This is a genomic window from Frigoribacterium sp. MCBA15_019 (genome assembly GCF_001864945.1).
Lineage (GTDB): Bacteria > Actinomycetota > Actinomycetes > Actinomycetales > Microbacteriaceae > Frigoribacterium.
The window spans coordinates 959622-1017292 of the sequence record NZ_MJGS01000001.1 but is presented as its reverse complement, the minus strand read 5'-3'; the positions used below and the strand labels follow the sequence as shown (position 1 = coordinate 1017292).

General features: G+C 71.3%; 49 protein-coding genes, 2 tRNA genes and 1 pseudogene (1 of these 52 only partly in view). 33 read left to right on the top strand and 19 right to left on the bottom strand.

Going from position 1 to position 57671, the window contains the following annotated elements; translation table 11 throughout:
• The first annotated feature begins 169 nt into the window (after positions 1-169).
• From BIV04_RS04775 to BIV04_RS04740, 8 genes are all read left to right on the top strand, one after another.
• A complete protein-coding gene (locus BIV04_RS04775) occupies positions 170-1435 on the top strand; it encodes an aspartate kinase (protein ID WP_055971466.1) in 1266 nt (421 codons plus the stop codon).
• A 152-nt stretch (positions 1436-1587) separates the two neighbouring features.
• Positions 1588-2640, top strand: a complete 1053-nt coding sequence (locus tag BIV04_RS04770; protein WP_043594784.1) for an aspartate-semialdehyde dehydrogenase — start codon at positions 1588-1590, stop codon at positions 2638-2640.
• A 129-nt stretch (positions 2641-2769) separates the two neighbouring features.
• Complete coding sequence (locus tag BIV04_RS04765; RefSeq protein WP_083396128.1) at positions 2770-4251, top strand: malate:quinone oxidoreductase; 1482 nt, start codon at positions 2770-2772, stop codon at positions 4249-4251.
• A gap of 78 nt (positions 4252-4329) precedes the next feature.
• A complete protein-coding gene (locus BIV04_RS04760; protein ID WP_083396127.1) occupies positions 4330-5514 on the top strand; it encodes an Rv2578c family radical SAM protein in 1185 nt (394 codons plus the stop codon).
• A 194-nt stretch (positions 5515-5708) separates the two neighbouring features.
• Positions 5709-6941: a sensor histidine kinase gene (locus tag BIV04_RS04755; protein WP_071254475.1), complete on the top strand. Its 1233-nt coding sequence runs from the start codon at positions 5709-5711 to the stop codon at positions 6939-6941.
• Positions 6938-8110 carry a hypothetical protein gene (locus BIV04_RS04750; protein ID WP_071254473.1) on the top strand — a complete coding sequence of 391 codons (1173 nt, stop codon included), beginning with the start codon at positions 6938-6940 and terminating at the stop codon, positions 8108-8110. Before BIV04_RS04755 ends, BIV04_RS04750 begins: the two co-directional genes overlap by 4 nt.
• The gene (locus BIV04_RS04745; RefSeq protein WP_082454248.1) at positions 8097-8846 is read left to right on the top strand and encodes a response regulator; all 750 of its coding nucleotides are present in this window, start codon (positions 8097-8099) and stop codon (positions 8844-8846) included. The genes BIV04_RS04750 and BIV04_RS04745 overlap by 14 nt, the downstream gene beginning before the upstream one ends.
• Positions 8846-9451 (top strand): thymidine kinase, encoded by a 606-nt coding sequence (locus BIV04_RS04740; RefSeq protein WP_071254472.1) that lies wholly within the window; start codon positions 8846-8848, stop codon positions 9449-9451. Before BIV04_RS04745 ends, BIV04_RS04740 begins: the two co-directional genes overlap by 1 nt.
• 141 nt (positions 9452-9592) lie before the next feature.
• On the opposite strand, the gene BIV04_RS04735 is transcribed toward BIV04_RS04740, so the two are convergent.
• The 3 genes from BIV04_RS04735 to BIV04_RS04725 form a co-directional block, all read right to left on the bottom strand.
• A tRNA-Pro gene (locus tag BIV04_RS04735) sits at positions 9593-9669 on the bottom strand.
• A gap of 78 nt (positions 9670-9747) precedes the next feature.
• Complete coding sequence (locus tag BIV04_RS04730) at positions 9748-10716, bottom strand: metallophosphoesterase (protein WP_071254470.1); 969 nt, start codon at positions 10714-10716, stop codon at positions 9748-9750.
• On the bottom strand, positions 10713-13271 hold the full coding sequence (locus BIV04_RS04725) for a transglycosylase domain-containing protein (RefSeq protein ID WP_071254468.1): 2559 nt from the start codon (positions 13269-13271) through the stop codon (positions 10713-10715). Before BIV04_RS04725 ends, BIV04_RS04730 begins: the two co-directional genes overlap by 4 nt.
• A gap of 50 nt (positions 13272-13321) precedes the next feature.
• Between BIV04_RS04725 and BIV04_RS17040 the strand changes: the two genes are divergently transcribed.
• Both BIV04_RS17040 and BIV04_RS04720 read left to right on the top strand, forming a co-directional pair.
• The gene (locus tag BIV04_RS17040) at positions 13322-13480 is read left to right on the top strand and encodes a hypothetical protein (RefSeq protein ID WP_167599048.1); all 159 of its coding nucleotides are present in this window, start codon (positions 13322-13324) and stop codon (positions 13478-13480) included.
• Positions 13480-13950 carry a RidA family protein gene (locus BIV04_RS04720; RefSeq protein WP_071254466.1) on the top strand — a complete coding sequence of 157 codons (471 nt, stop codon included), beginning with the start codon at positions 13480-13482 and terminating at the stop codon, positions 13948-13950. Before BIV04_RS17040 ends, BIV04_RS04720 begins: the two co-directional genes overlap by 1 nt.
• Positions 13951-14019: 69 nt before the next feature.
• Here the strand turns inward: BIV04_RS04720 and acs are convergent, their stop codons facing one another.
• Positions 14020-15972 (bottom strand): acetate--CoA ligase, encoded by a 1953-nt coding sequence (gene acs / locus BIV04_RS04715; RefSeq protein WP_071254464.1) that lies wholly within the window; start codon positions 15970-15972, stop codon positions 14020-14022.
• A 370-nt stretch (positions 15973-16342) separates the two neighbouring features.
• Here acs and BIV04_RS04710 point away from each other — a divergent pair, with 370 nt between their 5' ends.
• The 15 genes from BIV04_RS04710 (at position 16343) to BIV04_RS04640 (ending at position 31540) form a co-directional block, all read left to right on the top strand.
• Complete coding sequence (locus BIV04_RS04710; protein ID WP_083396126.1) at positions 16343-17425, top strand: TadA family conjugal transfer-associated ATPase; 1083 nt, start codon at positions 16343-16345, stop codon at positions 17423-17425.
• Complete coding sequence (locus tag BIV04_RS04705; RefSeq protein ID WP_177174758.1) at positions 17422-18483, top strand: type II secretion system F family protein; 1062 nt, start codon at positions 17422-17424, stop codon at positions 18481-18483. Before BIV04_RS04710 ends, BIV04_RS04705 begins: the two co-directional genes overlap by 4 nt.
• 102 nt (positions 18484-18585) lie before the next feature.
• On the top strand, positions 18586-18846 hold the full coding sequence (locus tag BIV04_RS04700) for a DUF4244 domain-containing protein (protein ID WP_083396124.1): 261 nt from the start codon (positions 18586-18588) through the stop codon (positions 18844-18846).
• Positions 18847-18851: 5 nt separating this feature from the next.
• The gene (locus BIV04_RS04695) at positions 18852-19226 is read left to right on the top strand and encodes a TadE family protein (RefSeq protein WP_083396123.1); all 375 of its coding nucleotides are present in this window, start codon (positions 18852-18854) and stop codon (positions 19224-19226) included.
• Entirely contained in the window at positions 19223-19603 is a 381-nt protein-coding gene (locus BIV04_RS04690) for an Rv3654c family TadE-like protein (protein WP_071254462.1), read from the top strand. Before BIV04_RS04695 ends, BIV04_RS04690 begins: the two co-directional genes overlap by 4 nt.
• A gap of 159 nt (positions 19604-19762) precedes the next feature.
• Positions 19763-22714 carry a type I DNA topoisomerase gene (gene topA, locus BIV04_RS04685; RefSeq protein WP_071254460.1) on the top strand — a complete coding sequence of 984 codons (2952 nt, stop codon included), beginning with the start codon at positions 19763-19765 and terminating at the stop codon, positions 22712-22714.
• Positions 22715-22754: 40 nt separating this feature from the next.
• Positions 22755-23903 carry a DNA polymerase III subunit delta' gene (locus tag BIV04_RS04680; RefSeq protein WP_071254458.1) on the top strand — a complete coding sequence of 383 codons (1149 nt, stop codon included), beginning with the start codon at positions 22755-22757 and terminating at the stop codon, positions 23901-23903.
• A gap of 86 nt (positions 23904-23989) precedes the next feature.
• Positions 23990-24652: a TetR/AcrR family transcriptional regulator gene (locus BIV04_RS04675; RefSeq protein ID WP_143048542.1), complete on the top strand. Its 663-nt coding sequence runs from the start codon at positions 23990-23992 to the stop codon at positions 24650-24652.
• Positions 24653-24709: 57 nt separating this feature from the next.
• Positions 24710-24785: transfer RNA gene (locus BIV04_RS04670), tRNA-Thr, on the top strand.
• Between the two features lie 209 nt (positions 24786-24994).
• The gene (locus BIV04_RS04665) at positions 24995-25738 is read left to right on the top strand and encodes a hypothetical protein (RefSeq protein WP_143048541.1); all 744 of its coding nucleotides are present in this window, start codon (positions 24995-24997) and stop codon (positions 25736-25738) included.
• A gap of 68 nt (positions 25739-25806) precedes the next feature.
• On the top strand, positions 25807-26790 hold the full coding sequence (locus BIV04_RS04660) for a Gfo/Idh/MocA family protein (protein WP_071254452.1): 984 nt from the start codon (positions 25807-25809) through the stop codon (positions 26788-26790).
• Between the two features lie 31 nt (positions 26791-26821).
• Positions 26822-28357 carry a D-alanyl-D-alanine carboxypeptidase/D-alanyl-D-alanine-endopeptidase gene (dacB, locus tag BIV04_RS04655; protein WP_255364141.1) on the top strand — a complete coding sequence of 512 codons (1536 nt, stop codon included), beginning with the start codon at positions 26822-26824 and terminating at the stop codon, positions 28355-28357.
• 38 nt (positions 28358-28395) lie between these two features.
• Positions 28396-29001, top strand: coding sequence for an isochorismatase family protein (locus BIV04_RS04650; RefSeq protein ID WP_071254450.1), 606 nt, complete (start codon positions 28396-28398; stop codon positions 28999-29001).
• Positions 28998-30491 (top strand): NAD-dependent succinate-semialdehyde dehydrogenase, encoded by a 1494-nt coding sequence (locus BIV04_RS04645; RefSeq protein ID WP_369825278.1) that lies wholly within the window; start codon positions 28998-29000, stop codon positions 30489-30491. Before BIV04_RS04650 ends, BIV04_RS04645 begins: the two co-directional genes overlap by 4 nt.
• Positions 30488-31540, top strand: coding sequence for a Gfo/Idh/MocA family oxidoreductase (locus tag BIV04_RS04640; protein ID WP_071254448.1), 1053 nt, complete (start codon positions 30488-30490; stop codon positions 31538-31540). The genes BIV04_RS04645 and BIV04_RS04640 overlap by 4 nt, the downstream gene beginning before the upstream one ends.
• Before the next feature lie 54 nt (positions 31541-31594).
• Here the strand turns inward: BIV04_RS04640 and BIV04_RS04635 are convergent, their stop codons facing one another.
• From BIV04_RS04635 to BIV04_RS04595, 9 genes and pseudogenes are all read right to left on the bottom strand, one after another.
• A complete protein-coding gene (locus BIV04_RS04635; protein WP_071254445.1) occupies positions 31595-32629 on the bottom strand; it encodes an enoyl-CoA hydratase/isomerase family protein in 1035 nt (344 codons plus the stop codon).
• Between the two features lie 61 nt (positions 32630-32690).
• Positions 32691-34637: an ABC transporter ATP-binding protein gene (locus tag BIV04_RS04630; protein WP_071254443.1), complete on the bottom strand. Its 1947-nt coding sequence runs from the start codon at positions 34635-34637 to the stop codon at positions 32691-32693.
• Between the two features lie 174 nt (positions 34638-34811).
• Positions 34812-36158, bottom strand: a complete 1347-nt coding sequence (locus tag BIV04_RS04625) for an MFS transporter (protein ID WP_071254441.1) — start codon at positions 36156-36158, stop codon at positions 34812-34814.
• A gap of 218 nt (positions 36159-36376) precedes the next feature.
• Positions 36377-36997: pseudogene (gene ribA / locus BIV04_RS04620) on the bottom strand (GTP cyclohydrolase II); the annotation flags it as partial.
• Between the two features lie 17 nt (positions 36998-37014).
• Positions 37015-38016: a bifunctional diaminohydroxyphosphoribosylaminopyrimidine deaminase/5-amino-6-(5-phosphoribosylamino)uracil reductase RibD gene (ribD, locus tag BIV04_RS04615; RefSeq protein WP_083396165.1), complete on the bottom strand. Its 1002-nt coding sequence runs from the start codon at positions 38014-38016 to the stop codon at positions 37015-37017.
• Positions 38017-38054: 38 nt separating this feature from the next.
• Positions 38055-38759 (bottom strand): GNAT family N-acetyltransferase, encoded by a 705-nt coding sequence (locus BIV04_RS17035; RefSeq protein ID WP_071254437.1) that lies wholly within the window; start codon positions 38757-38759, stop codon positions 38055-38057.
• A gap of 2 nt (positions 38760-38761) precedes the next feature.
• Positions 38762-39766, bottom strand: coding sequence for a tryptophan--tRNA ligase (trpS, locus tag BIV04_RS04605; protein ID WP_083396122.1), 1005 nt, complete (start codon positions 39764-39766; stop codon positions 38762-38764).
• A 49-nt stretch (positions 39767-39815) separates the two neighbouring features.
• Positions 39816-40661, bottom strand: coding sequence for an exodeoxyribonuclease III (locus tag BIV04_RS04600; RefSeq protein ID WP_071254436.1), 846 nt, complete (start codon positions 40659-40661; stop codon positions 39816-39818).
• Positions 40662-40671: 10 nt separating this feature from the next.
• Complete coding sequence (locus BIV04_RS04595) at positions 40672-41847, bottom strand: YihY/virulence factor BrkB family protein (RefSeq protein ID WP_071254434.1); 1176 nt, start codon at positions 41845-41847, stop codon at positions 40672-40674.
• 165 nt (positions 41848-42012) lie between these two features.
• Between BIV04_RS04595 and ptsP the strand changes: the two genes are divergently transcribed.
• Positions 42013-43662, top strand: a complete 1650-nt coding sequence (gene ptsP, locus BIV04_RS04590; protein WP_083396121.1) for a phosphoenolpyruvate--protein phosphotransferase — start codon at positions 42013-42015, stop codon at positions 43660-43662.
• Positions 43663-43716: 54 nt separating this feature from the next.
• Here the strand turns inward: ptsP and BIV04_RS04585 are convergent, their stop codons facing one another.
• On the bottom strand, positions 43717-44460 hold the full coding sequence (locus tag BIV04_RS04585) for a hypothetical protein (protein ID WP_071254432.1): 744 nt from the start codon (positions 44458-44460) through the stop codon (positions 43717-43719).
• A gap of 188 nt (positions 44461-44648) precedes the next feature.
• Between BIV04_RS04585 and BIV04_RS04580 the strand changes: the two genes are divergently transcribed.
• Both BIV04_RS04580 and BIV04_RS04575 read left to right on the top strand, forming a co-directional pair.
• A complete protein-coding gene (locus BIV04_RS04580) occupies positions 44649-45770 on the top strand; it encodes a DUF6177 family protein (protein WP_143048539.1) in 1122 nt (373 codons plus the stop codon).
• Complete coding sequence (locus BIV04_RS04575) at positions 45770-46117, top strand: hypothetical protein (RefSeq protein ID WP_071254428.1); 348 nt, start codon at positions 45770-45772, stop codon at positions 46115-46117. The genes BIV04_RS04580 and BIV04_RS04575 overlap by 1 nt, the downstream gene beginning before the upstream one ends.
• A 101-nt stretch (positions 46118-46218) precedes the next feature.
• Here BIV04_RS04575 and BIV04_RS04570 read toward each other — a convergent pair whose 3' ends face one another.
• The 5 genes from BIV04_RS04570 to BIV04_RS04550 form a co-directional block, all read right to left on the bottom strand.
• Positions 46219-46974 carry a succinate dehydrogenase iron-sulfur subunit gene (locus BIV04_RS04570; RefSeq protein ID WP_043594421.1) on the bottom strand — a complete coding sequence of 252 codons (756 nt, stop codon included), beginning with the start codon at positions 46972-46974 and terminating at the stop codon, positions 46219-46221.
• A gap of 1 nt (position 46975) precedes the next feature.
• Positions 46976-48784 (bottom strand): succinate dehydrogenase flavoprotein subunit, encoded by a 1809-nt coding sequence (gene sdhA / locus BIV04_RS04565; RefSeq protein ID WP_054146650.1) that lies wholly within the window; start codon positions 48782-48784, stop codon positions 46976-46978.
• Between the two features lie 58 nt (positions 48785-48842).
• Positions 48843-49292 carry a succinate dehydrogenase, hydrophobic membrane anchor protein gene (gene sdhD / locus BIV04_RS04560; RefSeq protein ID WP_071254426.1) on the bottom strand — a complete coding sequence of 150 codons (450 nt, stop codon included), beginning with the start codon at positions 49290-49292 and terminating at the stop codon, positions 48843-48845.
• 4 nt (positions 49293-49296) lie between these two features.
• Positions 49297-49749, bottom strand: a complete 453-nt coding sequence (sdhC, locus tag BIV04_RS04555) for a succinate dehydrogenase, cytochrome b556 subunit (protein WP_082059901.1) — start codon at positions 49747-49749, stop codon at positions 49297-49299.
• A 185-nt stretch (positions 49750-49934) separates the two neighbouring features.
• Complete coding sequence (locus BIV04_RS04550) at positions 49935-51077, bottom strand: glycosyltransferase family 1 protein (protein ID WP_071254424.1); 1143 nt, start codon at positions 51075-51077, stop codon at positions 49935-49937.
• A gap of 96 nt (positions 51078-51173) precedes the next feature.
• Here BIV04_RS04550 and BIV04_RS04545 point away from each other — a divergent pair, with 96 nt between their 5' ends.
• The 5 genes from BIV04_RS04545 to BIV04_RS04525 all read left to right on the top strand — a co-directional run.
• Complete coding sequence (locus tag BIV04_RS04545; protein WP_071254422.1) at positions 51174-52292, top strand: mannose-1-phosphate guanylyltransferase; 1119 nt, start codon at positions 51174-51176, stop codon at positions 52290-52292.
• A 167-nt stretch (positions 52293-52459) separates the two neighbouring features.
• Positions 52460-53545 carry a BMP family protein gene (locus tag BIV04_RS04540; RefSeq protein WP_071254420.1) on the top strand — a complete coding sequence of 362 codons (1086 nt, stop codon included), beginning with the start codon at positions 52460-52462 and terminating at the stop codon, positions 53543-53545.
• A gap of 157 nt (positions 53546-53702) precedes the next feature.
• On the top strand, positions 53703-55223 hold the full coding sequence (locus BIV04_RS04535; RefSeq protein ID WP_071254418.1) for an ABC transporter ATP-binding protein: 1521 nt from the start codon (positions 53703-53705) through the stop codon (positions 55221-55223).
• Positions 55220-56494: an ABC transporter permease gene (locus BIV04_RS04530; protein ID WP_071254416.1), complete on the top strand. Its 1275-nt coding sequence runs from the start codon at positions 55220-55222 to the stop codon at positions 56492-56494. Before BIV04_RS04535 ends, BIV04_RS04530 begins: the two co-directional genes overlap by 4 nt.
• Positions 56491-57671: the 5' portion of an ABC transporter permease gene (locus BIV04_RS04525; protein WP_071254414.1), read on the top strand. Its footprint extends 109 nt past the window's final position; 1181 of the gene's 1290 nt are visible here — the first part of the coding sequence; it begins with the start codon at positions 56491-56493; its stop codon lies beyond the right edge, outside the window. The genes BIV04_RS04530 and BIV04_RS04525 overlap by 4 nt, the downstream gene beginning before the upstream one ends.

Sequence of the window (57671 nt, the reverse complement as noted above, 5' to 3'; positions counted from 1 at the left end):
GTAGGGGAGACGCGTCGACGCCGCCCTCGGTGCTCCGACGCGCGACCCCTCGTGGTCGTCCGCGGGACACCGAGCCGTGTGCGTCACACGCTCTCGACACCGAATAGAATCGCCGGACGCAGGCGTGAGCCGTCCTCCGGCGCGCCCAGTCCCCTTCTCAGGAGTCACCGTGAGCTTGATCGTGCAGAAATTCGGCGGGTCGTCCGTCGCCGATGCCGAGAGCATCAAGCGCGTCGCCAAGCGCATCGTCGAGACGCGCAAGGCCGGCAACGACGTCGTCGTGGCCGTCAGCGCCATGGGCGACACCACCGACGAGCTGCTCGACCTGGCCAACGAGGTCAGTCCGCTCCCCGGCGGCCGTGAGCTCGACATGCTGCTCACCGCGGGCGAGCGCATCAGCATGGCCCTGCTCGCCATGGCGATCCGCAGTCTGGGCGTCGAGGCCCGTTCGTACACCGGCAGCCAGGCCGGCATGATCACCGACGCCCAGCACGGCAAGGCCCGCATCGTCGACGTCACGCCCGGCCGCGTGCGCGACGCCCTCGACGCCGGGTACGTGGCGATCGTCGCCGGCTTCCAGGGGTTCAACCGGTCCACGGGCGACATCACGACCCTCGGCCGAGGCGGCTCCGACACGACCGCCGTCGCCCTCGCCGCGGCGCTCGACGCCGACGTGTGCGAGATCTACACCGACGTCGACGGCGTCTTCACGGCCGACCCGCGCGTCGTGCCCAAGGCCCGCAAGCTCGACCGCGTCACGAGCGAAGAGATGCTCGAGCTCGCCGCCGCCGGGTCGAAGGTGCTCTACATCCGTGCCGTCGAGTACGCCCGGCGCCACGGGGTCACCCTGCACGTCCGCTCGTCGTTCAACAACAACGAGGGCACGCTCGTCGTCAACCCGAAAGAGGGAGAGAACGTGGAAGAACCCATCATCAGCGGGGTCGCGGGCGACCTCAGCGAGGGCAAGATCACCGTCGTCGGCGTCCCCGACGTGCCGGGCAAGGCCGCCCAGATCTTCCGCACGGTCGCCAAGACCGGCGCCAACATCGACATGATCGTGCAGAACGTGTCGGCGGCGTCGACCAGCCGCACCGACATCTCGTTCACCCTGCCGAAGTCCGAGGGCGCCGTCGTGCTCCAGGCCCTCGAGTCCGACCGGGCCGAGATCGGCTTCGAGTCGCTGCAGTACGACGACCAGATCGGCAAGCTCGCGCTCGTCGGTGCGGGCATGCGCACCAACGCCGGCGTCTCGGCACGACTCTTCACGGCCCTCTTCGAGGCGGGCATCAACATCGAGATGATCTCGACCAGCGAGATCCGCATCTCGGTGGTCACCCGGGCCGACACCCTGAACGACGCCCTCCGCGTCGTCCACACGGCCTTCGGCCTCGACGCCGAGGTCGACGCCGTCGTCCACGGCGGCACCGGCCGCTGACGCGACCCGGTCCTCGACCAGGAGGCGCGCGCGGCTCCCGCACCGCGCCTCCCGACCCTGCTCCCGCCGTACCGGAACCTGCACCACCGAACCCTGCACCACCGAACCCTGCACCACCGAACCCTGCACCACCGAAACCCCAGGAGGCACCCATGGCCGAAGGACTGCGCGTCGGCGTGATCGGCGCGACCGGACAGGTCGGCAAGGTCATGCGCACCCTGCTCGACGAGCGCGACTTCCCGGTCGCCGAGATCCGCTTCTTCGCCACCGCCCGGTCGGCGGGCACGACCCTGCCGTTCCGTGGGGTCGAGATCGTCGTCGAGGACATCGAGACGGCCGATCCCGCCGGTCTCGACATCGCCCTCTTCTCGGCCGGGGCCACGGGCTCGCGAGCCCACGCGCCGCGGTTCGCCGCGGCCGGCGCGCTCGTCATCGACAACTCGAGCGCCTGGCGGATGGACCCCGAGGTGCCCCTGGTGGTCAGCGAGGTGAACCCCCACGCCCTCCGCGAGGCGGTGAAGGGCATCGTCGCCAACCCCAACTGCACGACCATGGCGGCCATGCCCGTGCTGAAGGTGCTCGACACCGAGGCCACCCTGCAGCGCCTGATCGTCAGCACCTACCAGGCCGTGTCGGGCAGCGGCCTCGCCGGCGCCGACGAGCTGCTGCAGCAGACCCGTGCCGCGATCGAGGGCGACACCATCGGCCTCGTGCACGACGGTCGCGCGGTCGACCTGCCCGAACCGGTGAAGTACGTCCGGCCCATCGCCTTCGACGTCATCCCGCTCGCAGGAAGCATCGTCGACGACGGCACGAACGAGACCGACGAAGAGAAGAAGCTGCGCAACGAGAGCCGCAAGATCCTCGAGCGCCCCGATCTGCTGGTCAGCGGCACGTGCGTCCGCGTGCCGGTCTTCACGGGGCACTCGCTCTCGATCAACGCCGAATTCGCCTCGGACATCACGGTCGAGCGTGCCGAAGAGCTGCTGCGCGACGCCCCCGGGGTGGTCCTCACCGACGTCCCGACCCCGCTCGAGGCGGCGGGAGCCGACCCGAGCTTCGTCGGCCGCATCCGTCACGACGAGGGCGTCCCCGGTCACCGTGGGCTCGCGCTCTTCATCAGCAACGACAACCTCCGCAAGGGCGCGGCGCTCAACGCCGTGCAGATCGCCGAGCTCGTCGCCGCCGAGCGCGCCGTCGCCTGATCCCTCGGCGCCGGTCACCCGGGGGGCCGGTGACGCGTCGCACCCCGGTCTCTCGACATCGAGACACCGGGGTGTCGTCGTCCGGTGACCACCCGGGGTCGTCGAGGGGGCCGGGCCTAGACTGACGTCGTGACCGATGCGAAGAAGCCCGTCGACGTAGCCCTCATCGGGGCCGGCATCATGAGTGCCACCCTCGGTGCCATGATCAAGCAGCTCGAGCCGAGCTGGACGATCCAGATCTACGAGGCGCTGGGCGACGTCGCCCTCGAGTCGAGCAACCCCTGGAACAACGCGGGCACGGGCCACTCGGCCCTCTGCGAGCTCAACTACACGCCCGAGCGGTCCGACGGCAGCATCGACACCTCGAGCGCCGTCAAGGTCAACGAGCAGTTCCAGGTGTCGCGGCAGTTCTGGTCGTTCCTCGTGGCCGAGGGCGCCCTGCCCCAGCCCGACGCCTTCATCAACTCGACCCCGCACATGAGCTTCGTCTGGGGCGAGAAGAACGTCGAGTACCTCCGCAAGCGCCACGAGGCACTGCGCGAGCACCCGCTGTTCCAGGGGCTCGAGTTCAGCACCGACGCGTCCGTCATCCGGTCGTGGGCGCCGGTCCTCATCCCGGGTCGGGCGAAGGGGCAGCCGATCGCGGCGACGCGCATCGCCGCCGGGACGGACGTCGACTTCGGGTCGCTCACGCGCCTCCTCCTCACGTACCTCCAGGGCGAGGGGGCGATCCTCGAGGTCGACCACCGCGTCACGAACCTCACGAAGCTCGCCGACGGCACGTGGCGGGTGGCCCTCCGCAAGCAGGTCGGTGGCACGCCGACGACCGTCGACGCACGCTTCGTGTTCGTCGGCGCCGGCGGGGGAGCGCTGCACCTGCTGCAGAAGTCGGGCATCGACGAGATCAAGGGCTTCGGCGGGTTTCCGGTCAGCGGCGAGTTCCTGCGCTGCGACGATCCCGCGATCGTCGGCAAGCACCAGGCCAAGGTCTACGGCAAGGCCGCCGTCGGCTCGCCCCCGATGTCGGTGCCGCACCTCGACACCCGCGTCGTCGACGGGCAGGCCAGCCTGATGTTCGGGCCGTACGCCGGCTTCAGCCCGAAGTTCCTCAAGCACGGTTCGATGTTCGACCTGTTCGCGTCGATCCGTGCCCACAACCTCTACCCGATGATCCGCGCCGGACTCGCCAACCTCTCGCTGGTCAAGTACCTCGTGGGGCAGCTCGCGGCGAGCAAGCAGACCAAGTTCGAGGCGCTCCGCGAGTTCATGCCCGACGCCGACCCGAAGGACTGGTACCGCATCACCGCCGGTCAGCGGGTGCAGGTCATCAAGAAGGACCGCAAGAAGGGCGGGGTGTTGCAGTTCGGCACCGAGGTGATCACGGCGGCCGACGGCACCATCGCGGGCCTGCTCGGCGCGTCCCCGGGAGCCTCCACGGCCGTGCCGATCATGCTCAGCGTCCTCGAGCGGTGCTTCCCCGATCGCATCGCGGCGTGGAAGCCGCGGCTGAACGCGATGATCCCGACGTACGGTGACGACCTCTCGTCCGACGAGCAGCGGGCCGCCTCGACCATCGGGGCGACCGCCGAGGCGCTGCACATCCACGCCTGAGGCCTGGTGCCGGGCGTCGCGTCCTCGTGTCGCACGCCCCGGGTTGACCCCAGTTCGAACGTGTGTTCGAATGGGGGCATGCGATGGTCCGAGCAAGCGGTCGACACCGAGAACGCCTCGGCGTTGCCCGGTCTTGCGCGGCTGAACAACCTGATCACCTCCGTCACGACGCCCGAGTTCGCGGGGGTGACGTTCCACGAGGTGGTCGCGAAGAGCGCCCTCAACCGCGTCCCGGGCGGCGACTCGGCCCTGCCCTTCGGGTGGACGATCAATCCCTACCGCGGCTGCAGCCACGCCTGCGTGTACTGCTTCGCCCGTCCCACCCACGAGTACCTCGACCTCGACGGCGGCGACGACTTCGACCGGCAGATCGTCGTCAAGGTGAACGTCGCCGAGGTGCTCGCCCGCGAACTGCACCGCCCGACGTGGCAGCACCACCCGGTCGCGCTGGGCACGAACACCGATCCCTACCAACGTGCCGAGGGTCGGTACCGGCTCATGCCCGGCATCATCGCCGCCCTCGCTGACTCGGGCACTCCCTTCAGCATCCTGACGAAGGGCACGCTGTTGCGGCGCGACCTGCCCCTGCTCGCCGAGGCGGCGCAGCACGTGCCCGTCGACCTGGCCATGTCGATCGCCGTCTACGACGACGACCTGCAGCAGTCGGTCGAGCCGGGCACGCCGACGACTGCGGCCCGCCTGGCCACCGTCTCGGCGGCCCGCGAGTTGGGGTTGTCCTGCTCGGTCTTCATGATGCCCGTGCTGCCGTACCTCACCGACGGGCTCGACCACCTGCACGCGGCGCTCGCCGCCGTCCGCGATTCGGGTGCCTCGAGCGTCATGTACAGCGCCCTGCACCTCAAGCCCGGGGTCAAAGAATGGTGGTTCGCCTGGCTCGAGCGTGAGCACCCCGAGCTCGTGACCAAGTACCGGGTGCTCTACTCCCAGGGCACCTATGCGCCGACGGGTTACCGCTCCTGGCTGGCCGCACGTCTACGGCCCCTGTTGCGCGAGTACGGCCTCGAGAAGGGGCAGGCCGACCCGGCCACGGGGTCGATGCGCTCCGCGGCGCTCGACGACAGCGCGCGTTCCCTCCGACTGATGGGGCTGAACGGCACCGGCATCGGCACGGCAGCCGCCGGCACGGTCCCTCTTCCGGGCATCCCCGACCTGACGCTCGGTACCGGTGGCTCGGCGGTCCCGCGGGCCCTCATCGCCCACGAGCTGCCGGGTGGGGCACGGTCGCAGCCGCGACTGTTCTGAGCCTGCGAGAGCCGGGGCCGCCGGGCCACGGGGCCGCCGGGCCACGGGGCCGGTCGTGCCCCTGCCGAGTGGAACGGGGCACAAAACGAGCCACCTGCCCGCCCGGCGTGGTCGATGGCCCCACATGTCGGGGTACAGCCGCGGTGCACCTTCTGCCATGATCTCTCCTGACCCGACCGAGCCGAGGAGGCCGCATGCTGCTCGGCCTCCCGGCCCACCTCGCGCCCGCGGCCGTCGGCGACTCGGTGTCCAGGGCGTGTCACGCGATCGCGGCCACGGTCCTCGCGGCGGCGACGGCCCTGCTGCTCGCGAAACAGGTCGCCACGCCCGACCTGCTGCTCTGGCCCGCCCTGGTCTCGCTCGTGCCCTTGGCGGTCCTTCTCGTCGTGGTCGAGCGCACGCGTTCGACGACGGCTCATCTCGCCTACCTCATCGTCGGGACCGCAGCCCTGTACTGGTACGCCGTCACGCTCTTCTCGCAGGTGGCCGCCGTGCAGGCGTCGGATGCCTTCTCGCTCGCGTTGCCCAAGATCGCCCTCATCATGGTCGGCAGCACCGCCGTCGGCCCTCGCCGGGGTCTCCTCTGGTCGGCGGCGGGTTACGCGGCGGGCGAGCTCGCCACGCAGCTGGCGACCTGGCACACGGGGGCCTCCTTCCGACTCGACGTCACCGCGTTGCTGGCGTTCGTCCTCGTGGCCGTGGTCACGGGCCACGCCGAGGTGTCACGGGGACGTGCCCGCGAGGCCCAGCCCCGACTGCACCGGGCGGCGCTCGAGCAGCAGGTCCAGGGCATCCGCGTCGACATCGAGCAGCAGGCGGCCGCCCTCGTCCACGACACGATCCTCGGACACCTCGCGGCCCTCGCGAACGCTCGTCCCGGAGCCCTGTCGCCCGAGACCACCCGGTCGATCGCGGCCGACCTCGAGGTGCTCGTGGGGCGGGACTGGCTCTCGCCGGGCTCCGTGCCGACCGAGGTCGCCGTGAGGGCCGCCGACGACTGGGAGCGCAGCCGACTCCACGCGGCTGTCGAGCAGTCGCGGTCGGGTGGCCTCGAGGTGGCCGTGACGGGCGACGTCTCGGCGGTCGGCCGCCTCGACCCCGTCACCGGTGACGCGCTCGGACTGGCCGTCGCGCAATGCCTCGTCAACGTGAGCCGCCACAGTGGCGCCGACCGGGCCGAGCTCGTCGTGTTCGGCGACGGCACCGACCTGACCGTGATGGTGATCGACGACGGCGTCGGCTTCGACACGGCGGCGGTGGCCCCCGACCGTCTCGGCCTGACGACGTCCGTCGAGGCCCGTCTCGCACGCGTCGACGGTCACGTGCAGATCTGGTCGTCCCCGGGCAGTGGCACGTCGATCGTCTTGCGGGTCCCGTTCGCCGTCGTGGCACCGGTGGTCGTCGCCGACGACGGGGTGCCCGCATGAGCCTCGCCGCCCCTCCTCGACCCGGCGGGCGCGCCTCCGGTCGGTCTCCTCAGCAGGTCGACCCCCTCGGCGCCCTCGCGGCCCGACCGATCACCCTCGGGGCGGCCCTCGCCGCATGGTTCGTCGCCGTCGTCGACACGCTGCTGCGGGCCACCGACGTCTCCTCGCCGTGGGCCGCGGCGGGCGCCCTCGTCGCCGTCGCCGCGGGCGGCGTCGTGCTCGTCGTGTCGGCCGCGCCCCTTCGGGCGCCGTTCGGGTCCGGGGCGCTCTGGTGCGTCGCCGGGGCGTGTGCCGCGGCGGGCGTCCTGTCGGCCCTGGCCACCGCCGGCAGCAATCCGTTCGTGCGGGACGACTGGGCGGGGATCGCCGCGGGGGTCCTCCTGCTCGGGGTGGCCCCGTACCGCCCGGCGCGCGAGATCCTCGCCGCCGGAGGCGCCGTGGCCGCGGTCCTCGCCGTCGTGGTCCTGGTCGAGGCGCCGGGCTTCGTCACACCCGTGCCCACCGCGTCGTACGTCGTGGTCGCCCTCACGCCGTTGCTCGCCCTGACGGCCGCCTCGGCGACCTTCTCGGGCGTCTTCGTCGCCCACGTCGAGGGATGGGTCTCCCGGGCCACGGGGTTCCGCAGGGCCAGCACCGACGACCTGAGGGTGACCCTCGCCCGCTCGGTCCAGCAGGACCGCGTCACCGTGCTCAACCGCGAGGTCGTGCCGTTCTTCGCGCGGCTGGTCGAGTCCGGTCGGATCGGCGAGGGTGACGCCGACGAGGCACGGCGCGTGGCCGACTCGTTGCGCGCCTCCCTGGTGGCCGACGCCGACGCGACGTGGCTGGTCCGGCGCCTCGCCGCGCCCGGTCGTCGGGTGCCGGCCGAGGTCGTCGACCCCGACCGGCTCGCCGATCGCCTGGGCCCGGAGCACCGCACCGCGCTCTGGGCGCTCTTCGCGGCGGTGGACGACGTCGAGGTCGTCGACGCCCGCTCGCTCCGGGTCGCGCTCGAAGCCGAGGAGGCGCGGGTCGACATCGCTGTCGAGCTCTCGTTCGGGTCCTCGGCCGCTGCCGCACGACGGTCGCTCGCCCCCTGTCTTACCGTGCTCCGCCTCGTCTCGGGCGACCTGCGGGTCGACCGGGCACCTTCGCATCTGACACTAAGGTTTTCTTATGACCAGCACTGAGTCGAGCGGTCGCTCGTCCCATCGTCCGGGCTTCGGGAGGCCCGTCGCAGCACCCTCGTGGGCCACCGTCGGGCCGGGTTCCGACGCACCGCCCGCCCGTCGCGTCCGGCTCGCGATCCTCGACGACCACGAGGTGCTGCTCGACAGCCTGAGCAGCTGGATCAACGTCAACGCCTACGACTTCGACCTCGTCCTCACGGCGCACACCTGGCTGCAGCTGGTGCACAGCGACAACTTCCCGACCGACCTCGTCTTCCTCGACTTCCAGCTGAAAGAGCCGGTCTCGATCGAGGCCCGCGTGCGCACCTGCCGGGCAGCCGGGGCCAAGGTCGTCGTGCTGTCGAGCCTCGACACCCGCGAGTCGCGCGAACGGGCGCTCGAGGCGGGGGCGTCGGCCTTCCTGTCGAAGACCCTGCCGATGCGCGAGGTGATGGACGCCGCCCGCCAGGTGATGGGCGTCGCCCGTGACAACTCGCCTCAGCGTGACTGGCGTCCACTGCCGGCCGGTGCCGCGAACCAGACCAGACCCAAGCTCAGTGCCGGCGAGGCCGAGGCGTTCCGGTTGTACGTCTCGGGCTTCAGCACCAACGAGGTCGCCGCGCAGATGAACGTCCAGTACGAGACGGCGAAGACCTTCCTCCGTCGGGTGCGCGAGAAGTACGCCAAGGCCAACCGGCCGGCCAGCAAGAAGTCCGAGCTCATCCGGCGGGCCGCCGAAGACGGTTACCTCCAGTAGTGGCCAAGCTCTACTTCCGCTACGGCGCGATGAACAGCGGCAAGAGCACGGCTCTGCTGCAAGCGGCCTACAACTACGAAGAACGCGGTCAGCGCGTGTTGCTCGCCAAGCCGGGGGTCGACACCAAGGGTGACGACGCCATCGTCTCGCGGCTGGGTGTGACCCGGGCCGCGGACGTCACCTTCGCCCCCGACGACGAGGTCCGGCAGGTCTTCCTGGCCCGTCGTGACGCCGTGCGCGGCGAGACGGGCTCGAGCCTCGCCTGCCTGCTCGTGGACGAGGCGCAGTTCCTGGCGCCGCACCAGATCGACGACCTGCTGCGCATCGCGATCCTCGACGACGTCCCCGTGCTGGCCTACGGCATCCGGACGGATTTCCGGACGGTGGCCTTCCCCGGCAGTCGGCGGCTGCTCGAGGTGGCGCACTCGCTCGAAGAGCTCAAGACGATCTGCCGGTGCGGTCGCAAGGCGGTCTTCACGGCGCGCACGGTCGGCGACCGGTTCGTGTTCGACGGCGACCAGGTCGCGATCGACGGCCAGCAGGTGACGTACGAGTCGCTCTGCGGTGCCTGCTACCTCGCCGAGTCCGGCGGCCGCCTCGCCTGACCCGTGTCGCCCGGAGGTCGAACCGGCAAGCACAAAAGCAAATGGCTCCACCCGGAGGCGGAGCCGATTTGTGTCGCCCGGAGGGCGAACCAACGAGCACAGAAAGCAAATGGCTCCACCCAAGGGTGGAGCCATTTGATCTGGTCGGGGTAGCGGGATTCGAACCCACGACCTCCTCGTCCCGAACGAGGCGCGCTACCAAGCTGCGCCACACCCCGATGTCTTCGCGTTCTCACGTGAAGCAACCTGACAAGAATAGCCCATGTTCGGGCCTGCTCGTGTCACTCCGGGGAAGGTCAGGCCGTCAGGGTCAGGATGACGGCTTCGGGGCGGCACGAGAACCGCACGGGGGCGTAGATCGAGGTGCCCAGGCCGGCCGAAATCTCGAGGTGTGCGGTCTTGCGGGCGTGGCTCCAGGTCGTCAGGCCGCTGACCTTGCTGCGAGGCAGGTCGCAGTTGGTGACGAGGGCGCCGTAGCCGGGTACCTGGACCTGTCCGCCGTGGGTGTGACCGCCGAAGATGACGTCGGCCCCGTTGTTGACGAACGAGTTGAGCACACGCTGGTACGGGGCGTGGGTGACGCCGATGCTGATGGGGTCGGGCCCGCCGCGATCGTCCTGCCAGCCCACGTTCTCGCGGAGGTCGTCGAGGGCTCCGGGGATGCGGTCGAGACGGTCCCAGCCACGGTGCGCGTCGTTGACGCCGAAGAGCTCGAGTCGTGAGCCCCGCAGCTCGAGCGCGCGCGCCCTGTTGTTCAGGTCGAGCCAGCCGAGCTGGTCGGTGAAGAACGACTGCATCCGATCGATGTCGAGGTCCACCGGGGCACGGTGGGCCTTGCTCGGCCCGCCGAAGTAGGCCAGGGGGTTCTTGGGGGAGGGGCCGTAGTAGTCGTTGGAGCCGTTGACGAAGACCCCGGGGACGCCGCGGAAGGGCTCGAGGGCGTACTCGAGGGCCGTGTGGGCGTCCTCGTGGCCGATGTTGTCGCCGGTGTTGACGATCAGGTCGGGTTCGAGCACGGCGAGGCCGCGGACCCATTCCTGCTTCTCGGACTGCCAGGGGGCGAGGTGGAGGTCGGACAGGTGCAGGATCGTCAGCGTCCGCGAGCCGGGTTCGAGGACCGGCAAGACTTCGTGCCGCACGGTGAACCGGTTCCGTTCGACGAAGACGCCCCAGGCGAGTGCTCCGAGGCCGACGGCCGCGCCCGCTGCTGCGGTCACGGCCGTCGTCTGGAGGGCGCTGGACCCACCGGTGCTGCGTGTGCTCACGCGCAGTTGCCCGGGTCGTTGCCGTCCTTGTCGCCGTAGACGGTCAGCCCGATGGCCGAGTCCTTCGCGACGGAGGTGTTGGCGGCGGGATTCGTGGAGGCGACCTGGCAGGCGTTCTTCCCGTCTCCGGGGGCGAACCCTGCGATGGAGACCTTCGACGTGTCGAAGCCGGCTCCACCGATGGACTTGACGGCGTCACCCACCTTCTGCCGCGTCACGTCGGGGACCGCTGCCGCACCGCTGCCGTCACTCGTGAAGACCTTGACGGTCGAGCCCTTCGACACGACGGTGCCGACGGCGGGGTCCGAGCCGATCACCTGTCCGGCGGGCAGAGCCGAGGGCTGGGTGCCCCCGTCCTCGTAGGCCAGGGACACGCCCTTCAGGAGTGCCTGAGCCGCCGACGCGGTGTTGCCGGCCATGTCCGGGACGGCCACGCCCGAGCCGCGCAACACGGCACCGGAGGCCTCACCGAAGGCGCCTCCCGGGTACACGGTGTTGTTCACGCTCTGGACGGCCTTGAAGTACTGCACACGCGCCGTCGCATAGCTCGTGGACCCAGCGAGGTTCGGCGAGTTGTACGACCGCAGACTCTTCTTGGGACCGTCCGCGACTCCCTGCCACACGGCGGTGGCGATCTTCGACGTGGCGCCGATGATCCAGATCTGGTCCTTGAGGTCGGTCGTACCGGTCTTGCCGATCTCGGGGTAGCCGTCGGCCGGCAGACCGCCGACGCCGGTGCCGTTCCGCCACAGGCCCTGCATGGCCACCGCGGCGGCCGCGGCCACCTGCGGGTCGACGACCTGGCTGCACGACTGCGGCTGACCGCCGAGGTCGACGCCCTTGTCGTCCTTGATGTTGTCCACGATGATCGGCGAGCAGTAGACGCCGCCCGCGGCGATCCCGGCGTAGGCGGTCGCCATGGTCAGCGGGGCGATCTCGTCGGCGGTGCCGAGGATCGACGACGCGTAGTCGTGCATCTCGCCTCCGTCGGCGCGGTGCACCCCGAGCTTCTCGGCGACGCCGTTGATGTCGGCGATGTCGAGCTTCTCGGCCATGGCTGCGTAGGCCGTGTTCATCGACTTCGCCGTCGCGTCCGCGACGCTCATCTGGCCGGGTTGCTCACCCGCGTCGTTCTTGGGGGTGTACTTGTTGCCCCGGCTGCCGTCGATGGTCATGTTGAAGGTCCGCGGCTTGGCGTTGACGCTCTCGTAGATCCCGTGCCCCTGCTCGAGCCAGTCGATCAGGGTGAAGGGCTTGTAGGTCGAACCGGGTTGGAAGCCGATCGATCCGCCGTAGTCCCGGTCGGTGCTGTAGTTCACCGAGGTGAGGGTGCGGTCGGGGCTCGAGGTCTCGGAGAACGTGGTGTTCTGTGCCATGACGACCACGCGCCCGGTACCGGCCTCGACGGAGTCCACGACGCTGCCGAGCTGGAAGTTGCTCTCGGTGGCGGGCGCGTATTTGTCGACCTGCGCCTTGGCGTTCTCGTTGAGGTCGAGGTTCAGCGTGGTGTAGACGTCGTAGCCACCGGTGTTCCAGTTGGTCTGGCGTTCTTCCGGGGTCGAGCCGAGGACGGCGAGGTCCTTGACGCTCTTCTTGACGTAGTCACAGAAGTAGGCGGCCGACGGGACGGTGACCGCGCCGCAACCCTGCGACGGAGCCGTCAGCACGACGTAGCTCTCGACGGGCGTGGCCAGAGAGGCGTCGGCCGTGGCCTGGTCGATGTCCTTCTCGGCGAGCATCGACTTGATGATCACGTCGCGCCGGGCCTTGTTGGCCGGGTACTTCTCGGGCGTCGACATGTTGCGCGAGTCGGGGTACTGCACGATCGCGATGAGGCTGGCGGCCTCGGGGACCGTGAGGTCGGCCGCGCTCTTGTTGTAGTAGTGCTGGGCGGCGGCCTGCACGCCGTAGGTCTGGTCGCCGAAGTAGGCGATGTTGAGGTAAGCCAGCAGGATGTCGTCCTTGCTGTACTTCTTCTCGAGCCCGATCGCGAACTTCATCTCTTCGAGCTTGCGGTCGAGGGTCGTGGTGGTCGCCTCTTTGTAGGCGGCGTCGCGCTCGTCCGCCGTCGGCAGCTGCTGCGACTGCGCGATGCGGATGTTGCGCACGAGCTGCATCGTCAGGGTCGAACCACCACCGCTGGCACCGAGTTCACCCGCGCCCGCCGAGCCGACGGCTGCACGCACGAGGGAGGTGACGTCGACGCCACCGTGCTCGTAGAAGCGGCGGTCCTCGCCGGCGACGACGGCGGTCTTGAGGTTGGGGCTGACCTCGTCCCACGAGAGCTCGACGCGGTTCTCGCTGTAGAGGGTCGCGAAGGGCACCTGCTGCCCGCCCTGGGTCGCGTACAGCGTGTTGCGCTGCTGCAGCTTGCCGATCTCGATGTACTCGGGGATCGACTCGAAGACGCCGATCGAACTCGAGGCCGTCATGCCGGCGACCGCGATGGCCGGCGTCACGCCGATGGTCACCAGGAGGCCGGCCAGGACGCTGAAGCCGACGAATCCGAAGAGTGCCCCGATGGCGGACGTGGGCTTCGATTTTTGGGCAGACATAGGATCAGGGTAAGCGACATCGCCGATTTTCAAGCTGAACGGAAGCCGAAATGGTCCTTTGGGAGTACACGACGACGCCCCTGCTGGTGCACAACAGCACGGCGATCCTCAACAACTGGGGCTCCGACGGGTGGGAACTCGTCCAGGTGACCCAGGGCCCCGAGGGTGGTCCCGTCGCGTGGCTCAAGCGCCCCCGGCAGGACGCCTGATGGCGACCGTCGACGAACGCCTGGCCGAGCTCGGTCTCGTCCTCCCGCCCGTCGCGGCGCCCGCGGGCTCGTACGTCCCGGCCCTCCGCACGGGGTCGCTCGTCTACACGGCGGGTCAGCTGCCCTTCGTCGACGGCCGGCTGCCGGCCACGGGCAAGGTGGGCGACGGTCTCGGCCTCGTCCAGCCCGCCGACGCCCAGGCGCTGGCGGCGACCTGCGTGCTGAACGCCCTGGCCGCGGCGGCGACGGTGCTCGACTCGCTCGACGACGTCGTCCGCGTCGTGAAGCTGACCGGATTCGTCGCCTCCGATCCCGAGTTCTCGGGCCAACCCGGGGTCATCAACGGTGCCTCGGACCTCCTCGGCCGGATCTTCGGCGAGGCCGGGCGTCACGCTCGCAGCGCCGTGGGGGTGGCGGTGCTGCCGCTCGACTCGCCCGTCGAGGTCGAGCTCGTCCTCGAGGTCCGCTGACGCGCCTCCTCGTCCGGTCGTGACGACGGCCCCTCCTCGCGAAGAAGAGGGGCCGTCGTCGTGCCGGGGTCAGCGCATCTCGGCGGTGATCACCGACATGACCGACGTGTCCGCCAGCGTGGTCGTGTCGCCGACCTCGCGGCCTTCCGCCACGTCCCGCAACAGGCGGCGCATGATCTTGCCCGAGCGCGTCTTCGGCAGCTCGTCGACGAGCACGACGGTGCGCGGACGCGCGATGGCGCCGATCTGGTGGGCGACGTGCGCGCGCAACGCGGCCACCGCCTCCTCGGGGGTCTGCGTCGTCTTCGCCTTGTTCCGCAGGATGACGAACGCCACGACCGCTTGACCGGTGGTCTCGTCGGCCGCACCGACGACGGCGGACTCGGCGACGATCGGGTGCGACACCAGGGCCGACTCGATCTCGGCGGTCGACAGGCGGTGACCCGAGACGTTCATGACGTCGTCGACGCGGCCGAGCAGCCAGATGTCGCCGTCCTCGTCGCGCCGGGCGCCGTCTCCGGCGAAGTAGCGGTCACCGAACCGGCTCCAGTACGTCTCGACGTAGCGGTCGGGATCGCCCCAGATGCCCCGCAACATCGACGGCCAGGGCTCTGAGACGACCAGCAGGCCGCTCTCGCCGTTCGCCACGGGAATGCCGTGGTCGTCCACCACGTCCACCGAGATGCCCGGCAGCGGGGTCTGGGCCGAACCGGGCTTGGTGGTCGTGACGCCGGGCAGCGGCGAGATCATCTGTGCACCCGTCTCGGTCTGCCACCACGTGTCGACGATGGGCGTGCGGCCGGCGCCGATCACCTCGCGGAACCACAGCCAGGCCTCCGGGTTGATCGGCTCGCCGACCGACCCGAGGAGGCGCAACGACGTCAGGTCGCGGGCCCCCGGGATCTCCCTCCCGGACTTCATGAAGCCCCGGATGGCCGTCGGCGCCGTGTAGAAGATCGTCACGCCGTACTTCTCGACGAGATCCCACCAACGGCCCGGCGTGGGGAAGTCGGGGGTGCCCTCGTAGAGCACCTGCGTCGCGCCGTTGGCGAGCGGGCCGTAGACGACGTAGCTGTGCCCGGTGATCCACCCGACGTCCGCGGTGCACCAGTAGACGTCGGTCTCGGGTCGCAGGTCGAAGACGACGGAGTGGGTGTAGGCGACCTGGGTGAGGTAGCCGCCCGAGGTGTGCAGGATGCCCTTGGGCTTCCCGGTCGTGCCGCTCGTGTAGAGGATGAAGAGCGGGTGCTCGGCCTCGAACGGTTCGGCGACGTGCTCGTCGTCGACGGTCTCGATCGCGTCGTGCCACCAGACGTCGCGGCCGTCGGTCCAGTCGACGTCGTTGCCGCCTCGCCGGACGACGAGGACGTGTTCGACAGTGGAGTCGCCGTCCACCGCCAGTGCTTCGTCGACGGCTGCTTTGAGAGGGGAGACCGCCCCCTTGCGCCAGCCGCCGTCCGCCGTGACGACCAGGCGGGCGCCGGCGTCGTCGATGCGCGCACGCAGGCTCTCGGCGCTGAAGCCGCCGAAGACGACCGAGTGCACGGCCCCGATCCGGGCCACGGCCAGCATGGTCACCACGGCCTCGGGGATCTGCGGGAGGTAGACCACGACGCGGTCCCCGGCCTGCACGCCGAGCGACAGCAGCAGGTTCGCCGCGCGCTTGACCTCGTGGGTCAGCTCGGCGTAGGTCAGCGAGCGGGCGTCGCCTGGCTCGCCCTCCCAGTGCAGCGCGACGCGATCACCGTGTCCGGCCTCGACGTGACGGTCCAGGCAGTTGTAGGCGACGTTGAGCGTGCCGTCGGCGAACCACCGGGCGAAGGGCGCGTGCGACCAGTCCAGCGTCTCGGTCGGGACCTGGGCCCAGGTGAGCCGCTCGCGGGCCTGGTCGCCCCAGAAGGCGAGGCGGTCGGCAGCGGCTCGTCCGGCCAGGTCGGAGCCGGCGACGGCCGTCCGGACGAAGTCGGCAGGTGGGGCGAAGGTGCGTCCTTCGGTGGGCTGGTCGTCGGTGCCGTCGAGCATCGGAAGTCCTCTCGCGTCGTTGCGTGAACCGCGGCACGGAGCCGCGCCGACGACCTTACTCCGGACGTCCCCCCGGGCGGGGGCAGGCCGCGCGCTTCGTGGGGGAAGGGCGACGTGGTGTTCCGGAGTCGTTCTGGGGTACACTTGACGAGTCGGATTCAATTCCGACGTGCGTCGCGCTGATTCCCCCCAATCGCCCGACGCACGTGGCGGCACCGGTTCCCCCCAATCGGTGCCGCCCCTCTCTTTTAACCCGGTGGTCGCCCGGGTGGTCGGTCGGCTCGTCCCCAACGGTGGCGACGGGCGATCCGTCCCCACGGTCCTCTACTGATCTGTCTGTTCCGGTCGGGTGCTGCTTACGGTCGAGACCATGTCCCACGCGCCTCAGGTCGGCACCGCCCGTCACCCGTCCCTCACCCTCGATCACCCTCCCTCCCGGTTCGCCCTGCCTCCGGTGGCAGCGCTCGGTACGAGCCGGGGTACAGAACCTCGATTCGGGGTACAGGGTCGGCTCACCCGACAAGAGCGTTCCGCGTTCGGACCCCTGGGACGCCTCCTCGACGATCCGGCCGTCACCGACGTGTTCGTCACCGGCGGAGTCGGCGTCTGGGTCGATCGGGGCGACGGGGCCGAGCCCGAGACGAGCCTCCACCTCTCGGAGGCCTCGGCGCGGCAGGTGGCCGTGCGACTGGTCTCGCTCGGGGGACGCCACGTCGACGAGTCGAGCCCGTGCGTCGACGTGCGCCTGGGCGACGGTCTCCGGGTGCACGTGGTCCTGCCTCCGCTGGCGGTCTCGGGGACGGCTCTCTCGATCCGCGTGCCCCGGGCCGAGTCGATGTCGCTCGTCGACCTCGATCGCCGGGGGTTCTTCCCGGCGGGAGCCCTCGAGACGGTGATCGGCTGCGTCGAGCGACGGGCCAACGTCCTGGTCAGCGGCTCGGGCGGGGCCGGCAAGACGACGTTCCTCGCCGCGTTGTTGTCCGAGGCCCCCGGCTGCGACCGCATCGTGACGATCGAGGACGTCGCCGAGTTGCGACCCCGTCATCCTCACGTGGTGGCCCTCGAGACCCGACAGCCCAACCTCGAGGGAGCGGGCGGGGTCGACCTGTCCCGTCTCGTCCGTGAGGCGTTGCGGATGCGACCCGACCGTCTCGTGGTCGGCGAGGTCCGCGGGCGCGAGATCCGCGACCTGCTCTCGGCCCTGAACACCGGGCACGACGGAGGCGCGGGCACCGTCCACGCCAACGGTCTCGACGACGTCCCTGCGCGGCTCGAGGCGCTCGGGGCGCTCGCGGGACTCGGGGTGGACGCACTGGCCCGTCAGGCCGTCAGCGCGATCGACGCGGTGTTCCACCTCGAGAGGCGAGGCGGCCACCGGAGGCTCGCCGAGATCGGCCACCTCGCCGTGACGCCCGACGGGCGGTTGGTCGCACGGTCGGGATCACGGGGGTGAGCGGCGGTCCGGGTCCCGGACGTCTGGGTGCCGGGCGCCTCGGGCCCGGGCGTCTGAGGACGAGGCGGGCTCGACCCACACCGGCCGCCGTCCTGGTCGAACGCCTCGCCGTCCTCGTCGGAGCCGGTGTCGCCCCCGCCCGGGCCTGGGGCCACGTCGGCGCCGTCGAACCCCCGGGGGCCGTCCGACGGCTCGCCGAGGCGGTCGCGCTCGACGGCGGCGACGGCGTCGCGGTCTCCACCAGCCTCGTGTCGTGGCTCGACACCCGACCCTTCGAGGGTGCCGTGGACTCCGACGGGCACGATCGCACGTGGAGGCAGGTCGCCTGCGCCTGGCGCGTGGCCGAGACGAGCGGTGCACCGATGGCCGACTGCCTCCACTCCGTCGTGTCGGCTCTCCGGGCGGCCGACGAGGCCCGCCGCGACGTCCAGGTCGCCCTGAGCGGACCACGGGCGACGGCCAACGTGGTCCTCGCCCTCCCGCCCGTGGGCCTCCTCTTCTCCTTGGGGCTGGGCTTCGACACCGGCGCCGTGCTCGTCGGCACCCCGATCGGATGGGCGTGCGTCGGCGTCGCGGGGTGTCTCGTGGTCATGGCGCGTCGGTGGAACGCCCGACTCGTCCGTCGTGCCCTCCCGTCGTCGAGGGTGCCGGGTTTGCGCCCCGAGCTCCTCGCCGTGGCGCTGTCCGGGGGAGCCTCGTGGTCGTCCGGCCTCGCCGCCGTCGACGAGGCGGTCGCCTCGTGCGGGGTCGAGGCCGTCGTGCCCGAGCCACGAGGAGGCGCGGGTACGGCCGACGAGACCGCCGACCGGGTCGAGCGGCGTCGGTGCGAGGCGGTCCTCGACCTGTCCCGTCGTGCCGGGGCGCCCGCGGGGTTGCTCCTGCGCTCCGAGGCCCGCGAGCTGCGGCTGGAGGCCCGCACGGCCGCGCAGACCGCGGCGGGTCGGCTCGGGGTCACCCTGATGCTGCCGCTCGGCGTGTGCATCCTCCCGGCGTTCCTGGTCATCGGTGTCGTCCCGCTGGTCGTGTCACTCGTGTCGTCCACAGCGGGGTCGTGGTGACCGGCCGTCCACAGCAGACGACGACGGCTGCGGGCCACCCGCGGAATGCCGCCAGGCTCGGATCGTCACCGGAGAGGTGCCGACACCCACGAGAGGAACATCATGACCGTTGCCGCGACCCCCTCGCCCGCCGTCCCCACGACGAGCCCTCCGTCCTCCACCGGCCGTACCTCGACCGCCGGCCGCCTCGCCTCCGTCGCCCGTCGCCTCGTCCGGGCCGACGACGGTGCGGCCACGGCCGAGTACGCCATCGTGATCATGGCCGCGGTGGGCTTCGCCGGCCTTCTCGTCACGATCATGAGGTCGGACGAGGTCCGGGGCATCCTGTCCGACCTGGTCCGGTCGGCCCTGTCGGTCGGGTGACCGCTGTGACGACCAGGGTCCGGGGGCGCCTCGTCCGTCTCGTCCGTCGTGTCGACGACGAGAGGGGAAGCGCGACGGTCGAGTTCGCGATGACGATGCCCGCCGTGATCCTGGTCGTCGCGTTCGTCGTCGCGAGCCTGGTCGTCACCTCGCAGTCGGTCCGCCTCGCGGACGCCGCGGCCGTCGTGGCACGGCAGACCGCCCGGGGCGATGGCGGTTCGGTCGGGACGACCCTGGCGCGGCTCGCGCCGGGCGCCGCGATGTCCGAGTCCGTCGGCGCCGACCTCGTCTGCGTCGACCTCCGCCGGGAGGTGCGGGTCGGCCCCGTGGGCGAGGTCACGTTGACCTCTCGCAGCTGCGCGCCGACGGCCGGGCGATGACCGTCCGCCACGTCCTGACGAGCGACCGTGGCAGCTCGAGCGTCCTGTCGGCCGCCGGGCTCGTGACGATCACGGTCCTCGCCGTCGCGCTCGTCGGATCGCACTCGGCGCTCGCGGTCCGGTCGCGCACCGCCGGGGCGGCCGACGCCTCGGCGCTCGCCGCAGCCGACACCCTGTCGGGGCTCGCCGTCGGCGCCGTCTGCGACCGGGCCGCCGCGACCGCCGAGGCGAACGGCGTCGCACTCTCGGCCTGCGTCGTCGCCGGCGCGGAGGTCACCGTGGAGGTCTCGACGGCCCTCGGTCCCCTCGCCGTCAGGGCCCGGGCGACGGCCGGTCCGCCGCCCCCGACGGCCCCGCCCCGGGGCGGCGGTCCGTGAAGAGGGCCCGAGCGTCGGGTGTGTATGGTGTGGCTGTCGGCTGCACGGCTCCCGACGTTCCTCGGGGTCGGTGGGAGCGATCGAGCACCCCGTCCTCGCCCTGCAGCCCCTCGCCCGGTCCGTCGGACCGGGTCGCCGCACCACCACGCAAGGAGTCCCGTGCCAGGCACGAAGAAACTGGTCATCGTCGAGTCGCCCGCCAAGGCCAAGACGATCGGGCAGTACCTCGGCGACGGATACGAAGTGCTGGCCTCCGTCGGCCACATCCGCGACCTCGTCGAGCCCAAGAACCTCCCGGCCGAGCTGAAGAAGGGGTCGATGGGCAAGTTCTCCGTCGACGTCGAGAACGGATTCGAGCCCTACTACGTCGTCTCGGACGCCAAGAAGAAGACGGTCTCCGACCTCAAGCGCGCCTTGAAGAACGCCGACGAGCTCTACCTCGCGACAGATGAGGACCGCGAGGGCGAGGCCATCGCGTGGCACCTCCTGCAAGAGCTCAAGCCCAAGGTGCCGGTGAAGCGCATGGTGTTCCACGAGATCACCAAGGACGCCATCCAGAAGGCGCAAGAGAACACGCGTGACCTCGACACCGCCCTGGTCGACGCGCAGGAGACCCGCCGCATCCTCGACCGCCTCTACGGCTACGAGGTCTCGCCCGTGCTGTGGCGCAAGGTCGGACCGGGGCTGTCCGCAGGCCGCGTCCAGTCGGCCGCGACGCGTCTCGTCGTGGACCGCGAACGCGAACGCCTCGCGTTCGTCTCCGCGTCGTACTGGGACCTCACCGCGACCTTCGAGCCCGTCGCGGCCGAGGGCGAGGCGAAGGTCGCCTTCGGGTCGCGCCTCGTCCGCGTCAACGGGGGACGCGTCGCCGCCGGTCGCGACTTCGACGACCGGGGTCGACTGAAGGGCGAGGCCGTCGCACTCGACGAGGCGGCGTCGCGTGCGCTCGCCGAGGCGTTGAGCTCCTCCGACGTCGAGATCGTCGTCGGCTCGGTCGACTCGAAGCCTTACACCCGTCGTCCGGCTGCTCCCTTCACGACGTCGACCCTCCAACAAGAGGCGGCGCGCAAGCTGCGGTTCTCCGCCCGGCAGACCATGAGCGTCGCGCAGTCGCTCTACGAGAACGGCCACATCACCTACATGCGCACCGACTCGCCGGCGCTGTCCCAGCAGGCGATCGGTGCGGCGCGCAGCCAGGCCGCAAAGCTCTACGGGTCCGACACGGTCCCCGACAAGCCGCGGCTGTACACGGGCAAGAGCAAGAACGCGCAAGAGGCGCACGAGGCCATCCGGCCGTCGGGCGACACCTTCAAGACGCCGTCCGAGATGCAGAACGTCCTGCGGGGCAACGACTGGAAGCTCTACGACCTCATCTGGAAGCGCACGGTCGCCTCGCAGATGGCGGACGCCAAGGGATCGACCGCTTCGGTCGTCGTGTCGGCGACGACCTCGGGGACGGTCGAGGGCATCGCCCCCCGCGCCGCCACCGGGACGCTTGCCGAGTTCGCCGCATCCGGCACGGTGATCACGTTCCGCGGGTTCCTCAACGCCTACGAAGAGGGTCGCGACGAAGACCGCCACGGCACGGCCGAACCCGCCGAGGCCAAGCTGCCCCCGCTGGCCGCCGGTCAGGCCCTCGGCCTCGACGAGGTCGAGGCGAAGGGGCACGACACGTCGGCACCGCCGCGCTACACCGAGGCGAGCCTGGTCAAGACCCTCGAAGAGCTCGGCATCGGACGCCCCTCGACCTACGCGGCCATCATGTCGACCATCGTCGACCGTGGCTACGTCACGCCGCGCGGAACGGCCCTCGTCCCGAACTGGATCGCGTTCTCGGTGGTCCGTCTGCTCGAGGACTACTTCGCCGACCTGGTCGAGTACGACTTCACGGCCAGCATGGAGGACGATCTCGACCTCATCGCCGGCGGCGACGCCGACCGTGTGGACTGGTTGAACGGTTTCTACTTCGGCAACGAGTCGCACCGAGGTCTTCGCAAGGTCATCGACAACCTGGGCGAGATCGACGCGCGCGACATCAACTCCATCGTGCTCGCCGACGGCGTGACCCTGCGCATCGGTCGCTACGGTCCCTACCTCGAGGCGCCGGGCGACGACCCCGAGACCCCGCGTCGCGTGAACGTGCCCGAAGACCTCGCCCCCGACGAGTTGACGGCCGAGAAGGCGCGTGAGCTGATCGACGCCCCCGTCGTCGGCGACCGCGTGCTGGGGCTCAACCCCAAGACGGGCAAGGAGGTCATCGCGAAGGACGGCCGCTTCGGCCCGTACGTCACCGAGCGGACCCCCGAGTCGTCGACCGACGAGATCGTGGCCGACCCAGCGACCGGCGAGGTGACCGAGTCCGCGGCTGCCGCCACGACCACGACCGGGGCGAAGAAGGCTCCGGCGAAGAAAGCCCCCGCCAAGAAGGCCGCCCCTCCGAAAGAACGCACGGCGTCGCTCTTCAAGAGCATGGGTGTCGACACGGTCGACCTCGACACGGCCCTGCGACTGCTCGACCTGCCGCGGACCATCGGCACCGATCCCGAGAGCGGCGACGAGATCCAGGCCCAGAACGGGCGCTACGGTCCCTACCTCAAGAAGGGGACCGACACCCGGTCGCTGACGAGCGAGGACCAGATCTTCGAGATCGACCTGCCCGGGGCGCTCGAGCTCTACGCCCAGCCGAAGTACGGCGCTCGCAAGGCCAGCAGCGCCCTGAAGGAGTTCGAGGCCGACCCGGTGAGCGGCAAGCCCATCAAGGTCAAGGACGGCCGGTTCGGCCCGTACGTCACCGACGGCGAGACGAACGCCACCATCCCGCGCGGTGAGACGGTCGAAGAGGTCGACTTCGACCGCGCCGTCCAGCTGCTCGCCGACAAGCGGGCCAAGGGGCCGGCCAAGCCCAAGACGGCCGCCAAGAAGGCACCCGCGAAGAAGGCGCCGGCCAAGAAGGCGACCACCGCGAAGGCGGCCACCAAGGCGCCGGCCAAGAAGGCGACCACCGCGAAGGCCTCGACGACGGCTGCCAAGAAGGCGCCGGTCAAGAAGGCCCCGGCGGCCGAGACGGCGGCGTCGGCGACGGCCGCGGCGCCGGAGGCCGCGGGCGAGTGACCGACCCGGTCGGTCCCCGAGCCGAGGGCGCACGCTGACCATGCCCCTCTGGGAACACCTCACGGGTCAGCCCGACGCCATCGAGGCGTTGACCGCGGCGGCCTCCACGCAGCCCGGCAACGCCTCGATGACCCACTCGTGGCTCATCACCGGGCCGCCCGGCTCGGGCCGCTCGAACCTGGCCTACGCCTTCGCGGCCGCGTTGCTCTCGCGGGAACCGGCCGACGAAGAGGCCACCCTCCGTCAGGTCGCCGCCAGGTCGCACCCCGACCTCGCGGTCCTCAGCACGGAACGCATCATCATCACGATCGACGAGGTCCGGTCGCTGGTCGCGGCGAGCCAGTTCTCGCCGTCGGTGGGTCGCTACCGGGTGGTCGTCATCGAGGACGCCGACCGGATGACCGAGCGCACCTCGAACCTCCTGCTCAAGGCGCTCGAAGAGCCGCCGCCCCGGACGGTCTGGCTGCTGTGCGCACCGAGCGAGGCCGACCTCATCCCCACGATCCGCTCCCGCGTCCGCAGTGTGCGCCTCCGCATGCCCGCGGTGGGCGACGTCGCCGCGCTCCTCGAGAACCGCGACGGCGTCGACCCCGAGATCGCGCTCGTGGCGGCCCGCGAGGCCCAGAGCCACATCGGCATGGCGCGGCGCCTGGCACTCGACGCCTCGGCGAGGTCGCGACGTCGTCAGACCCTCGAGACCGCCCTGGGCATCCGCAGCGTCTCGGACGCCGTCATCGCGGCGGCCACCCTGCTCGCGGTCGCCGGCGACGACGCGAAGGCGATCACGGAAGAGCGCGACGCCGAAGAACGGGCGAGCGCGTTGCGGTCGCTGGGCGTCGAGCCGGGTGGCACGGTGCCCCCGGCGCTGCGCAGCCAGCTGCGTGCCCTCGAGGACGACCAGAAGCGCCGGGCGACCCGGAGCCTCCGCGACGGGATCGACCGCATCATGGTCGACCTCCTCTCGCTGTACCGCGACGTCCTGTTGCTGCAGCTCGGCGTCGACGAGCAGCCCATCAACGAGGCCATCCGGGCACAGCTCGACGCCGCGGCGGCCGCCTCCACCCCGGCCGCGACCCTGGCCGTGCTCGACGCGATCGCGCTGGCCCGCCGCCGCATCGAGACCAACGTGTCGCCGGCCATGGCGCTCGAGGCCATGCTGGTCGTCGTGAGTCGTCACGCCATCCGCTGACCGGTGCGCGCGGCACCGGCACGGGCACCGGGCTGACACGGGGGCCGTCCACCCCTTTCCCCGGGTGCATGCGCGATGATGGCCTGATGAGCGACCCGAACGCCGCCCCCGGCCTGCGCGAGCGCAAACGTCTGGCCACCCGACGAGCGATCCAGGTCGCCGTCCTCGACCTCATCGTCGAACACGGGCTGGACGCGGTGACGGTCGACATGGTCAGCCGCCGGGCCGACGTCTCGCCGCGGACCTTCTTCAACTACTTCCCGTCCAAAGAAGAGGCCGTCGTCGGCGACCCGCCGGCGCTGCCCGACGGTCGCGACCTCGAGCGTTTCGTGGCCCAGCGCGACGAGCCCGTGCTGTCGAGCCTCATCCAGCTGTTGACGCACGCCGTCGAGTCGGCCACGGTCGATCGCGAACTCGTCGTCCTGCGTCGCCGGGTGCTGCGGGCGCACCCCGACCTGCTGGCCCGTCGCATCGCGTCGACGCGCGTCTTCGAGGAGCGACTGACGACCGTCGTCGCGCAGCGCATGGCGGCCGACGAGGGAGTGGCGGACGCCGCCGTCGACGCCTCGTTGCTCAGCCGCGCGCACCTGGTGTCGCTGGTCAGCATCGCCACCCTCCGCCATGCCTGGGCCGAGTGGATCGACGACGACGACGTGGACCACCTCAGCGACATGCGGTACAGCCTGCGCGCCCGCATGGAGGCCAGCTTCGTCGAGCTCGGTCGCCTCGTGACACGTGAGGTCCGCTGATCCTGTACAGTATCTAATCGTGCCGCGAGGCACGGGCAACCGGCCGAGGTCGGCCCCGCCGCTTTAGCTCAGTCGGTAGAGCGTCTCACTCGTAATGAGAAGGTCATCAGTTCGATTCTGATAAGCGGCTCCACCACAGCCCCGGGTCACGACGACCCGGGGCTGTTCTCGTCCGTCGGCCGTGCCGAGGGGGTGCCGGTCTGAAGCCCTCGCGCCCGTCTCTGCGCCCCCAGTAGTGGTGAGCCAGTCGCCAGGTTGTACCCCGAACGGCCCACGGGGCCCGTCCCGTCGTCCTACGGTCGATCTGCGACGCCCACCGCTCGCCGGAAGGAGGTGGCCCGCATGCCCCTCCGCGTGATCTGCACCGCGCTGCTCGCCGCCGTCCTGGCAGGCATCCTCCTCGTCGTCTGGGCCGGAGGCGACTCCTCGGCCCTCGCGACGGCCGGCGTGGCCGACGGGCCGACGACGGTGGTCCTCGGGAGCGGCGACCCCGAACCCGAGGCCGAGGACGCAGGAGGCGCGGGGTGCGTGGACGACGCCACCAGCGCCTCCGTCCCCTCGCCCGCGCAGCCCGGCGCCGACGCCGACGCCGCGAGCGGCGCGACCGGCGCCCCCGAAACCGCGACCGGCGCCCCCGACGCCGCCAGCGGCGCGACGGGCACCACCGCCGCCGACCTCGACGCGTTCCGGACGGCCTACGAGGAGCAGCGTGAGGCTGCGTGCCTCGGGCTGCTGCCGGCCGCGAACGTGCGTCACGACGCGTGCCTCGAGCAGTACCTCTTCTGGGTCGCCGGCGACCCGAGTCCCGATCCGCTGAGCGCCTGGGGGCACAAGGGCGAGGTGGTCCGCAGCGACGGGGTGCCCCCGGTCGGCTGCGACGGCAACCTCGCCGGCGGCACCGCGACCACGGGCGACGTCGCCGCCGCCAAGTGGTGGACCTCGGCCCCGCACCGCGCGGCCGTCTACCGACCGGACTTCCGTGGAGACCTCGCCCACGCCTGCGTCGGTTTCGCCGCCGTGCACGGGGGAGCGCCGGACGACAGCCCGGACTTCGTCCGCTCGGCCAGTCGCTGGTACGCCTGCTGACCGGAGACGCGGGGCAGGGCTCCGAACCCGCGGGCCTCGCCGTCGGCGGTGGCTGGTAGACAGTCCGCATGACACTTCGATGGGGAATCCTCGGCGCCGGCGGCATCGCCGCCACCTTCACCTCCGACCTGCAGGGTGCGGGGCTGACCGTCTCCGCCGTCGGGTCCCGTGACCTGGCCAAGGCGCGCGAGTTCGCCGACCGCGCCGGGGTCCCGGGGGCGCACGGCAGCTACGACGACCTGGTGGCCGACCCCGAGGTCGACGTGGTCTACGTCGCCACCCCGCACCCGTTCCACGCCGAGAACGCCCTCTCGGCCGTCGCCGCCGGCAAGCACGTCCTCGTCGAGAAGGCCTTCACCGTGAACGCCGCCGAGGCCGAGAGGGTCTACGCGGCCGCTCGTGAGGCCGGCGTGGTCGTCCTCGAGGCGATGTGGACGCGGTACACGCCGCAGAGCGCGCGACTGCGCGAGGTCGTGCGCTCCGGCGTCATCGGCGAGGTGCGCCTCCTGACGGCCGTGCACGTCCAGTCGCTGCCCACCGATCCCCACCACCGCATCAACGACCCGGCGCTCGGCGGCGGGGCCCTCCTCGACCTCGGGGTGTACCCGGTGTCGTTCGCCGACGACCTACTCGGGGCGCCCTCGACGGTCTCGGCCTCCGCCACGCTCAGCGACCAGGGCGTCGACGCGCGCGTCGCGATCCAGCTCGGTCACGCGTCGGGTGCGACGGCCCAGCTGTACGCCGCCCTCGACACCTCGGGCCGCAACACGGCGACGCTGCTCGGCACCGCCGGTCGCATCGACGTCGACGACACGTTCTACGCGCCCGGCGGCTTCACGGTGCGCGACTCGGACGACGCCGTGGTCGAGCGCTTCGACGCCGACGAGGGCGGACTGCGCGGCATGCACCACCAGGCGCTCGAACTCGAACGGGTCGTGGCGGCGGGCGAGCGCGAGAGTCCGTTGCTGACCGCCGCCGACGGCGTGGGCGTCATGCGCACGATGGACGAGGTCCGGCGGCAGATCGGCGTGCGGTACCCCTCCGAGGGATGACGTCGCCGCGAGGCTCCGTATGATGTCCTCGATGAGCGATCAGGGTGAGCCACGTCACGACCGTCCCGAAGCGACCACGGGTGGTGACGGAGCCGGCCCCCGCGATGCGACCCCGGTCCGATCGGCCGCGTCGGGCTCGTCCGTGTGGCGCTGGGTCTCGTCGCGACCGCGAGGGTTCCTCGTGACGGCGGGCGTCCTCGTGTTCGCCCTACTCGGTGGCGGCGCGGTCGCCGCCGGGGCCGCCACCGCGCCCGACGCCGCGACGGCACGGGCCGCTTCCTCGACCCCCGAACCGGCCGTCACGATCACACCGACCGCGACCCCCACGGCCGACCCCGCACGGTCGGTACCGGGCGTGATCCCGGGGGCCACGCGCCTGCGGACCTGCTCGGTCGCCGGTGCCGCGTCCGACGCCCGTCTGGCCCAGTTCGAGGGCACCGTGGTCAACGCCACCACGGGTGAGGTCCTCTTCGACCGCAACGGCTCGGCCCCGGCGCGCACGGGCAGCGTGCTGAAGACCCTGACGAGCGCGGTCGCCCTGTCGGTCCTCGGGCCCGACGCCCGTCTCACCACCCGGGTGACCGGCGACGCCGGGACGGGTGCCGTGTCCCTGGTCGGCGGCGGCGACGCCACGCTCAGTGCCACGGGCTCGAGCGTGTACGCCGGGGCCCCCACGGTCGCCGACCTCGCGACCCAGGTGAAGGCGTCGCTCGGCGAGCAGCCCCTCACGCAGATCACGCTCGACGCCACCTACTGGAACCCCGCCGACAAGTGGGACCCGTCCTGGAAGCGCACCGAGCAGACCATCGGCTACCACTCCGAGGTCACCGCGCTCATGGTCGACGGCGACCGGGCGAACCCGGCCGCCCAGACGAGTCCGCGCAGCACCGACCCCGTGGCCCGCGCCGGCGACGCCTTCCGCTCCGCGCTCGTCACCGCGGGCGTGGTCGGTGCCGACTCCGCCACCATGACCGAGGGCACCGCCACGAGCGGCACCGTGATCGCCCAGGTGTCGTCCCAGCCGGTCAGCCGCCTGATCTCGCAGCTGCTGCCGACCTCCGACAACACCCTCGCCGAGATGCTCGCGCGCGTCTCGTCGAAGGCGTCCGGTGCCGACGGGTCGGCCGCGTCGCTCACGGCGCTCTACAAGTCCGTGCTCTCGTCGACCTACGGTCTCGACACGTCGTCGCTCACGATCATCGACGGGTCCGGTCTGAGCGAGAACGACGCCGTTCCCTCGACCTTCGTCGCGCGCCTGATGATCCAGGTGCTGAACCGCGAGCACGGCCTCGGCGTCGTCTACGACGCCCTCCCGGTGTCGGGCAAGACGGGCACGCTCGCCTCCCGTTTCACGGGCTCGAACGCCGTGGCCCGAGGCGCCGTGCACGCCAAGACCGGCTGGATCGACACGGCCTACACGCTCGCGGGCACCGTCGACGCGGCGGACGGCACCAAGCTCACCTTCGCCTTCTACGCGATCGGCTCCGTGCAGGACAACGCGCGGGCCGCCCTCGACACCCTGACGACGGCCGTCTACAGCTGCGGCGACAACCTCGCCAACAGCTGAGGCGGGCCGCTGTCGGTGCGGCGCGCGAGAATGGTCGCATGACCAGAGCACTCTTCGTCATCGACGTCCAGAACGACTTCACCGAAGGAGGTGCGCTCGGGGTCACCGGCGGCGCCCACGTCGCGCAGGCGGTCACCGACCACCTCCGCGCCCACCGCGACCGGTACGACCTCGTGGTCGCCAGCCGCGACTGGCACGCGCCCGACGGCGACAACGGCGGCCATTTCAGCGCCGAGCCCGATTTCGTCGACTCGTGGCCGGCTCACTGCGTGCAGGGTTCGACCGGTGCCGACTACCACCCCGAGCTCGACACCGCCCTCGTCGACGTCCACGTGCTCAAGGGCGACGGTCGACCGGCCTATTCGCTGTTCGACGGGCTCGTCGACGACGGGCGCCCGTTCGGTGACGTCCTCGCCGCGACGGGTGTCGACGAGGTCGAGGTCGTCGGTCTGGCAACCGACCACTGCGTCCGGGCCTCGGCCCTCGACGCCGTCATCGCGGGGCTCAGGGTGACCGTGCTGACCGACCTCGTGGCCGGTGTGGCCCCGGCTCCGAGCGAGGCCGCCCTGGCCGAGCTGCGCGCGGCCGGCGTCCGCACCGTCCCGTCGTCCGACGTCGACGGTTCGACCGGGGTCTCGTCGTGACCGGCCCGGTCGTGACGGCCGCCGAGCGTCGTCGTGTGATCGAGGCCGTGCCCACCGGTCTCTTCGTGGGGGGCTCGTGGGGCCCGTCGTCCTCGGGCGACACCATCGACGTCGTCGACCCCGCCACGGGCCAGGTCCTGGTCGCGGTGGCCGACGCGACTCCCGCCGACGGCCTGCGGGCCCTCGACGCCGCGGTCGCCGCGCAGGACGACTGGGCGGCGACGTCTCCCCGTCACCGCAGTGAGGTGCTGCGCCGCGCCTTCGACCTGCTGACGCAGCGGCGCGACGATTTCGCCCTGCTGATGACGCTCGAGATGGGCAAACCGCTGGACGAGTCGCTCGGCGAGGTCACCTACGGCGGAGAGTTCCTCCGCTGGTTCTCGGAAGAGGCCGTGCGCGTCTCGGGTCGCTACGGCACGAACCCCGAGGGCACCGGCCGGACGACGGTGCTTCACCGCCCGGTGGGTCCCTGCCTGCTGATCACCCCCTGGAACTTCCCCCTCGCCATGGCGACCCGCAAGATCGCGCCCGCCCTCGCGGCCGGCTGCGCGGTGGTCGTCAAGCCGGCCGAGCTGACGCCGCTCACCACCCTCGCCTTCGCCGCCCTGCTCGCCGAGGCTGGCGTGCCCGACGGGGTGGTGAACGTCGTGACGACGCTGTCGGCGAACGACGTGTGCGAGCCCCTCATCCGCGACCCGCGCCTCCGGAAACTCAGCTTCACCGGGTCGACGCCGGTCGGCTCGACGCTGCTGACCCAGGCCTCCGAGCAGGTGCTGCGCACCTCGATGGAACTCGGTGGCAACGCCCCCTTCGTGGTCTTCGACGACGCCGACCTCGACGCCGCGGTCGAGGGGGCGATGCAGGCGAAGTTCCGCAACGTGGGCCAGGCCTGCACGGCCGCCAACCGGTTCATCGTGCACGAGTCGGTCGCCGACGAGTTCACCGCCAGGGTGGTCGAGCGCGTGCGCGGACTCCGGGTGGGCCCGGGGACCGACGACGGGGTCTCCGTGGGTCCGTTGATCGACGACCGGGCCGTCGACAAGGCCGACCGGCTCGTCCGCGACGCGGTCGATCGCGGGGCGGTGGTCGAGACCGGCGGCCACCCCGGCGACGGGCCGGGCACCTTCTTCGAACCGACCGTCGTGTCGGGTGTCGCCCCCGGCAGCGAGATCCTGACCACCGAGATCTTCGGCCCGGTCCTGGCGATCTCGACGTTCCGGGACGAGGCCGAGGGCGTCCGCATCGCGAACGACACCGAGTTCGGGCTCGTGGCCTACGCCTTCACCCGCGACCTCGCCCGAGGGCAGCGGCTGGCCGAACGGCTGCAGACCGGCATGCTCGGCCTCAACGTCGGCGTGGTGTCGAACGCCTCGGCGCCGTTCGGCGGCGTCAAGTCCTCGGGCCTCGGCCGTGAAGGTGGTTCCGAGGGCATCCACGAGTACCTCGAGACGGTGTACGTGCTGACCCCCGACCCGTTCGCCGCCGCATGAGCGCCGTCGAGCCGCTGCGTGTCGGCATCGTGGGCTACGGACTCGCGGGCCGGGTGTTCCACGGCGCGCTGCTGGCCGCCGACCCGGCCTGGCGGGTCGACGCCGTCGTCACGCGCGACCCCGACCGTGCCGGGCAGGCCGCCGCGGCGCACCCCGGGGCCGAGGTCGTCGCCGACGTCGACGAGCTCTGGCGCCGTCAACTCGACCTGGTCGTCGTGGCCACCCCCAACGGCACCCACGTCGAGACCGCGACGCGTGCCCTGCGGGCCGGGGCGGCCGTCGTCGTCGACAAGCCGCTCGCGACCTCGGCCGCCGACGCCCGCGGGCTCGTCGAGCTCGCCGAGTCGCTGGGCCGTCCGCTGACCGTCTACCAGAACCGGCGGTGGGACGGCGACTTCCTGACGGCCACGCGCCTCACGGGGTCGGGCGAGCTGGGCGACGTGCACACCGTCGAGTCGCGATTCGAACCGTGGAAGCTCGAGAACCGCGCCGGCTGGAAGCGTCGGGCGACCCCGGCCGACGGCGGGGGCATCCTGTTCGACCTGGGCCCGCACCTCGTCGACCAGGTGATGCGACTCCTGGGGCCGGTCCGGGCGGTCCACGCAGAGATCGCGACGCGCCGCCCGTCCGGGACGGCCGACGACGACGTGTTCCTGTCGCTCGAGCACGAGGGAGGTCGGCGGTCGCGGCTGGCGATGAGCCACGTGGCAGCCCTGCCCGGGCCGAGGTTCCGTGTGCTGGGGTCGGCGGGGGCGTACGAGGTGCACGGCCTCGACCCGCAAGAGGCCCAGCTGGCGTCGGGACTGACGCCGACCGACCCCGCTTACGGTGTCGACGCGGGCGATCGTCGGGGTGTCGTGTCCGCGGGCGGCACCCGCCGTGACGAGACGACCGATCCGGGCCGCTACCCCGCGTTCTACTCGCAGCTGGCCACGGCCCTGGCAGGCGAGGGCGAGCTGCCGGTCGACCCCTGGGACGCCGTCCGGGCACTCGAGGTGATCGAGGCCGCGCGTCGTTCGGCGGACGAGGGACGCGTGATCCGCCTCTGACCCGGCGGCGGTGGTCGAGTGGGCGGCGGCCCTCGGACGACGCTCGCCCCTCGTTCAGAGGCGAGTCGTCCAGTCGACCGTCGCGACGGTCGCGGCGACGTCGACCTCGGCGAGGGTCGGCGGTGACCATCGGGGGCGGCGGTCCTTGTCGATCACCCGGGCGCGGACGCCTTCGACGAGGTCCGGCGAGGCGGCGAGCGAGGTGACGATGCCCAGTTCCTGCCCCAGCACCGCCTCGAGGTCGGGCAGACGGGCCGCCCGCCGCTGCGCCTCCAGGGTCAGCACCACCGACGTGGGCGAGGCCGCCTCGAGGTCGTCGGCCACGGCTCCGGCATCGGCGAGACCCGAATCCGAGAGGTCGCGGAGTCGTCGCACGATCGTCCCCGCGTCGTCGCCCCGATAGGCGTCGTCGATCCACTCGGCGGCCTCGGCGAGATCGGACGGTCCCGCGTCCGCGCCGAGTGCCCGCACGGCGTCGGGGCCTCCGTCGGCCAGTGCCGGCAGGACCCGCGTCAGCTCGGACGACGGGACGAACAGGTCGGCGAAGCCCGTGTGCAGGGCATCGGCAGCCGTCATCGCACGACCGGTGAGGGCGAGATGGGTGCCGAGCTCGCCCGGGGCCCGTGACAACAGGAAACTGCCGCCCGCGTCGGGAGAGAGCCCGATGCGGGTCTCCGGCATGCCCACCGAGCTGCGTTCGGTCACGATGCGGAGCGTGACGTGACCGCCGAGCCCGATGCCCGCACCCATCGCGATGCCGTCGAGGAGCGACACGATCGGCTTCGACCAGCGCGCCAGGCGCAGTGTTCCCCGGTACTCGCGCCGCCACATGTCGACGCTGCGTCGCGGGTCCGTCGTGGCGTTGGCGTGGATCCACGCGATGTCGCCCCCGGCACAGAACCCCCGTGGCCCGGCACCCCGCAGCAGCACCGACGAGACCCCCGGGTCGTCCTGCCACGCGTCGAGCACCTGCTCGACGAGTCCCAGCATCTCGATCGTCACCGCGTTGATCTTCTGCGGGCGGTTGAGGGTGATCACGCCGACCCCACGGTCGACGTGGGTCAGGACGGTGGGGGCGACGTCGCTCATCGGGCCATCGTCGCACGGCGTCGTGGCCGTGCGCCGTCGCCGTCGCCGGCGCACCTCGCTCTCAGACGAGGAGTTGGTGCTTCGCCAGGTCCTTGTAGAGCGGCGTCGTCTGCACCAGTTCGGAGTGCGTGCCCACGCCCACCACGCGGCCGGCCTCGACGACGACGATCTGGTCGGAGTCGACCACGGTCGAGAGCCGGTGGGCGATGACGATGAGCGTGCGGTTCTCGGCGACCGCGTCGATCGCCTCGCGGAGGCGTTGCTCGTTGAGACCGTCGAGACTCGAGGTCGACTCGTCGAGCAGCAGGATCGGCGGCGCGTTGAGCAGCGTGCGGGCGATGGCCAGGCGCTGACGTTCGCCCCCGGAGAGCATCACCCCGTCCTCGCCCACCTGGGCGTCGAGACCCTGGTCGCCGCGTTCGAGCACGGCGGTGAGGTTCACGGCCTCGAGAACCCGACGGCAGTCGTCGTCCGTCGCCTCGGGCGAACCCAGGGTGAGGTTGTCGCGGATCGTCCCGGCGAGCACGGGTGCGTCCTGTTCGACGTAGCCGATGCGGGACCGCAGGTCGCGTCGGTCGAGGGTGCGGACGTCGGCTCCGCCCACACGCACGGCACCCGAGGTCGGGTCGTAGAAGCGCTCGATGAGCGACAGGATGGTGCTCTTGCCCGCTCCTGAGGGGCCGACGAGTGCCGTGCGCTTGCCGACGGGCACCGAGAAGCTGACGCCCCGCAGCACCGTGAGGTCGTCGTCGACGGGTCGCACGCCCGAGTCGTGGCCCGGCTCGCCGGAGACCCGCGGGCCGCCCGTCGCCTTCCCGGAGGCCACGGGCGAGTCGGGGTAGCGGAAGTGCACGTCGTCGAACCGGACGGCGATGCCGTCCTCCGCCGTGAGACCGGCGCCCGCCTCACGGGTCGCGACCTCCGCCGCGAGGCGTTCGTCCCCGTCGGTCTCGCTCGGCAGGTCGAGGATCTCCTGGATGCGCCCGAGCGCCCCCAACGCCTGGTTGACGCTGAGCACGGCACCGAGGGCCTGGCCGAGCGGCATGATCATGAGGAAGAGGAAGAGCACGAACGAGACGAGCGAGGCGATCTCGATGGCACCGCTCGCCACCCGGTACCCACCGACTCCGAGCACGACGAGGAACGACGCTTGCAGCGCGACGGACGAGATCGGCACGACCAGGGCCGAGATGCGCGCCACCTGGAGCCCCCGTTGGTAGGCGCCCTCGGCGTCCCGTTCGACGGCCACGATCTCGCGGTCGGTGGCGCCCGAGGCGCGGATCGTGCGGACCGAGCTGATGGCGCGTTCGACGGCGGCCGTCAGGTCACCCACCTTCTCCTGCGCCTGGCGGCTGGCCACACGGATGCGGCCGGACAGCAGCACGACGACGACGACCGACACGGCGACGACGAGCACGGTCAGTCCGAGCAGCACCGGGTCGATCAGGAACATGCCGACCAAGGCACCGACGAAAGTCAGGCTGCCGCCGATCGCCTCGACGAGTCCTTGGGTGAGTACGGCCCGCAGCAGGGTGGTGTCCGAGCCGACCCGCGACACGAGGTCGCCCGTCCGGCGCGTGTCGAACTGGCTGATCGGCAGCCGGAGCATGCGTCCGACGAGGCGACGACGGCTCGAGAGGACGACGCCCTCGCCGGTGCGCTGCAGCAGATAGTGCTGGAACCCGCTGATCAGCCCGGCCACGACGACCAGCGCGACCAGCGCCCAGACGAGGGGCCCGAGCGTCACGCCCTGCTGCACGGCCGAGATGACCTGCTGCACGAGCAGCGGCTGACCGAGGGACGCCGCGGCACCCAGGACGCTGAGCACGATGATGAAGGCCATGACCTTCTTGTGCTCGAACAGGTAGGGCAGCAACTGACGGAACGTGGCACGGGGGCCCTCGGGCTGCGGGCGGCGACCCCACCGCGACCGGGGCGCGGCCGGTGGGTCGACCCGCGCCTCCTTGCCCTCGGACGTCGTCGTGCGCGCGCGTGTGTCGGAGCTCATGATGCCTCTCGTGCCTGGTGACCGGCGTCGCGGGGTGCGGCGGTCGGTGTCGCGGGCGGTGCCACCGCCGACTACGACCGTACTTCGTCCCGGTGACTTCCACCTGCGTCACGGGACCGGCCCGCGCCTCCGGTCAGGAGGCGCGGGCCGGTCGGCAGGGCACGTCGCGTCCGGTCAGCCGGCCGTGTCGTAGTCGACGTCGCGGGTCTCCCTGCTGAGCACGAGCGCGATCAGGGTGAGGACCGCCATGGACGACAGGTAGAGGCCCACGAGCCAGGTGCTGCCGCCCGCCGCCGTCCAGAGCGCGACGGCGATGAACGGGGCCACGGCGGCTCCCAGGATGCTGGCCACGTTGTAGCTGATCGCCGAGCCGGTGTAGCGCACGCTCGTCGGGAACAGCTCGGGCAGCACGGCCCCCATCGGTCCGAAGGTCAGCCCCATCAGGACAAAGCCGATGATGAGCAGCGCCTGCGCCCCGAGGGCCCCGGCCGCGAACAGCGGGGCGAACGTGAAGCCGAAGACGAGGATGCCCGCCGTCACGCAGATGAGCATGGCGCGGCGCCCGTACTTCTCGGCGAGCGGCCCCGACACCAGGGTGAAGATGCCGAAGAACACCACGCCGAGGATCAGCATCCAGAGGAACTGCGTCCGGGGGATGCCCAGACCCGCCGGGTCGCCCCCGGCGTCGGCCGTGCCGAACGTCAGCGTGAACGTCGTCATCAGGTAGAAGAGCGTGTAGGTCGCGAGCATGATGAACGTGCCCAGCAGCAGGGGGCGCCAGCTCGACCGGAAGACGCGGGCGAGCGGCAGCGTGGCGACGTTGCCCGAGTCGACGACCTTCTGGAACGCCGGCGTCTCGATCAGCTTGAACCGCACGTACAGGCCGATGACGACCAGGACGGCACTCGCCAGGAACGGCAGGCGCCAACCCCAGGCCAGGAACTGCTCCTCGGTGAGGGTCGTGTTCAGCAGCACGAAGAGCAGGTTGGCGATGATGAATCCGATGGGCGCACCCAGCTGGGGGAACGTGCCGTAGATCGCTCGGCGGTTCGCCGGGGCGTTCTCGGTCGCGAGCAGCGCGGCGCCGCTCCATTCACCGCCGAGGCCGAGGCCCTGGCAGAACCGCAGCACGACGAGGCAGGCCGGGCCGGCGACCGCCCAGCCGGGCGTGGTGCCGGCCGGGATGCAGCCGATCAGCACCGTCGCGATGCCCATCGTCAGCAACGAGGCCACCAGGGTGCCCTTGCGGCCGATGCGGTCGCCGAAGTGTCCGAAGACGATCGACCCGACCGGTCGGGCGATGAACGCGACGCCGAAGACCGCGAACGAGGCGAGCCGCGCCACGGCGGGGTCGTCGTTGGCGAAGAAGATCGTCGGGAAGACGAGCACCGCGGCGGTCGCGTAGACGTAGAAGTCGTAGAACTCGATCGAGGTGCCGATGAGGCTCGCGACGATGACGCGCGAGCGCTTGTTGGTGGTGGGGGCGGACGACGTCGACGGATCGACGGTGGGTACGGACACGGGGGCACTCCGAGGCAGGGGTCGAGGTCCCGGCGGACGTCGACGACCGGGCGCGTGATGCGGCGCAACGGGTCGGACGGAGGCGCGGTGCAGGGATCTGCTGATCGCTCGGCCGGGTGAGACGGTGGCCGCTCGTGACGGCCGACGCCCAGCTTACTCCGGCTGTACCCCGGCTGTGGACGCGCTTCCGGCTCACGGAGCGGCCCCCGGCCGCGGGCTCAGTCGTCGGAGCCGAGGTGGCCGGGCAGCTCGTGACCCATGCGGTCGCGCTTGGTGTCGAGGTAGCCCTCGTTGAAGGCGCCGACGCCGACGACGAGCGGCACCAGTTCGGTGACCTCGATGCCGTGCTCGCCGAGCTGACGTCGCTTCTCGGGGTTGTTGCTGAGCAACCGGACGCGGGTGAGGCCCAGGTCGCGCAGCACGTCGGCAGCCGCCCCGTAGTCTCGGGCGTCCGCCGGCAGCCCGAGGGCGAGGTTGGCGTCGAGGGTGTCGAGGCCGTCCTCTTGCAGGCGGTAGGCGCGGAGCTTGTTGACGAGGCCGATGCCCCGTCCCTCGTGGCCGCGCAGGTAGACGACGACTCCGCCGTGGTCCCGGATGGTGTCGAGCGCGGCGTCGAGCTGCGGGCCGCACTCGCACTTGAGCGAGCCGAACGCCTCGCCGGTGAGGCACTCGGAGTGGACGCGCACGAGGGCGCCGTCCGCCGGGCGGAGGCCCGTCGGATCGCTCGCGATGATCGCCACGTGGTCGGCCCCGGTGGCCGTGTCGCGGTAAGCCCTCATGCGGAACGTGCCGTGGCTGGTGGGAACCGTGGTCTCGACCTCGAACGACACCTGGGACGATGCGGCGGGGGTGGTGGTCATGCGTGTCTCCTGGGGGTGTCGCGGGCGACGACCACCAGGTCGTCGCCGAGGGGGTGCGCGTCGGTGACGCGCAGTCGTCGTTGTGCGTCGATGTGGTCCACGCCGAGGTCGTCGAGGGCGGTCCGGGGGCCGCCGAGCAGCGTGGGCGCCAGGTACACGACGTAGTCGTCGACGAGTCCGAGCCGCACGAACGCGCTCGCCACGGTCGGTCCGCCCTCGACGAACACGCTGCGGACCCCGCGGCGTCCGAGGTCGTCGAGCACGGCCTCGAGGTCGTGCGTGCCCGTCTCGACGAGCTCGCGGGGATGCCGGCGCAGGGCGGCGTCGGGGGGCACGGGGCGCGTGCCGACGACGACGGGCAGGGGCTGGTCGGGGAGCAGTTCTCCGCCGTCGCCCCGGGCGGTCAGGCTGGGGTCGTCGGCCAGCACGGTGCCCGTGCCCACCAGGATCGCGTCGTGGGCCGCCCGCTGTTCGTGGACGTGTTGCCGTGCCGCGGTTCCGGTGATCCACCGGCTGCTGCCGTCGGACGCGGCGGTGCGGCCGTCCAGGCTCGAGGCCCACTTGAGCGTCACGAAGGGGCGGCCCGTCCGGGCCGTCACCAACCAGCGGCGAGCCATCTCGGCGGCCTCGTCGGCGAGCACGCCGTCGACCACCTCGACACCGGCCCGCCGCAGCCGGTCGGCCCCGCCACCGGAGGACGCGCCGGGATCGGCGACGGCGTGGACGACGCGGGAGACGCCGGCCTCGATTAGGGCGACGCTGCAGGGCCCGGTGCGGCCCACGTGGTCGCAGGGTTCGAGCGTGACGACGGCGGTCAGGCCGCGGGCCTCGCCGGGGGAGAGGTGAGAGAGGGCGTCGACCTCGGCGTGCGGGGTGCCGGCACCCCGGTGCCATCCCTCGGCTGCCGTGCTGCCGTCGGGGCGCAGGAGGACGCACCCGACCTGGGGGTTGACCCCGCGGGCCGGCCCCCGGCGGGCGAGCGAGACGGCCCGTCGCATGGTGCGTTCGAGGAGATCGCGGTCGATCGCGTCGATGCTCACGGGGCCTCCGGGACGGAACGGTCGCGCGCAGGAGCGTGCGGGGTGGGGGACGGGCGGACGACGCCGTCGACGCCATCGGTGAGGGAGTCAACACCGTCGGCCACGGGGTATTCCGTCGCGCGGCCGGGACGAGTCCCGGAACGCCCCAGGTCGGGCCAGCCCGGTCGTGCCGCCCGTGCGTCGCCCGGTCGCAGGCGGGCCTTCCAGCAGAGGGGGTGGCCCCCGTCGCGGTCGGGGTGGAGCCCCGGACCGACACCCTGGTACGTGAAGCCCGTGCGACGGGCGACGGCGGCCGAGGCGTCGTTGCCGACGTAGCCCTCCCAGAAGAGTTCGCGCAGCCCGCCGGCACCGAAGGCCCAGTCGGCCACCAGGCCGAGGGCCTCGGTCATCAGGCCGTGACCCCGCGAGGCCGGGGCCGTCCAGAAGCCGACGTCGGACGACCGGAGCCGCACGCTGATGACGCCCTCGAGCAGGCCGGACCCCGGGCGGCGCAGCCCCCAGGTGAACTCGCGTCCGGTGGCCCACCCGTCGTTTACGATGCGACGCAGGAAGAACTCGGCGTCGGACCGTCCGTACGGGACGGGCACCGTGGTGAACCGCTGCAGCGTCTCGTCGCGGCAGGCGTCGACGATCGCCGGCACGTCGGCCGCGCTCGGCACCACCAACTCGAGGGTCGGTGACGCGAGCACGAACGGCAGCACGATCAGGCCTTGCGGACGAAGCCGATGCGGTCGTACACGGTGTCGATCGTGGCCTGCGCGATCTCGTTCGCCCGGTCGGCGTTGACCGCGAGGATGCGGTCGAGCTCGGCCGGGTCGTCGAGCAGTTCGAGGGCCCTGGTGCGGACGGGCGCGAAGGTCTCGACGACGACCTCGGCCACGTCTTTCTTCAGGTCGCCGTAGCCGCGACCGGCGTAGCGCTCCTCGAGGTCGGCCACGCTGTCGCCCGAGAACGACGACAGGATGGTGAGCAGGTTCGACACCCCCGCCTTGGCCCCGCGGTCGAAGCGGATCTCGCGCTCGGCGTCGGTGACGGCCGACTTGATCTTCTTGGCGGTGCGGCTCGGCTCGTCGAGCATCCACACGACACCCGAGTCGGTCGCCGCGGACTTGCTCATCTTCGACTCGGGCGACTGCAGGTCGTAGATGCGTGCGGACTCTTTCTGGATCGTCGCCTCGGGCACGACGAACGTCTCGCCGAAGCGGGAGTTGAACCGGGTGGCGAGGTCGCGGGTGAGCTCGACGTGCTGACGCTGGTCGTCACCCACCGGAACCGTCTCGGCCTGGTAGAGAAGGATGTCGGCCGCCATCAGCGTCGGGTAGGCGAACAAGCCGAGCGAGGCCGCGTCGGACCCCTGCTTCGCCGCCTTGTCCTTGAACTGCGTCATGCGGCTGGCCTCGCCGAACCCGGTCAGGGTGTTGAGGACCCAGGCCAACTGCGTGTGCGCCGGCACGTGGGACTGGATGAACAGGGTCGACCGGGCCGGGTCGATGCCTGCCGCGATGTACTGCGCGGCGGTGCCACGGATCTGGGCACGCAACGCCGCGGGGTCTTGCGGGACGGTGATGGCGTGCAGGTCGACGACGCAGAACAGGGCGTCGTGCGTCGTCTGCAGCGACTTCCACTGCTGCAGGGCGCCGATGTAGTTGCCGACGTGGAGCGAGTCGGCGGACGGCTGCATGCCGGAGAAGAGACGGGGCTTGGTCATGGGGTCCTCGGTCGGGGTGGTGCGAGAAGGGAGGGGAGGGGACGCGGGGTCAGAGTCGGTAGTCGACGACGACCGGAGCGTGGTCCGACCACCGCTGGTCGTAGGCGGCCGCCCGGTCGACCACGTAGTGCTCGACCCTGTCGGCCAACGCCGGGGTGGCCAACTGGTAGTCGATGCGCCAACCGGTGTCGTTGTCGAAGGCCTGACCGCGCCACGACCACCACGAGTAGGGCCCCTCGACCTCGCCCGCGAAGCGTCGACCCACGTCGACCCACCCGAGGCCTTCTCCGCCGGTGCCGTCGACCGTCGCGACCTGCTCGCCCGCCGGCCCGAGGAAGCGGTCGAAGTACGACCGCTCACGGGGGAGGAAGCCGGCGCGCTTGACGTTGCCCTTCCAGTTCTTGATGTCGAGCTCGCGGTGCCCCACGTTGAGGTCGCCCGTGACCACCGAGAGTTCGTTGTGGGCGGCGAGCTCGGGGAGTCGCGCCGACATGGCGTCGAGGAACTTCCATTTCTCGTCCTGCTTGGGGGTGTCGACCTCGCCCGAGTGGACGTAGGTGCTGACCACGGTGACCACGGTGCCGTCGATCTCGTAGTCCGCCTCGAGCCAGCGGCCGGCGCTGTCGAAGTCGTCGGGCCCGAGCTCGACGCGGTGCACGTGGGCCTTGCCCCGACTGGCGATGGCGACCCCGGCGCGGCCCTTGGCGGTGGCGGGGTCGTGGACGACGTTCCACTCGGGGCCGAGCAGGCCCTCGAGGTCGTCGGTCGAGGCGCGCACCTCTTGCAGCGTGAGGACGTCGACGTCGCGCGCCGAGAGCCAGTCGCCCATGCCCTTGCGGAAGGCGGCGCGGACGCCGTTGACGTTGACGGTGGCGAGACGGAGGCGCGTGGACATGGGCTCCAGACTAGCGGCGGGCACCGTCACGGGTGCCGTCCGGAGGGCCCGTGGGTGGGACGTCGGTGGGTGGGACGTCGGACGGGTCGCCCCGGCGGACGGCACGCAGCGACCGGGAGAGCAGGCCGCGGGCGCCGTCGACGAGACGACCGCCGCGCGACCGGGCCCGCGCCTCCTGGGCTCGCCGTTCCTCCTCGAGGCGTCGCAGGCGGGCCGCCTCTTCGTGCGGGTCGGCGAGGACGCCGAGGTCGTCCATGCCGACGGCGATCCAGCCGGCGCTGAGCAGCAGCACCTGGCACAGCAGGTTGATTACGATCAGCAGTCCGACGATCGCCGCGAACGAGGCGACCAGGGGGTTCGAGCCCGTGGCCCGCAGCACGACGCCGCCGACCACGGTCAGCGAGACGAACCCGGCCGCGCCGATCATCGCCCCCGAGAGCAGTCGACGGAAGGGGATGTGGAGGCCCGCCAGCACGCGGAACAGCACGGCGAGCACCGCGGTCTCGAAGACGAACACGAGCACGACGCCGACCACGCGAAGGGTCGCCTCGCCGACGATCGACCGGGTCGAGACGCCGACCCCGGACAACAGGCCCGAGACCGCCGTGGTGCTGAGCAGCGAGAGCGTCGCCGAGACGACGACCGCGGCGCCGAAGCAGAGCGCCAGGCCGAGGTCGCGCACGATCAGTCGACCGAGGGGCGTGACGGGTTGGGGCGCCCGGAACACGATCCGGACGCAGTCGCGCATGCTGCCGAGCAACGTGATGGACGACACGAGCAGGCCGAGCAGGGCGACGGCGCCGGTCCAGCCGAAGACCGACGCGTCGAGCAGCAGCTCGGGATCGACGACGCCCGTGCCGTCGACGTCCTGGATCAGTCCGGGCACGGCCGAGCGGATGAACACGATCAGCTCGTCGCGCAGCAGCTGGTCGCCCGAGACGACGAACCCTGCGACCGAGAAGCCCACCCACAGGGCCGCGAACAGCGCGAAGAGCGCCTGATAGGTCAGCCCGGCCGCGAGCAACGGCCCCTTCGCCGTGACGTGCCGCGCCAGCACGCGGGTCGGGCGCGACCCCACGACGCGCGACCCGGCCCGACGGGCGCGTCCGGACGGGCCGCCCACCGAGGAGGCGCGGGTCGCCTCGGCCGGGTCGGGCGTCGGTTCTCGGGTCCACGGCGCGCGCATTCCTCAAGGGTAGGGGTGGCCGGGCGAGGCGGTCCGGGTCGCCGGGGTCGACGCCGGGATCGGCACTGACCGGACGTCCGGGCGTTCCGTCTACGATGGACCGACCGTGGGCGTGCCCGGCGTCCTGCCGCACGTCCCCACCATCGAGACTCGAAGAGGTTCACCGTGGCACTACAGGGCGTTGGCGTCGGACGTGGAGTGGCCGTCGGCCCCGTCAAGAAGATGCCCGATCCGCTGCCCGAGCCGGGCACCGAGCCGCGCACGGCCGACGCGGCACTCGAGTACGACGCGGTGCTCACCGCCCTGTCCGCGGTCGCCGCAGACCTCACGGCGCGGGGCGAGAAGGCCGGCGGCGAGGCGAAGGACGTCCTCGACGCCCAGTCGCTGATGGCCCAGGACCCCACCCTCACCGACGACGTCAAGGCCCGCATCGACGACGGTCGCACCGGCGAACGCGCGGTGCACGAGGCGTTCGCGGCCTTCCAGGACCTCCTCATCGGCATGGGTGGCTACATGGCCGAGCGGGCCACCGACCTCGGCGACGTGGCACAGCGCGTCATCGCCTCGCTGCGCGGCGTCCCCGCCCCGGGCGTGCCCGAGAGCGACATCCCGTTCGTCCTCGTCGCACCCGACCTCGCGCCCGCCGACACCGCCCTGCTCGACCTCGACAAGGTGCTCGCGCTCGTCACGCGCGACGGCGGGCCCACGTCCCACACGGCGATCCTCGCCCGGTCCAAGTCGATCCCCGCGATCGTCGGGGTCACCGGTGCGCTCGACCTGGCCGACGGCACCGTCGTCGTGGCCGACGCCGCGAGCGGCGTCGTCACGGTCGACCCCTCCGCCGACGAGGTCGCCGACGCCGAGAAGCGCATCGCCGACCGTGCGGCCGCGGCCGCCGCCCCCCTGACCGACGGTGCACTGGCCGACGGCCACGCCGTCCCGCTGCTCGCCAACCTCGGCGCGCCGGCCGAGGCCGCAGGGGCGATCGAGCTGGGTGCCGAAGGCGTCGGCCTGTTCCGCACCGAGTTCCTCTTCCTCGGCAACTCCTCCGCGCCCACCGTCGAGAGCCAGACCGCGAGCTACACCGCGTTGCTCGAGGCCTTCCCGGGCAAGAAGGTCGTCGTCCGCGCCCTCGACGCCGGCGCCGACAAGCCGCTCAGCTTCTTGAACGACGCCCACGAAGAGAATCCCGCCCTCGGCCTCCGCGGCCTCCGCGCGCTGCGCGTCAAGGAAGACATCCTGCGCGACCAGCTCAGCGCCCTCGCGGCGGCGCAGGCCGCCACCACCGCCGACCTCTGGGTGATGGCACCCATGGTCAGCGACGCCGAGGAGACCGAGTACTTCGTCGCCCTCGGCCGCGAACTCGGGCTGAAGACCGTCGGCGTCATGGCCGAGGTCCCCTCGCTCGCCGTGCTCGCCGACCAGATCTTCGCCAGCGCCGACTTCGTCAGCGTCGGCACGAACGACCTGACCCAGTACACGATGGCGGCCGACCGCATGCTCGGCTCCGTGGCCGCCTATCAGGACCCCTGGCACCCCGCCGTGCTGCGCCTGGTCAAGTCGCTCGGTGACGCGGGTGCGGCCGCCGGCAAGCCCGTCGGCATCTGCGGCGAGGCCGCGGCCGACCCGCTGCTGGCCGTCGTGCTCGTCGGGCTCGGGGCCACCACGCTCTCGATGACGCCCGCCGCACTGGCCGACGTGCGTCTCGAGCTCTCGCGGTACACGCTCGACCAGGCCCGTGGACTCGCGACCGCCGCCGTCGCGGCGACCACGGCCGCCGGCGCCCGCCAGGCCGCCGAAGCCGCCACCGTCTGACGCCCGGGCGGCGTCGGCCCCCGGGGCCGACGCCGCCCGGTCCTAGACCCGGCCTCAGCGCGGGTCGGCCCCGGGGCGGCGTTCGTCGAGGTGGTCGGCGAGTTCGCCCCAGGCGACAACCACGTCGCGGAGTGCGCCGGCCGTGCTCTCGTCGAGCACGGAGACGAGTCCGCGAGGATCGTCGACGAGGACGAGTGCACTCGAACGCGAGAGCACCGCGTACGACGACGACCGGTCGCCGACGGGTGCGTTCGTGCCGCGCAACTCGAGGTGCAGGCGACCAGACGACCGCGTCAGGCGCGCCCGCACCGGGTCGCCGTCCGACGCGAAGAACTCGGCCAGCGCCTCCCGGTCGTCCGACAGGACGTCACGCTCCCACCCGTTCTCGGCGAGTCGTGAATCCGCGCCGGCCACGGACTGCCAGAGGACGACCGACCTCTCGGTCGGGGAGGCTCCGGGGCGCAGGCCGAACCGCGCCTCCAGGTTGTCCGCGACGGCGGCGGCCACCGCCGCCCGGTCGACCGACGGCGGCGGATCGAGCCGGTCCACCACGACCGTGACGACGGCGTCGAGTTCCCGCGGCCAGACCGACACCCGGGTCTCGTCGAGCAGGCGGTCGTGCTCGCCCGAGAGCAGGGTCTTCTCGACGAGTTCGTCGAGGCGGGCGAGGGCCCGGCCGAGCTCGCGGTCGCCGGTGGGTCGGAGGGGCGGTCTCGTCCGGACGGCGGCGGCGAAGGCACGGCGGCGTTCGCGCTGGTCGTCGGGGCGTTCGCCGTTGCGGTACGGGCGTCGCCTCACGAGATCGCTCGCGGGTCGGACCGGCGGGGTCGTCGGTCGAGACGTCGGACGTCGTGCATGGCGTGCCTCTCGAGGTCGGTGGCGATGACGGGGACCAAGCCTAGGCCGCGAGGGCCGTCCCGGGCCGCGCTGGTCCGAGTCCGCCGTGCATCCGGTCGCGGCCGTCCGCCACGGAGCAAAATCGACGGGTGGGCATCCCGATACGACACCCGGTGGTCGACGCGATCACGTCGCGCGCCGTCCGGGTCGACAGCAGGGCCCGCGTCGTCCGACTCAGTCGTCCGCTCGCGGACCTCCTCGGTCGACCCTCCACGAGCCGACGTGTCGTCCTGGTCACCAGCGAACGGTCGCGCCTCACGGTCGGACTCCGGGCCGCGCTGGTCGCCGCCGGGGGAGTCTGGGCGGTCCACGACGACCACGACCGTCTGCGTGACGGCCTCACGGGGGTGCCCTACCTCGACGTCGACGCGGCAGCCGCCGAACCGGATGCCGCGGCCGCCGCGGTGCCCGCCGCCGAGCGGATGCCGGTCATCGCCGACGCCGTCGACACCACCTGCCAGCTCAGCGTCGACCTCACGGTGCTGCACCGGGCGTCCCACGACACGAGCCTGGGAGGCGCGGTCGAGACCCTGGGAGCGGCCGCCTCGGGCTCCGTCCCGACGCGGTGGGGGACGACAGAGCCCCTCGGGCACGTCTGGGACCGCTGGGTCCTCACCCAGCACGCACGCCATCAGGCCCCCGACACCGTGCGGGTCGTCGTCGAGGGGCCGCATCTCTCGGCGACGATCACCGCTCGGGTCACCGATCACGGCATCGAGGAGACGACGGCGCTGACGGTCGACGTGACCGAGGGCTCGCTGGACGAGGCGATCGCGCGACTGACCGACGCCCTCGGCCACATCGCCGAGTCGTCTCTGCCGACCTTCGCCCTGGTCATCGCCCGCGAGGGTGAGTCCGACCGATGCGTCCGGGCGGTCACCTACCCGCCGCCGAACCCGGTCGCCCTGCTGATCGGGGCGCCGTCCGTCCGACGGCTCGGCCTCGAACGTTCCGCCCTCGACGCCGAACGTCCCGTCCTCGTGGTCGGTCGTCCACGCCTGCCCGCCTACGTCGTGCCGCTCGGCGACGCGGTCACCTCGGGCTGGAACGCCTTGCACCGCACGCTCGAGGCCGTCGGCCCCGAGCGGCTCGCCCAGCTCGTCGCCAGCCCCCTGCTGCAGGCCTGGGAGGAAGACCTGCACGAGCTCGACCTGTTGCACGAGAGCTCGACCGAGACCGAGTCCGAGCGTCCGGCCGAGGACGAGGCCTGATGCCCCGCGACATCACCATCCTGAGTCCCCACGTGTACGACCAGCTCGATCTCGCCACCGCGGCCCACGCGGTCGACGGGTCGCTCGGCGTGCGTGAGATCGACGGAGGCGACGCCCTCCAGGTGTTCGCGGTGGGCGGCGTGCCCCTGCTCACCGTCTATCAGGCGGCCGAGCTGTCCGAGGCCGGGGAGCTCGATCGCCTGCTGCCCGATCCGCCCTCGGTGCGCCTCCCGGTGTTCTGGATCGACGCCGTCGCCCCGATGGGCGACGAGGGCGAGACCGGTGTGTCGGTCGCGCTGCGCCTCGCTCTCGGCCTCGAGGCCGCGTGCATCGTCGAGGACGACTGACCGGGCGTCGACGATCGCCCAGGCACCGCCACGACGGGGTGGCACGAGAAGAGGGCCCGACCACCTGGTGGTCGGGCCCTCGTGCGTGGGGTGTCTCGCCGTCAGGCGCGACCGCGCAGCACGGCCTGCTTGACCTCGGCGATGGCCTGGGTCACCTGGATGCCCCGCGGGCAGGCCTCGGTGCAGTTGAACGTGGTGCGGCACCGCCAGACGCCCTCTTTGTCGTTGAGGATGTCGAGGCGGACCTGGGCGCCCTCGTCACGCGAGTCGAAGATGAAGCGGTGCGCGTTGACGATCGCCGCCGGGCCGAAGTACTGCCCGTCGGTCCAGAACACGGGGCAGCTCGACGTGCACGCGGCGCAGAGGATGCACTTCGTCGTGTCGTCGAAGCGCTCACGCTGGGTGGCGCTCTGCAGGCGCTCCTTCTCGGGCTTCGACGACGCCATCAGGAACGGCTGGATCTCGCGGTACGACTGGAAGAAGGGCTCCATGTCGACGACGAGGTCCTTCTCGAGCGGCAGGCCCTTGATGGCCTCGACGTAGATCGGCTGCGAGATGTCGAGGTCCTTGATCAGGGTCTTGCAGGCCAGCCGGTTGCGACCGTTGATGCGCATCGCGTCCGAGCCACAGACGCCGTGGGCGCACGAGCGGCGGAAGGTCAGCGAGCCGTCCTGCTCCCACTTGATCTGGTGCAGGGCGTCGAGCACGCGGTCCGTCGGCAGCACCTGGACGTCGAAGTCCTGCCAGCGGGGCTCGTCGTCGACCTCGGGGTCGAAACGACGGATGATCAGTGTGGCCGTGAACGTGGGGACGGCGTCGGAGCCCTGGGGCTTGTTCTCGAGGACAGCGGTGCTCATGTCAGTACTTCCGTTCCATCGGCTGGTAGTTCGTGATCACGACGGGCTTGGTGTCGAGCCGGATGTGGTCGCCGGCCAACGACGAGTGGGCGTCGCCGGTCAGGTACGCCATCGTGTGGACGAGCCAGTTCTCGTCGTCGCGGGTGGGGTAGTCCTCGCGGAAGTGTCCGCCACGGCTCTCTTGACGCGAGCGTGCCGAGTAGACGACGACCTCGGCCAGGTCGAGCAGGAAGCCCAATTCGATCGCCTCGAGCAGGTCGGTGTTGAAGCGCTTGCCCTTGTCCTGCACCGAGATGTTCTTGAACCGCTCGCGCAGGTCGGCGATCACGTGGGTGACCTCGTCGAGCGTTTCTTCCGTTCGGAACACCTGCGCGTTGCGGTCCATGCTGTCCTGGAGCTCTTTGCGCAGCGTCGCGATGCGCTCGGTGCCCGTGGCGTTCCGGACGTCCTCGACGAGACCGCGCACGAAGCCGGCGGGGTCGGCCGGCAGGGGCACGAACGGGGCGTCCTTCACGAACTCGACGGCGTTGTTGCCGGCTCGCTTGCCGAAGACGTTGATGTCGAGCAGGGAGTTGGTGCCGAGGCGGTTCGATCCGTGCACGCTGACGCAGGCGCACTCGCCGGCGGCGTAGAGGCCCGGCACGACCGTGGTGTTGTCGCGCAGCACCTCGGCCTTGACGTTCGTCGGGATGCCGCCCATCGCGTAATGGGCGGTCGGCAGCACGGGCACGGGCTCGGTGTAGGGCTCGACGCCGAGGTAGGTGCGGGCGAACTCGGTGATGTCGGGCAACTTGGCGTCGATCACGGCCGGGTCGAGGTGCGTGATGTCGAGGTAGACGTAGTCCTTGTGGGGACCTGCGCCTCGGCCTTCGCGGATTTCCGTGGCCATGCAGCGCGCCACGATGTCACGGGGCGCCAGGTCTTTGATGGTGGGCGCGTAGCGCTCCATGAAACGCTCGCCCTCGCTGTTGCGCAGGATCGCGCCCTCACCACGGGCGGCCTCGCTCAGCAGGATGCCGAGCCCGGCGAGGCCGGTCGGGTGGAACTGGAAGAACTCCATGTCCTCGAGCGGCAGGCCCTTGCGCCAGATGATGCCCACGCCGTCACCCGTGAGGGTGTGTGCGTTCGACGTCGTCTTGTAGATCTTGCCGAAGCCACCGGTGGCGAAGATGACGGCCTTGCCCTGGAAGACGTGCAGGTCGCCGGTCGAGAGTTCGTAGGCGATGACACCGGCCGGGCGCTCCTCGCCGTCGATCTCGCCCATGATGAGGTCGAGGACGTAGAACTCGTTGAAGAAGTTGATGCCGTGCTTGACGCAGTTCTGGTAGAGCGTCTGGAGGATCATGTGCCCGGTGCGGTCGGCGGCGTAGCAGGCCCGTCGGACGGGGTTCTTGCCGTGCTCGGCCGTGTGGCCGCCGAAGCGACGCTGATCGATCTTGCCCTCGGGTGTGCGGTTGAACGGCAGACCCATGTTCTCGAGGTCGAGGACGGCGTCGATCGCTTCTTTGGCGAGGATCTCGGCGGCGTCCTGGTCGACGAGGTAGTCGCCGCCCTTGACGGTGTCGAAGGTGTGCCACTCCCAGTTGTCGTCCTCGACGTTGGCGAGGGCCGCAGCCATGCCGCCCTGGGCTGCACCGGTGTGCGAACGGGTCGGGTACAGCTTCGAGATCACCGCGGTGCTGGCGTTCGGGCCGGCTTCGATTGCCGCCCTCATGCCCGCACCCCCGGCCCCGACGATGACGATGTCGTGCTGGTGGTAGTGGACACCGTCGACGACGGTGCTGGTGGGTGCGGGGGAGGGTGTGGTCACGGTTCTTTCCGGTGGGGGACGTGCGGCCGGAGGCCGGAGTGGACGGTGGGCCGGGTGGCTAGCCGGCGGTGCAGAACGACGGCAGCAGGTCGGCCGGGGCGTTCGCGGGGCACGGGTCGAAGGTGTAGATCACGAGCGTGCCGAGGACGAGCAGGACGATGGTCGACACGAGCAGCGTGACGAGCAGCACCTTGCGCACCGTGGGCTTCGACACGTAGTCGTTGACGATCGTGCGCATGCCGTTCGTGCCGTGGATCAGCGCGAGCCAGAGGAGGAGGGTGTCGTAGACCTGCCAGAACGGGCTGGCCCACTTGCCGGCCACGAAAGCGAAATCGATGGCCTTGACGCCGCCCTCGCTCGCGAGCAGGTTGATGAACAGGTGGCCGAACACGAGCACGACGAGCAGCAGGCCGCTGGCGCGCATGTAGATCCAGCCCCACTTCTCGTAGTTGGTGGAGCGTTGGGCCGCGCGGGCGGAGCGCGGGGCTTCGACGGTCTGGGTGGTCATGGCTCTACTCCGAGAAGACGTTCATCAGGTGGCGCGGCGCGAAACCGGCGAACAGGACCACGGCGAGGCCGATGACGATCCAGAACATGACGCGCTGGTACTTGGTGCCCGGGCCCCAGAAGTCGATCAGGATGATCCGCAGGCCGTTCAGGGCGTGGAACAGGATCGCCGCCACGAGGCCGGTCTCGCCGAGCCCCATGATCGGGTTCTTGTAGGTGCCGATCACCGCGTTGTAGGCCTCGGGGCTGATCCGGACGAGGGCGGTGTCGAGGATGTGCACCAGCAGGAAGAAGTAGATGCTCACACCGGTGATGCGGTGCAACACCCACGACCACATGCCCTCACGGCCCCGGTAGAGGGTGCCGGCGATCTTCCCGGGCGCCTTGGGCGCGCTGATCTTCGGTGCACCCGGTCTGCCTGCCGGTGATGCGACCGTTCCCGTCGACTGCTCGGCCATGAGCACTTCTCCTCGCGGATGGGGCGGACGACGCTCTCGCTCGGTCGGTACGAGGGACAGCCGTGTCCGCTGGTGGCGTTCTCAGAACCTGTCCAGTCTATGTTCCCGCCGAGCGGGGCCGCCGCCCCGCCCCGCCGAAGTCGTTCGACGTCGAGACAAGACGGACCCGTCGGCCCGCACCTCGATCAGCGGACGGAGGCGCGCTCGGCCCCGTCGCGGACGCTCGCCATCGCGCGTCGGTAGTGCTCGACGAGCTCGTCCCCGAGGGTCTCCCACGTGCGTCCGACGACCACGCGCCTCCCGGCCTCGCCGAAGCGGGCCCGCAGCTCGTCCGAGGCGACCAGGGTGCGGACGCTCCGGCGGAGCGAGTGGTCGTGGCGGGGGTCGAAGAGGAAGCCGTCGACGCCGTGCCGCACCAGGTCGAGAGGTCCGCCCGCGGCCGGGGCCACGACCGGCAGTCCACTGGCGTGGGCCTCCTGCACGGTCTGACCGAAGGTCTCGGTCGAGCCCGTGTGCACGAAGACGTCGAGGGCCGCGTAGGCGTCGGCGAGGTGCTCGCCGTGCAGCGGGCCGGTGAAGATCGGGTCGAGATGCCGCAGGCGGCGGCGCAGGGCGGGCAGCGAGGGACCGCCGCCGACGACCACGAGGCGCGCCTCCCGCAGGGGGCGCAGGGCGGCGAGCCGCTCGACCTGCTTCTCGGGGGCCAGGCGACCCACGTAGCCGACGAGCACGCGGTCGGGTGCGCCCCAGCTCTCGCTCAGGGCACGGACCGCGTCGCCCGACTTGCGGTTCGGGTGGAACAGGGCCGAATCGACCCCCCGGCCCCAGGTCGCGAGCCGGCCCACGCCGGCCGTCTCGAGATCGCGAAGGGAGGCGCGCGAGGGGACCAGCGTCGTCGTGGCCTGGTCGTGGATGCGGCGCACGAGCCGCCAGGCGACGGCCGAGCCGAGTCCGAGCCCGTTCGTCCCCGCGTACCGGGCGACGTCGGTCTGGAAGACGGCGACCGAGGGCACGCCCAGGCGAGCGGCCGCGGCGATGGCCTGGGCACCGAGCAGGAACGGCGAGGCGACGTGCACGACGTCGGGTCGGAAGCCGGCGATGGCGGCCGCGACCTGCGGGTTCGGCAGGCCGACCGGGAACTGACGATAGGCCACCGACGGCACCCGGTGGACCGGGAAGCCGGCGTAGCTCGTGGTCCCGCGCCCGGCCGGGGCGATGACCAGGGCCTCGTGCCCGCGTCGGGCCAGGTGGTCGAGCACGCGCAGCACGCTCGTGGTGACCCCGTTGACGGTGGGCAGGAAGCTCTCGGTCACGATCACGACTCGCATCGGTCCTCCTCGGACTGCTCGTGCTGCGAGCCTCACCGGCGACGGTGGCGGGAGGGGATCGGCTGCATGGAGGAAGGGCGTCGATAAGGTGAACGCATGACGATCCAGGAAAGCCTCGACCGGTTCTACAGCATCATCCCCGCCGGCGGAATCGGGTCACGGCTGTGGCCACTCAGCCGGGCCGACGCCCCCAAGTTCTTGCATGACCTGACGGGTAGCGGCTCGACTCTGCTCCGGGGCACCTGGGACCGCCTGGCCCCCCTGAACGGCGACCAACGGATCATGGTCGTGACGGGGCGGGCGCACCGGGCCGCAGTCGAGTCGCAGCTGCCGGCACTCGCCGACCACAACGTCGTCCTCGAGAGCGAGCCGAAGGACAGCACGGCGGCCATCGGGCTCGCCGCCGCCATCCTGCGCCGTCGTGAGCCCGACGTCATCATCGGCTCGTTCGCCGCCGACCACGTCATCGCCGACACCCGCGGCTTCGGTCGCGCGGTCCACGAGGCCATCGTCGCCGCCGACGAGGGATACATCGCCACGATCGGCATCACCCCCACCGAGCCCGCGATCGGGTTCGGTTACATCCACGTCGGTGCGCCCCTCGACATCGAAGGGGCACCGAGCGCCCGCACGGTCGAGTCCTTCGTCGAGAAGCCCGACCTCGAGACGGCCGAACGCTACGTCTCCGGAGGCGACTACCTCTGGAACGGCGGCATGTTCATCTCGCGCGCCGACCGGCTGCTCGAGCAGCTGGGCGAGACCCGGCCCGACCTGCTCGAAGGCATCGAAGAGCTCGCAGCCGCGTGGGACACCCCGAAGCGCGGCGCCGTCGTCGACAAGGTGTGGCCCGGCCTCGAGAAGATCGCCATCGACTACACGGTCGCCGAACCCGCGGCCGCGGCGGGCCGGTTGGCCGTCGTGCCCGGCGACTTCGACTGGGACGACGTCGGCGACTTCGCGTCCATCGCCAAGCTGCACTCCGGCGGCCGCAAGAGCGACCTGGCCATCCTCGGCGAGAACGCCCGCGTGCTGGCCGACAGTTCGAGCGGCATCGTCGTCGGCAACAGCGGACGCCTGATCTCGCTGATCGGCGTCAACGACATCATCGTGGTCGACACCCCCGACGCGCTGCTCGTCACGACGACGGCGAACGCGCAACGCGTCAAGAGCGTCGTGGACGCCCTCAAGCTCAGCGGGCGCAGCGACGTCCTCTGAGCTCCTCCGGGGTCGTGGACGTTTCGTGTTCGTTAAGTCGTGGTCGCGACTGTGTAACGCCTCGGCATCACTACCACCCGACGGTCGGCGGCGCTCGTCACAATAGGTAACCTGTCAGCCATACCCACCCGGCGCGCCTCGTGCCGGGCTGCACCCTGGAGGACAACTTGACTACAACTGCGCGCAAGGCCGTGCTCAGCGGCCTCGCCCTGGCGAGCACCGCCGTCATCCTGGCCGGCTGTGCCTCGGCCCCCGAGAGCGACTCTGGCTCGACCAGCGGCGCCTCGAGCGACTTCGTCCCTTGCATGGTCTCCGACGCCGGCGGCTTCGACGACAAGTCGTTCAACCAGCTCGGCTACGAGGGCCTCACCGAGGCCGCGAAGGCCATCGGGTCGACCCCCAAGACGGTCGAGTCGGCCGACGAGACGGTCTACGACGCGAACCTGTCGAACCTCGCCGACCAGGGCTGCAACCTGATCGTCACGGTCGGCTTCGCTCTCGCCGACGCCACCAAGTCGGCGGCCGAGGCGAACTCGGGCATCAACTACGCCACCATCGACGACGCGTCGATCACGGCCGACAACGTGCAGCCGATCACCTTCAACACCTCCGAGGCCGCCTTCCTGGCCGGCTACGCGGCGGCCAGCTACTCGAAGACCGGCGTCGTCGGCACCTTCGGTGGCATGCAGTTCCCGACCGTCACGATCTTCATGGACGGCTTCGCCGACGGCGTGAAGTACTACAACGAGCAGAAGAGCAAGGACGTCAAGGTCGTCGGCTGGGACGTCGACTCGCAGACCGGCACCTTCACCGGTGGCTTCGAAGCCGGCACCACGGCCAAGCAGAGCGCCCAGACGCTGATCGAGCAGGACGCCGACGTCATCCTGCCGGTCGGCGGCCCGATCTACCAGAGCGCCGCCGAGGCGATCCGCGACTCCGGCAAGGACGTCGTCCTGGTCGGTGCCGACAGCGACACGTACGAGACCGACAGCGCCAACAAGGACCTCTTCCTGACCTCGGTGCTCAAGGGGATCAAGCAGGCCACCGACGCGGTCGTCACCCAGGCCAGCGAGGACAAGTTCTCGAGCACGCCCTACGTGGGCACGCTCGAGAACGACGGTGTCGGCATCGCGCCGTTCCACGACTACGCCGACAAGGTCGACTCCGGTCTGCAGGACGAGCTCGACACGATCAAAGCCGGCATCATCGACGGCTCGATCGAGGTCGAGTCGCCGTCGGCGCTCACCAGCTGACGAAAGCGCCTCCCGTCATCGATTAGCATCGACTGACCCAGGGCCGGGAGCGACGGTCACCCCGTCGCTCCCGGCCCTCTCAACGCCCGTGGGCGGGCCGCCGAACCGGTGCCGTCCGACCCCACCCGAATGCCTAGACCCGAGGTAGCCACCTGAGATGAAGCTCGAACTGCGGGGCATCACCAAGCGATTCGGCGCGCTGACCGCCAACGACCACATCAGCCTGACCGTCGAGCCCGGCGAGATCCACTGCCTGCTCGGCGAGAACGGTGCCGGCAAGTCCACGCTGATGAACGTTCTCTACGGCCTCTACCAGGCCGACGAGGGCGAGATCCTGCTCGACGACGCCGTCCAGCACTTCTCGGGCCCCGGCGACGCCATGGGCGCCGGCATCGGCATGGTGCACCAACACTTCATGCTCGTGCCCGTCTTCACCGTGGCCGAGAACGTCATGCTCGGCCACGAAGAGACCAAGTCCGGCGGCCGGCTCGACCTCGCCGCGGCCCGCGCCAAGGTGCGTGAGATCAGCAGCCGGTTCGGGTTCGACATCGACCCCGACGCCCTGGTCGAAGAGCTGCCCGTCGGCGTGCAGCAGCGCGTCGAGATCATCAAGGCCCTGTCCCGCGACGCGAAGGTGCTCGTGTTCGACGAGCCCACCGCCGTGCTGACCCCGCAAGAGACCGACGAGCTCATGGTCATCATGCGTCAGCTGCGCGACGCCGGCACCGCCATCGTCTTCATCACCCACAAGCTGCGCGAGGTGCGCGAGGTCGCCACCCGCATCACCGTCATCCGCTTGGGCAAGGTCGTCGGCGAGGCCGAGCCGACCGCCTCGAACGCCGAGCTCGCCTCGCTCATGGTCGGGCGTGCCGTCGAGCTCACCGTCCAGAAGGCCCCCGCCGAGGCCGGTGAGCCCGCCCTGGTGGTCGAGAACCTCCGAGTCGTCGACCCGATCGGGCAGGTCGTGGTGGACGACGTCTCGTTCGAGGTCCGCCGAGGAGAGATCCTCGCCATCGCCGGTGTCCAGGGCAACGGCCAGACCGAGCTCACCGAGGCGATCCTCGGCCTGCAGCCCCGGGTCGAGGGCCGGGTCTCGCTCGACGGGCGCGACATCACGGGCCGCAGCGTGCGCCAGGTGCTCGACGCCGGCGTCGGCTTCGTCCCCGAGGACCGCAACCAGGACGGCCTCGTCGGCGAGTTCACCGTGGCCGAGAACCTCATGCTCGACCGCTCCCAGTCCGGCCCCTTCGTCAAGCGCGGCTCGCTCAAGCTCGCCGAACTCGCGGCGTTCGCCGTGGCCAAGGTGAAGGAGTTCGACATCCGCACCCAGGGCATCACCACGCCCGCCGGCCGCCTCTCGGGCGGCAACCAGCAGAAGGTCGTGCTGGCGCGCGAGCTCAGCCGCGACCTGCGGCTCTTCGTGGCCGCCCAGCCCACCCGTGGCATCGACGTCGGCTCGATCGAGTTCGTGCACAAGCGCATCGTCGAGACCCGTGACCAGGGCGTGCCCGTGATCGTCGTCTCGACCGAGCTCGACGAGGTCGCCGCCCTCGCCGACCGCATCGCCGTGATGTACCGCGGCACCATCGTCGGCATCGTGCCGGCGGACACCCCTCGCGACGTGCTGGGGCTCATGATGGCCGGCGAGATGCCGCAGGGAACGGAGCAGGCAGCGTGAGCGACGCCACGACCACCACGCAGGGCCCGGGCACACCACCCGCGCCGTCGTCACCGGAGTCGACCGAGGGACGCGGCTCGCGCCTCCTGCGAGAGATCACGACCGGCAACGCCGCCATCTCGGTGCTCGCCGTCGTGCTGGCCCTCGTCGTCTCGGGCCTCCTGATCGGGTTCACCGACACCACCGTCCAGGGCACCCTCGGCTACTTCTTCTCGCGCCCGGCCGACTTCTTCCAGGCGTTCTGGGCTGCTGTAGGCGGGTCGTACTCGTCGCTGTTCCAGGGCGCGATCTACAACTTCCGGGTCGACGGCTTCGCGGCGGGCATCCGTCCGCTGACCGAGACGCTGAACTACTCCGTGCCGCTGATCGCCGCGGGCCTCGGTGTCGCGGTGGCGTTCCGTGTGGGCCTGTTCAACATCGGCGCCCGCGGGCAGATGCTGATGGCCTCGGCGGCCGCCGGGTGGGTGGGCTTCTCGTTCCACCTGCCGCTCGCCGTGCACCTTCCGCTCGCCCTCGCCGCCGGCATCGCGGCGGGTGCGCTCTGGGGCGGCATCGTGGGTCTCCTCAAGGCCCGCACCGGCGCCCACGAGGTGATCCTCACGATCATGCTCAACTACATCGCCTTCTACCTGCTGGCCTTCATGCTGCGCACACAGGGCCTGCTGCAGGCCCCGGGCAGCGCGAACCCGAAGTCGCCCGCCACGCTCGACACGGCGATCCTGCCCGACCTGTTCGGCGCCCGGTACAACCTCAACTGGGGCTTCGTCCTGGTCATCGTCATCACCGCGGTCGTCTGGTGGCTGATCAACCGGTCGACGCTCGGCTTCCGGTTCCGTGCCGTGGGCGAGAACCCGCACGCGGCGCGCACGGCCGGCATGAACGTCAAGAACATCTACCTCTACGCGATGCTCATCTCGGGTGCGCTCGCGGGCGTCGCCGGCTCGACCCAGGTGCTGGGCACGCTGACCAGCGGCTTCACCTCGGGCATCGACGCCGGCATCGGCTTCGACGCGATCACGGTCGCGCTGCTCGGTCGCTCGCGGCCGTGGGGCGTCTTCGGTGCGGGCGTCCTGTTCGGGGCGCTCAAGGCCGGCGGGTACTCCATGCAGGCCGCCAACGGCGTGCCGATCGACATCGTGCTCGTCGTGCAGTCCCTCATCGTGTTGTTCGTGGCCGCGCCCCCGCTGGTCCGAGCGATCTTCCGTCTGCCGGCCCCGGGCCTCCGCCCGGTGCGCAAGGCCTCGAACAAGGAGGCGGTGGTCACCAAGTGAGCACGCTCACCCCCGACACCGCGGTCCCCGCCGCGCCGTCGCCCGACCTGGCCCGGGCCTCGACCCGCAGCCTCAAGGCCCCGATCGCGTTCGTGATCTTCACCGTCGTGGCCGCCGTGCTGTTCCTCGGCCTGGCCCGTGACGGCGAGAGCACCTTCCGCCTGTCGACCGCGACGGACTTCTTCGCCCTCCCCGATGCGGTCCTGCCGGCGTCAGGCACGGGCATCGTGCTCACGGTGCTCCTGGCGGTCATCACCCTCGTCGCGGTGCTGCGAGCCGTCCGCTTCGAGAAGGTGCCGATCTGGCTGATCGCCGTGTTCGGCGTCCTGTTCCTGCTCGGCTTCCTGACCTGGGCGAGCGCCGGCCAGACCATCCCGGTGCCCGGTCTGCTGCTCGGTGCCCTCGCGCTCAGCACCCCGCTCATCTTCGGTGCCCTCGGTGGCGTCATCAGCGAGCGGGTCGGCGTCGTCAACGTCGCGATCGAGGGGCAGCTGCTCGCCGGGGCCTTCGTCTCGGCGATGGTCGCCTCGGCGACCGGTTCGGCCTACGTCGGCCTGGTCGGGGCGATGATCGCGGGCGTGCTGGTGTCGATGGTGCTCGCCGTCTTCAGCATCCGCTACATCGTCGACCAGGTCATCGTCGGCGTCGTGCTCAACGTGCTCGTCACCGGCCTCACCAGCTTCCTGTACTCCCAGGTGCTGTCGAAGTCCGAGTCGCTGAACCGCGGGGTGCGCTTCCCGCAGCTCGACATCCCGGTGCTCAGCCAGATCCCGATCGTGGGCCCTGTCTTCTTCCGCCAGACGATCATCGTCTACCTGATGTACATCGCGATCGCGGTCGTTTTCTACGGTCTGTTCCGCACCCGGTGGGGGCTGCGCCTCCGTTCGGTGGGCGAGCACCCGCAGGCCGCCGACACCGTGGGCATCAAGGTCAACGCCACCCGCTTCTGGAACGTCTCCCTCGCGGGGGCCATCGCGGGCCTCGGCGGGGCCTACTTCACGCTCGGCTCGCTCGGCAACTTCCAGAAAGAGATGACGGCGGGCGCGGGCTTCATCGCCCTCGCGGCGGTCATCTTCGGCCGGTGGGACCCGATCCGGGCCACGCTCGCCGCGCTGCTGTTCGGCTTCGCGAGCAACCTGCAGAACGTGCTCGGGGCCATCGGTTCGCCGGTGCCCAG

Excerpts from the sequence above, each read along its gene's own strand:
- BIV04_RS04600 (WP_071254436.1), bottom strand. The coding sequence starts at position 40,661 with ATGTCCACGCGCCTCCGTCTCGCCACCGTCAACGTCAACGGCGTCCGC.
- BIV04_RS04630 (WP_071254443.1), bottom strand. The coding sequence starts at position 34,637 with ATGAGCTCCGACACACGCGCGCGCACGACGACGTCCGAGGGCAAGGAG.
- sdhC (WP_082059901.1), bottom strand. The coding sequence starts at position 49,749 with ATGGCCGAGCAGTCGACGGGAACGGTCGCATCACCGGCAGGCAGACCG.
- BIV04_RS04575 (WP_071254428.1), top strand. The coding sequence starts at position 45,770 with ATGCCCCGCGACATCACCATCCTGAGTCCCCACGTGTACGACCAGCTC.
- BIV04_RS04770 (WP_043594784.1), top strand. The coding sequence starts at position 1,588 with ATGGCCGAAGGACTGCGCGTCGGCGTGATCGGCGCGACCGGACAGGTC.
- BIV04_RS17040 (WP_167599048.1), top strand. The coding sequence starts at position 13,322 with ATGGTCCTTTGGGAGTACACGACGACGCCCCTGCTGGTGCACAACAGC.
- BIV04_RS04545 (WP_071254422.1), top strand. The coding sequence starts at position 51,174 with ATGACGATCCAGGAAAGCCTCGACCGGTTCTACAGCATCATCCCCGCC.
- sdhD (WP_071254426.1), bottom strand. The coding sequence starts at position 49,292 with ATGACCACCCAGACCGTCGAAGCCCCGCGCTCCGCCCGCGCGGCCCAA.
- dacB (WP_255364141.1), top strand. The coding sequence starts at position 26,822 with ATGAGCGATCAGGGTGAGCCACGTCACGACCGTCCCGAAGCGACCACG.
- BIV04_RS04595 (WP_071254434.1), bottom strand. The coding sequence starts at position 41,847 with ATGCGCGCGCCGTGGACCCGAGAACCGACGCCCGACCCGGCCGAGGCG.
- BIV04_RS04745 (WP_082454248.1), top strand. The coding sequence starts at position 8,097 with ATGACCAGCACTGAGTCGAGCGGTCGCTCGTCCCATCGTCCGGGCTTC.
- BIV04_RS04650 (WP_071254450.1), top strand. The coding sequence starts at position 28,396 with ATGACCAGAGCACTCTTCGTCATCGACGTCCAGAACGACTTCACCGAA.
- BIV04_RS04755 (WP_071254475.1), top strand. The coding sequence starts at position 5,709 with ATGCTGCTCGGCCTCCCGGCCCACCTCGCGCCCGCGGCCGTCGGCGAC.
- BIV04_RS04665 (WP_143048541.1), top strand. The coding sequence starts at position 24,995 with ATGCCCCTCCGCGTGATCTGCACCGCGCTGCTCGCCGCCGTCCTGGCA.
- acs (WP_071254464.1), bottom strand. The coding sequence starts at position 15,972 with ATGCTCGACGGCACCGACGACCAGCCCACCGAAGGACGCACCTTCGCC.
- BIV04_RS04570 (WP_043594421.1), bottom strand. The coding sequence starts at position 46,974 with ATGAGCACCGCTGTCCTCGAGAACAAGCCCCAGGGCTCCGACGCCGTC.
- BIV04_RS04760 (WP_083396127.1), top strand. The coding sequence starts at position 4,330 with ATGCGATGGTCCGAGCAAGCGGTCGACACCGAGAACGCCTCGGCGTTG.
- BIV04_RS04710 (WP_083396126.1), top strand. The coding sequence starts at position 16,343 with ATGTCCCACGCGCCTCAGGTCGGCACCGCCCGTCACCCGTCCCTCACC.
- BIV04_RS04675 (WP_143048542.1), top strand. The coding sequence starts at position 23,990 with ATGAGCGACCCGAACGCCGCCCCCGGCCTGCGCGAGCGCAAACGTCTG.
- BIV04_RS04640 (WP_071254448.1), top strand. The coding sequence starts at position 30,488 with ATGAGCGCCGTCGAGCCGCTGCGTGTCGGCATCGTGGGCTACGGACTC.
- BIV04_RS04635 (WP_071254445.1), bottom strand. The coding sequence starts at position 32,629 with ATGAGCGACGTCGCCCCCACCGTCCTGACCCACGTCGACCGTGGGGTC.
- BIV04_RS04660 (WP_071254452.1), top strand. The coding sequence starts at position 25,807 with ATGACACTTCGATGGGGAATCCTCGGCGCCGGCGGCATCGCCGCCACC.
- BIV04_RS04700 (WP_083396124.1), top strand. The coding sequence starts at position 18,586 with ATGACCGTTGCCGCGACCCCCTCGCCCGCCGTCCCCACGACGAGCCCT.
- BIV04_RS04750 (WP_071254473.1), top strand. The coding sequence starts at position 6,938 with ATGAGCCTCGCCGCCCCTCCTCGACCCGGCGGGCGCGCCTCCGGTCGG.
- trpS (WP_083396122.1), bottom strand. The coding sequence starts at position 39,766 with ATGACCAAGCCCCGTCTCTTCTCCGGCATGCAGCCGTCCGCCGACTCG.
- BIV04_RS04550 (WP_071254424.1), bottom strand. The coding sequence starts at position 51,077 with ATGCGAGTCGTGATCGTGACCGAGAGCTTCCTGCCCACCGTCAACGGG.
- BIV04_RS04690 (WP_071254462.1), top strand. The coding sequence starts at position 19,223 with ATGACCGTCCGCCACGTCCTGACGAGCGACCGTGGCAGCTCGAGCGTC.
- BIV04_RS04680 (WP_071254458.1), top strand. The coding sequence starts at position 22,755 with ATGCCCCTCTGGGAACACCTCACGGGTCAGCCCGACGCCATCGAGGCG.
- BIV04_RS04720 (WP_071254466.1), top strand. The coding sequence starts at position 13,480 with ATGGCGACCGTCGACGAACGCCTGGCCGAGCTCGGTCTCGTCCTCCCG.
- ribD (WP_083396165.1), bottom strand. The coding sequence starts at position 38,016 with ATGCGACGGGCCGTCTCGCTCGCCCGCCGGGGGCCGGCCCGCGGGGTC.
- BIV04_RS04535 (WP_071254418.1), top strand. The coding sequence starts at position 53,703 with ATGAAGCTCGAACTGCGGGGCATCACCAAGCGATTCGGCGCGCTGACC.
- BIV04_RS04725 (WP_071254468.1), bottom strand. The coding sequence starts at position 13,271 with ATGTCTGCCCAAAAATCGAAGCCCACGTCCGCCATCGGGGCACTCTTC.